Origin of the sequence: Pseudomonas quasicaspiana (assembly GCF_021147825.1) — a bacterium.
In the GTDB taxonomy this organism is placed as follows: Bacteria; Pseudomonadota; Gammaproteobacteria; order Pseudomonadales; family Pseudomonadaceae; genus Aquipseudomonas; species Aquipseudomonas quasicaspiana.
The window spans coordinates 1-57,671 of the sequence record NZ_JAGTPI010000012.1 but is presented as its reverse complement, the minus strand read 5'-3'; the positions used below and the strand labels follow the sequence as shown (position 1 = coordinate 57,671).

Sequence of the window (57,671 nt, the reverse complement as noted above, 5' to 3'; positions counted from 1 at the left end):
ATTGCGGATCAATCGTCAGGTCAAACTTGATCGAACCGGTGACGGCCACGCATTCAGGACGTGCACCCAAATCCCGAAAACGCTGCGCTTCAGTCTCGGTCTGCACCGCGAACCAGCTCATTTCTTCCAGCATCGGCCGGGTCAATTTGGCAAACCGTGCATAACCCCGCGCCGAGCGCTCGGACAGCCGCGCATTGGCCAAAGCAACCGGGATGCCGCGCTTGGCACACTGATGAATATGGTTAGGCCATAGCTCGGTCTCCATGATCACTCCAAGCACTGGTCGCACATGATCAAGAAAGCGACCCGCTGCCCATGGCAAGTCATAAGGCAGGTAGCAATGCTGAATGCGCGGCTCGTTGGCAAACATGGCCTTGATCCGCTCCGAACCGGTGGGCGTCATGCAGGTGATCGTGATCGGCAGCTGTGGATAAGCGGCGAGCAGCGCACGAATCATCGGCGCAGCAGCAATGCTTTCGCCCACCGACACCGCATGCACCCAGATGCCGCCCGGCTGCATGGCCGGCAAGCCCAGAGCGAAACGCTCACCGATTCGCTGGCGATAGGCCGGTGCCTTGCGTGCTCGCAGCCACAGTCGAACGGCCACCAATGGCAGGCAGATATGAAACAGCAAGGTATATAAGGTTCTATTCATGGGCGCGGAGTTTATCAGCCAATGGCCCGCAAATGCCGGGCAAAACTTTCTGACAGCCACTGCGCAGCCGGGCCCAGGGGCTCGTCACGTCGCCAGACCATTTCCACCACCAAGGGTGGCGGCGTCCACTCGCTGAGCAGTTCGATCATCTGATGCTGATAGGTTGGATACTGCACCACGTGTCGGGGCAGCAAGGCCCAACCCAGGCCGCGCATCAACAGCTCGGCCATCACATAAAAGCTGTCGGCCCGCCAGACCTGCGGGCTCAACTGCTCACCACCGGGATAACCACTTTGTTGCGGAGCAATCAGCAACTGTCGATGCCGCGCCAGTTGTTGCCGAGTGACGCGCCCCTCCCGAGCCAGTGGATGATCCACCGCACACACGGTAACCATTTCCACCCCGCCCAGCCCTCTGCGCTCCAACTCGGTGGGCATCTGCTCGTGATGAAACAGCAACCCCAGATCAGCCCGCCGCTCCAGCAATTTGCGTGCGACGTCGCCCTGCGCGCCGCTGGCCAGCTGAACTTCAAGGGTCGGAAAGCGCTCAGAGAGCGCCTCCAGGCTGTCGAGCACGGGCTGATAAGGCATGGCTTCGTCATGGGCAACGCGCAACTGCGCCTCTTGGCCGCGCATCAGTGCCAGCGCACGCCCGTCGATACGCTCGCATTGGCGCAGCAACTCACGGGCCTCTTCAAGTAATGCGGCACCCGCCTCGGTCAAACGGGGCTGACGACCACTGCTGCGCTCGAACAGGCTCACACCCAAGTCAGACTCCAGCATGGCGATTGCACTACTGACGGCCGACTGCGCTCTGCGCATATCCCGCGCTACCGCAGAAAACGAACGCTGCTCAGCCACACTGACGAACAGGCGCATTTGCTCAAGATTCCACTGCATGGTTTGGCGACCTATCTCTAATACCGATAGGTAATGACTTTACCCCATCTCACCGGTGGCGAAGAATGTCCGACATATGAAGAGGAGTTACCGTTATGTCTGCCTACTACCTGCTGGCCATCGCCATATGCGCTGAAGTCATCGGCACCATTTCCATGAAAGCCGTCAAAGGCTTGAGCACGCCAATCCCGTTACTGCTGGTGATCTGCGGCTACGCCATCGCCTTCTGGATGCTGATTCTGGTGGTCCGCACGATTCCGGTGGGAGTCGCCTATGCCGTCTGGGCGGGCATGGGGATTGTCATGGTCAGTGTCGCTGCGTACTTCATCTACGGGCAGAAACTCGACATTCCCGCCATGCTTGGCATGGGCATGATCGTTCTGGGCGTCGTCGTGATTCAGTTGTTTTCGAAAACCGCCGGGCATTGAAAACGCGTTCCTCTATAATGGCCGCATTCTTTCGGCCACAGAGGTGTTCATGCCTTCCGTAATTTCCACTGACGTCCTGATCGTCGGTGCCGGCGTTGCTGGCCTCTGGCTCAATGCCCGACTGCGCGGCCAGGGGTACTCGACTGTCCTGATCGAAAACGCCAGCCTCGGCGGGGGGCAAAGCCTCAAATCCCAGGGGATCATCCACGGCGGTGCCAAATACGCCCTGCATGGCGCGCTGTCAGGTGCATCGGAAGCAATCGCTGACATGCCGCGCCGCTGGCGTGAAGCGTTGGCCGGTACCGGCGAGCTAGACCTCAGCGGCGTACGTGTACTCTCCCAGGCCCATTACCTCTGGTCGCCCGGCACCCTGGCGGGCAACCTCACCAGCTTCTTTGCCAGCAAGGCCGTGCGCGGCCGTGTCGATCAAGTCAAAGGCACGGATCTTCCGCCCGCCCTGCAAAACCCGAAATTCAAGGGCAAGGTTTATCGCCTGGCTGAACTGGTCATTGATGTGCCAAGCCTGATCGAGCGACTGGCTGAACTGGCCGACGGCAGCCTGCTGGCCGGTCAGGAGCTGGAACCGTTGCTTGAAGGTCAGGAGTTGGTGGGCATGCGCGTCGACGGGCGGGATATTTTCGCTCAGCGCGTAGTGCTATGCGCCGGTGCAGGCAACGCTGATCTGCTGAAAAAGCTTGGCGTGGCGCAACCCGCCATGCAACGTCGCCCCTTGCACATGGTGTTCGCCAAGGGCGCGAGCCTGAAGCCCCTTTACGCTCACTGTCTGGGCGGCGGACCAAAGCCGCGGTTGACTGTGACGACTCATCCAGCCGCCAACGGTCAATGGGTATGGTACGTGGGGGGTGATGTGGCCGAGGCCGATGGCGTGGCCCGTGATCCTGCACAGCAAATCGCTGCGGTGAAAAAAGAACTGGGCACTTTGCTGCCCTGGATTGATCTCAGTGAAGTCGAGTGGGCGACGTTGCGGGTTGATCGAGCAGAACCGGCGCAATCCGGACTGGTCCGTCCTGATAACGCATTTCTCAGTGTGCAGAATCGCCTGATGGTGGGCTGGCCGACAAAGCTAGCCCTGGCCCCGGACTTTTCTGACCGAGTGATGGCAGCACTGTCCCTCGACGAAATCCACCCGACGCCGCAGCCATCGCTAAGCGATCTGCCCAAACCACCGTTGGCCATACCTGTCTGGGATCAACTGCTGCCATGAGCGTAAAGACCCTTCACGAACTGCATCGCCCGCTGGGCAGCACCGGTATCAGCGTATCGCCGCTGGGTCTTGGCACGGTCAAACTGGGCCGTGATCAAGGCGTCAAATACCCCAATGGTTTCACCATCCCTGACGATCAACAAGCGCAAATGCTGCTCAAGATGGCCCGGGACATGGGCATCAACCTGATCGACACCGCCCCCGCCTACGGCACCAGTGAAGAACGCCTCGGCCCGTTGTTGCGTGGTCAGCGGCAGGACTGGGTAATTGTCAGCAAGGTCGGTGAGGAGTTCGAAAGCGGTGAATCGAGCCACGACTTCAGCGCCGGGCACACTCGGACCTCAATAGAGCGCAGCCTGAAACGTCTGGAAACCGATTTTATCGATCTGGTACTCGTGCATTCCGACGGCAACGACCTGGCGATTCTTAACGACACGGAGGTCTACCAAACCCTGGCTGACCTCAAGCGCGAAGGCAAGATTCGCGGCTTCGGCTTTTCCGGCAAAACCGTCGAAGGGGGCCTGCTGGCATTGCGCGACGGCGACTGCGCGATGGTCACTTACAACCTCTCCGAGCAGGGCGAAAAGCCAGTGCTCGACTACGCTGCTGCCCACGGCAAGGCCATTCTGGTCAAAAAAGCGCTCGCGAGTGGTCATGTCTGCCTGAGACCTGGCGTTGATGCGGTGCAAGCCAGTTTCGAATTGCTGTTTGCCCATCCGGGTGTTGCCAGTGCTATTGTCGGGACCATAAACCCGATGCATCTGGTCCATAACGTAGCGACAGCCGCTGCCGTGATTCGCCGTCCAGCCTGATGTAGGCGGCCGACCCCAACGCAAGAAGGAGCCGATATGCCGCGAACTTTGATTCGGAAGAATCCAAGCAACTTCAAAACCCTGCCGTTATTTGTCGAAGCCACCCCCGAAGGCCTGAGTTACCAAAGTATCGGGATGCCGCTCAATTTCACCCAGACCTTGCAGCGACGCCGCAAAATAGAAGTCGTCGACACTGAGCGGTTCTCCACGGAGCTGGCCAATCTCGGGGTTTCGGTGCGCCTGACATTGAACTGGCAAAACCGCGATTACTGGGTGCTGGTTCGCCAGCGCCGCCAGGATCGTGGCGATGTGGTGTTGAAGCTGATCTCGGGTTACGTCCCGGCTCATGAGCTGAATCTGCCGCTGCACACCGCCATTCAGGAAGTGGCCGAAGAGTGTCTGATTGAAACGCCCCAAGGCTGGCTGAGCGGGCGCTTCAACGACATCTGGCTACCTGCACCCTATGCAGCAGCGCTGCATTACCGCGAAGCCATGCCGTTTCGTCTCAGCCCGCTATCCGGTGCCGCACGGCCAGTGCGTTGCGGGAGCATGACGCTGATCGAGCGGCCTAGAGCTTACGTACACTTGCCCACCGCATCGCTGCAGCTCATTTATGACATGCGTCTGGAAGTCCCCAAGGAAGCGCGGCCCCTGAGCCTTTTCCATGTGGACGAGTGCCTAGAAAAAGACCAACTGGTCGCTCGCCTCAATCGAAGCAAGCCTGATCTGTATCTGATGCCACTGGAAAATGGCGTGCCGCTGCCAGAGCTTTACACGTTGAAGCGCGACAAGCTGACACCGGCCGGAACCCGCGGTCTTTATCTAGCTGAAAGTTTTGCTGCGCAGGAAGGCTGGGTAGTACGTGACGAGCGGATTCGCTGGAAGGACTGGCTACGCCAGCAAGGGATGACGCCGCCTCCGAAGAAGACCGGACTCAAACGCCTGACGGGCAAGGCACGGCAGTTGTTGAAGCTGGTGACGTTTAAAAGCTGAAGCGCAACCTATGTGGCATTGGAATACGGTCTGAATGTGGGAGCCGGGCCTGGTCTGGGCGGCATTCCGACGATAAACGATAACGCGTTATGTCTTCTGGCTGCGTCTCATGTATCGCGGGCAAGCCCGGCTCCCACAGTAAGCGTTCACAACTCAAGAGCGGATCACTTCACTGCCCGCGGATTTTCTCGACAATCGCAGTGGTCGAGCTGTTCTCAACCAGCCCCAGAACCCGAACTTCACCGCCATAAGCCTGGACGATGTCAGCGCCGACGACCTGATCGATGCCGTAATCGCCGCCTTTGACCAGCACATCAGGCTTGACGTGGGCGAGCAGGTTTTCCGGAGTACCTTCAGAAAAGCTGATCACCCAATCCACTGCGCCAAGTCCGGCAAGCACTGCCATACGCCGGTCGACACTGTTGATCGGACGACCCGGCCCCTTCAGACGACTCACCGACGCGTCATCGTTGACCGCGACAATCAGGCGATCACCTTGAGCGCGCGCTTGTTCCAGATACGTCACATGACCGGCATGCAGGATATCGAAGCAACCATTGGTGAAAACGATCTTCTCGTTGTGTGCCCGGGCGTCGTCGATGGCCAACAGCAGTTGCTCAAGGCCCAGTACACCGCGCTCGGAGCCTTCCTCGCGCTGAATCGCACGACGCAGCTCGGGCGCGCTGATGGCCGCGGTCCCTAGCTTGCCAACCACAATGCCAGCAGCCAGATTCGCCAGCGCCACGGCGTGGGGCAAGTCTTCGCCCGCAGCAATCGCGGCCGCCAGCGTTGAAATAACGGTATCGCCAGCACCGGTCACATCAAATACTTCACGGGCACGAGCCGGTAAATGCAGAGCAGGATGATCGGGCCGCAACAAGGTCATGCCGTGTTCGCCACGGGTAACCAGCAGCGCGCCCAAGTCCAGCTCGCTCATCAACTGCGCGCCCTTTGCGACCAGTTCGGCCTCATCCAGACAATGGCCGACAATAGCTTCAAATTCGCTGAGGTTCGGCGTAATCAGACTCGCGCCACGATAAATCGCGAAGTCCTTGCCCTTGGGATCAGCCAGCACCGGAATATTACGGTCACGGGCCACCTTGATCAGCGCCTGATGGTTCTTGAGCGCGCCTTTACCGTAATCGGACAGGACCAGCACTTTGATGCCGTCGAGCAAGCCTTCTACTTCAGCACTCAACGCTTCGGCATCGGTGGCAAACGGCTCTTCGAAATCGATCCGCAGCAGCTGCTGATGGCGACTCATGACCCGCAGTTTGACTATGGTCGGCTGATGGGAAATGCGCTGGAAGCGTGCGAGAACACCCGCAGCCTTCAAGCTGTTGGAAAGGCTTTCAGCAGCTTCGTCTTCACCGGTCACACCGACCAGCGAAGCTGGAGCTCCCAGCGCGGCAATGTTCAACGCGACGTTCGCGGCTCCGCCTGGACGGTCCTCGATTTGCTCAACCTTGACCACAGGCACGGGCGCCTCTGGCGAAATCCTTGAGGTACCGCCATGCCAATAGCGGTCGAGCATGACATCGCCCACTACAAGGACTGGTGCCTGATCAAACCTTGGCATGGATAACTTCATGGAGACTCCGAAGACAAAAAAACGATGCGGATCATAACATAGCCGATTTGGCGCGACGCCAGCGCGCCGGTTATACCTTGTTTGCAGACGAGCGAGGCTCCACGTCCAGGACCCAGAACAATTCATGGCGCCGCACTGCCTTGCGGAAAAACTCATTTTCCCCGGTGTTCGGCCAACGCCGACCTGCAAGTAGCTGCTGGATCCATCGACGCACACGCTTCTTGGGCGGCAGCGGATCCTGAAGATCATGCTGCATAGCCAAGGCCATCGCTTTGTCGAGGCGCTGACTGTCATCCAGAAGAATGCTGCACGCTCGCAACGGTTTCATCCGCGCGATGGCCGGTGGTAAAGCGACGCCATAACCGGCAGGGCCCATGGGCCAGCGATCATTGTCGTGCAGGTGATTAGCGTAAAGGAGCAAGGTACTGGGGCGCCATGCACTTACCTCAATAGCTTGCAGCAGCGCCTGTGTCGCGGCGATATGGTCACGATGAGGATCTAGCTGGAGATGCGGCGTGACAATGACACTGGGTTTGAAGTACTCGAGCACACGCACGATATCCGCCACCAGATTGTTCCAGGTCGGGAGCCCGTCAGCTTCAGACGGCAGTGAGAATGTGCTCGCCTGTCGCCATGCACGAATGTCGCTTTCACCAGACTCGCGAGACCCAAACGGCACCGATGGTTGCTCTTGCATATCGGCCAGCCTCAGGCAGTAGTAGCCTAACTGGACGCACCGACTTTGCGCGACGCCACCCCACAAGGGAACCGCGAGACTATCCCAGGTACGCAGGCGCCCTTTCAACACCGCGGCCTGGGAGGCATCAAGGCCGAAGCGACGATAGCTATCCGCCTCGATTTCACCTTGGGTCAGAGTGAGGATTGCTGCCTCAGGAGTTCGGCTATACAGCCCGAATGCTGCCAGCTCTGCATCGTCGGCATGCGGTGCCAGTACCAACAGGGACTGCGCGCTGTAGTCCGGGTTACTCATGACATAAAGGGTTAACGAGCCAACGGCTCGGCAGCGTCGCAGCGCCATGTAAAGCCCTTCGTTAGCCAGAACTCCAGCCTGGCCGGAAAGATTCAGATAGCGCTTTCCCGCTGTACCGCGCTCGAAGTCCTGACGATCATTGCCGACCTTTACATAAGGATCGAGCCAGCGCCCCAACCAAGTGGATTTAAGGTGAAGCTCCAGCAATACAGTGTCGGTTGATCCCAGCGGACCTGCCGTCGCCAGCTGCAGTCTCCCCTGCTGGATCTCAACATCAAGCCTGCGCACGTCGGAGGGAAACTCGTAAAGATAGTCGCTGGCAGGATCATAAAACAAATGATCCGAAAACCAGGCTTCATGCACCAGCCAGCCAGCCAGCACAAGTAACGGCAGCAACCACCATGCGACGAAAACAGCCAGCAGTACCAGCGCTGCGACCGCTACAAGCGTTAGATAACGCTTGCGCCGCCTATGGCGCTTCAGCAACTCGTCCTTACGACCGACCATGCCCGCCCTCATCAAAAAAAATACAACTCAGTGAATTCAAATGTATTTCGGTAGCTCACGAGCACCGCGAGGCAGCGATGGCGTCCTGTCTGATACACCGCTATCGCGGCCTCGCGGTGCTCGTGCGCTCCTGCAGTCCAATGTTGGCTAAGCGAATGCCTTGGACAGCGGGGCGACTCCTACCTGTTAAATCTGATAAACCGGGTGAGTGTTACACCAGCGGCTTTTGTATTCGCGGTCAGCCCGACCAAACGAGTAACGCAGTGGCTTACCTAATGATTCGGCATATTCCCACTCAGACTGCGTGTTCACATAACTCAATACGCTGCCAGGGCTGAGTTCATTGGCTTGTGGATCAACCCCACCGTTCACGTACTCCAGACTGATCCATTCAGGTGCTTCGACACGATACAGAATCTGGATAGCGACCGGACGATCCGCCAGGTACACAACAGAACCGGTCATGAACTCTCGCAGCAGAGTAAAAACCTCGACCAGATGCTCTTTGCCCGGCACATCGAAGTTCCAGCGCTTGTGAAACAGATCGGCATAAATAGCGGCCTGCTCCGCGGCGCTCAATTCGCTGATGGCCCGGATCTGCCCACCGGCTTCCTCCAGCAAACGCTGCTCACGGCGCTGGTTATAGCGAAATTTCTTGCTGTACTCCTCGGGTCGACGAGCCAACGCCAAGCCTTCGGACTGGACGCGAAGGTCCGCGACCTTATCGACGTTGAGCTGGGATACATAACGCATGCGGTGTCGAACATGCACATTGCAATCATCGGCCACGGGAAGGATGACCTCGGAGTTGCCAAGATCAAACATGCCCCGCAGGCCTTGGCGCTTGGTGACGTCCCGCGACAATGCAATGTGGCGCCCCCAGGTGGGAAGACCTGCAATCAGCTCGCCATTGCGCCGCACGCCGAGGTAGCGCACAGGGATGCCGACCAGCCTCGACAACCGCTCTACCACCTGCGGATGCGTCGCAACGCTTCCGCCATAACGTGCCCAGACAATGGCGTACTCATCAGCATCTATAGGAGTCCAGCCACGCTCACGCCAGTTGCGAAGATAACTGAGAATCAAACGGCGCCTCCTGTGACGCCAACGTTTTCTTCCTTGAAATCTTTTTCGTGTAGCCGGGCGTAGTAGCCATTGAGCGCCAACAGTTGCTGATGGTTACCGCGCTCGACAATCCGTCCCTTGTCCATGACCAGAATGAGGTCGGCCTTCTCGATGGTCGACAAACGATGAGCAATCACCAACGTCGTGCGACCTTTGACGACTTCATCCAGAGCAGCTTGAATATGGCGCTCAGACTCAGTATCCAGTGCAGAAGTTGCCTCATCGAGGACCAACAACGGCGCATTCTTGAGCAGCGCCCGGGCAATTGCCAGTCGCTGACGTTGTCCACCGGAAAGCAACACGCCGTTTTCGCCGATCATGGTGTCGTATCCCTGGGGCATCTGCACGATGAATTCATCGGCATAAGCGGCCTGCGCAGCATGCTTCACATCCTCATGCGGCGCACCGGCAAGGTCACCATAGGCAATGTTGTTAGTGACCGTATCGTTAAACAGGGTCACCTGCTGATTGACCAGCGCAATGTGTCGACGCAGGTTGGTCAGTTTGTATTCTTCGACGTCAAGGCCATCAAGCAGAATCTGCCCGCTGCCGTGGTGGTAGAAACGAGGTATCAGATTAGCCAGCGTCGACTTGCCACTTCCCGAACGTCCAACCAGAGCGACCATCTGCCCCTCTTCTGCGGTGAACGAAACATCGTCGAGCACCAGCCGGTCGGTGTCGGGGTATTGGAAGCTCAGGTTGCGAACTTCCAGGCGGCCACTTACACGCTCCACTGCCTGAGTACCCGTATCAACTTCCGGCAACTCATCGAGCTGCTCAAAAATGCTTTCAGCACCCGCCAGGCCCTTTTGAATGGTTGCACTGACTTCAGACAGCTGCCGGATAGGCTTGGGAAGAAGGCCCGCCGCAGTGATGTAAGCAATCAATTCGCCAGCAGAGGCATCGCCGCGCATATAAAGAACCAGATACATCAACACCGCCATGCCGATGTAGATCACCAATTGCAAGACCGGCGTATAGATGGACTGAGTGCGTGTCATGCCCATGCTTCGGTTCATGTTGTCTTCACTGGCTTTGTGAAACCTTTCGGTTTCATACGTCTCACCACCGAAACTGCGAACCACGCGATAGCCTTGAATGGTCTCCGATGCCACGTGAGTGACGTCCCCCATTGCCACTTGAATCTTCTTGCTCTGCTTACGAAACTTCTTGCTTGCGCTGCTCACCAGGATGGCGATGAAGGGCAATATCGCAAGCAAAACCAGCGTCATCTTCCAGTTGCTGTAAAGCAGATAGCCGAACAGAAAAACAACCGTAAGGCCTTCACGGATGACCACCTTGATCGCATCCGTTGCGGCACCGGTGACCATTGTCACGTTGTAGGTAATGCGCGAGATCAGATGGCCAGAATTATTGTTGTCGAAATACCGATTAGGCAGCGTCAGCAGGTTGTCGAACAATGCACACCGCAAGTCGTGGACGACGCCACGAGCAACCTTGGCCAGATAGTAGTTGCCCAGAAACGAACCAATGCCTTGATAGACTGCGATAAGCACGATCAAAAGGGGCACACCAAGCACCAACGAAACGCCAAGAAACTTAGTGTCGTCAGGCTTTTGCAACGCGTCGAGAAAATGCTTGAGCATATCTGCAAGCATCGGCTGGCTGGAGGCAAAAAGCACAAACCCAACAATACTGATAGCGAAAGCACCCCAATACGGGAGCACATATTTCAGCAATCGAAGGTATATCTTCATGCTCGATTGCTGGTCGGGATTAGCCATTCGGCGCGCCTCGTGCTTATGAAAAAAATACAGGGACGTGATTGTATCAGTGAACCCATTACAAGATGGGTCGAGCTGGTTTTGCAGGCTCAAGGGCCTCAACTGAGGTCGAACGGTATGCCAGCACGATGCTCAGACACACTGGCAGCCAGGTGATCAACCAGTCCGCATTAGGCTTGAGCCAAAGACCGATACCATCTGTCATCAGCGACACGCTGGAAAAAACCCAAAGTGCCAACAACGCTTGCCCAAGTGGCTCCGCTCGCGAAACCCAGCCGCGCCAACCCACTGTCAGCCAGAGACAGCAAAATATCAGCAGACCGGGTAGACCAAGGCGTACACCGGTATCCAGGAAAAGATTGTGCGGGTGCTTGAAGCTGCCGGCGACAGGAACAGTGATCAGATACTCGTGAAACCCCAGCCCCATAGCCCAATGCTGCTCAATGAGTTGGATCCCTCCAGACCACAGATATGGACGATAAGAAACGCCTCGTTGCAGCAAGAGCCCTGGGCCTAAAAAAGCACCCCCTGCAACACTTATCGCCATAAATACGATCAAGCCAACGCCGAGCCTTGAAGGCCGGGCGATGACCATCACGATCATCATTGCCACCAAAGCGATCCATACACCCCGGGTCTGACTGAGGCCCAGAAACATCAAATAACCTGCTGCTGGAATCATCAGCAACGAAAGCGCTGGCCAGCTAAAACGTCTGGTTTGCAACATGAAGATGCCGAGAATGGCCAAAGCACCGACAGCGTGCGCAGCCATGATGACCGTGTCCCAAAGACCCAAAGCGATCATCCGCCCCCCCGAAGCCTGGGGCCCGCTGTAAAAACAGATCACGGAGACTGCAGCAAAAATCCCCCCGACGACAGATGAGCAGAACAACAGTGATTCGAGTCGCCATTTAGCGTGCTGTGCCGCCAATAAAACTCCAAGAAGCGTCAGGGTCACGTAAAGCACAATCTTGCCTTTACCGGGTTCGTCAGCGCCTTCGAGGCCTAACACGCACAGTGTCCAGATCGAAAAAACCACGAAAAAAAAGACTTCGGGCAGTTTGATCAGTCGTCGAATAGATTGCCGGAACACGCCCAGTAAAGCCGGAAGCCATAGTGAAAAGATAATCAGTTGGTGATAAAGCTTGTTGTCGGGCAAGACCCAAGGACCGCATAGCAAGATGAAAAAACCAATCGATGCCCAGCCTGCAAGAGATGCTTTTTCAACCAGTTTCGTCATCCCTCCTAGCATCCGGACTCACCCGTTATGCGACGGGCAACCTGAAGCAAGTGAGCTTTATCAGCGTTCTTCCAGTTACCTTTGATGCAATAGTGCTCGGAAAGGTAGTGAAGGAAGTTGTGTCGCAGGCGCTCACTCAATGGCCAGTCCGGAAATGCTCGAACCCACGCAACGGCCTGGCTGGCATTATCAGCATGCACCACCAGCCCATCGATATTGAAGAATGCCTGACCGAGCGTCATCACCGGCTTGCCCAGAAGCAAGCTTTCCAGGCCGACAGTTGAATTCACCGTTATCACGAACTGACTGGATTCAATTAACTGTTGTGTGGGGTTTCCATTGGCAAACACAAGGCGATCAGAAGTCCGCTCATGCAAGTGCGGGTAAGTTTCGCGGCTGGACGGATGCTCTTTAAACACCACCGTCATCCCGGTTTCCTCCGCCAGACGCTCCCCCAAAGCGAACATCTCCGACATGTTGCTGATCCAGGGGGAAAACAATCGGACCTGAGAGTCTCGATCATCCTGAAAAGGAATAAATATAAATTGTTCCGGCAGCTCGATTGGAGGAACGCCATCGGTGCGCGGCTTTCGCGGAATCAATACAGAGGCAGGCTGAAAATCAGCCACAGCATAGGGATAGTCGAGATAGAAATCGGCGTTGCGGGGAACAGAGTTGAGGTAGTTCACCCCTTTGGCATCTACCGTTGTAGTGTCGGGCAACAAACCATTTTCGAGAAAAAACGTCTTGCATCGTGCGGGCACCAGCGCCATCAGCAATTTGCAGTACCGATGAGAACCATTCCAGACCACAAGCGCATCAGGACGCTCTCGATCAAGCAGCGCCTGGGCCCGAAGCGCCATCCAGCCCAGCTCAAGCCTCAACAACAGACGGTACAAAGCGCCATCGTTCTTGTTCTTGATCCGCCGCTCCTCACACTTCTCCTCAATCAGGCCTTGCCAGTCAATTCGTGAAAACACTCGGGAGAAGCGCAAGGTGCGCGGCCAGGGCATTTGCTCGGCAGTGACAACTTTGCCTTGTAATTCGGTTTCATCAAGCAATCGGTTGAAGTAAAGGCCTTGATGTCTGGCCATAGAAATGAACAGCGTTGCCATCTGAAAAGTCCGAAAAGAGGTGCCTGTCTGCCGTGCTGCCTACATTCAACTGCAGTCACAGCGTCAGCCTTGCAGTTGAATCAAGCGTAAAGCGACAAAAGCCATACGCCTGTAATAAGGGACAAGATAAGTTGTGTTTTCACGGATCGGGCGACAGGAAAAGCCCGTCGTAACACGACTAAATGCAACTGAAAAAGTGGCGCGATTGTAGCACAGCGATTTTTTGCTGCGCTCTCAGTACGGTAACATGCCCCACCGCACATCCCATCAGGCCAGCCCTGGAGCCTTGATGCAAAAGCTTGAACACATCGTTTATCTCAAAATGCGCGAAGGCGCCGTTGTTCTTGAAGCCGACCGTGAAGGTGATAAGGTCCTTTGCCTGGCGGATGGGACAATGCTGAAACTGTTCCGCCGAAAACGTCTGCTGACCTCCGCATTATGGTCCCCCTACGCTCAGCGCTTTGCAGACAATTGCGACGCGCTACAAGCACGGGAAATCCAGTGCCCGACTGTCCGCAGCGTTTATCGCATCCCGGAGATCGAGCGTGACGCTGTCCATTACGACCCTTTGCCAGGCCGGACGGTGCGCCAACTGATCAATGAGAATCCCGAAGGGCTCCGCGCAAAGTTGGGCGAATTCGTCGCGCACCTGCACAACCAGGGTATCTATTTCCGTTCAGCCCACATGGGCAACATCGTACTGACGCCGGAAAACACGTTGGGGCTCATTGATATCGCCGACATGCGCGCCCAGCGCGAGCCTTTAAGCAAAGGCCTGCGCCTGCGAAACTTCAAGCATATGCTGCGTTATAAGAGTGACCGCGAGTGGCTACTACAAAACGAGGAGTTTATTGATCACTATCGATGCCACCAGCAAGTGTGTAGTGAAAAAGACCTGGCCTTGATACTTCAACGCTGATATTCACGTCATCGCAGGAGTCAGGTCTACTGTCAGCCAGCGGCAGGGAGTGAAACCGTCTCAAAATCGAGCGCGGGATCCCTGCCATTTAGCAGGTCAGCAATCAACTGGACGGTTTTTGCCAACCCCTGAGAACCGTGAACCAAGTGGTAGTCAGCAAATTTACGGGCATGAAGCACATGCGCCTGATAGTCATCTTCGACAGCCTGCAACTGACGTGAAAAAGTGTCACTGTCCCGGACCTGAGCACCGAAAAACAACGAGTGTGAAAAGATATCCACATCCGTCCCGGCGTTGACATGGATCACGGGGCGCCCCGCCAGTCCGGCCTCTATGCCGGCATTCGACATGATGTTGACAACTACACTTGCACGGGCGAGTGCATCAGCCAGAGAGCACTGCGAATCAAGCAGTTCAACGCTGGACAGACGCGCAGCAGCGTCATTCCAGAATTGCGCGCGACTTCGAGGATGACGTTTGAACAACAGGCGGTACTCCGGATGAAGCTCAGCCCAGTCGCGAAGCAGCTCGTAAGTACGCACATAGCCAGCTTCTTTCTCCCGATCCGGACCAACCCCCAAGACCAGCAGGGTTTTGACAGCCGGATCCGCCTCCGGCAAATCATAAGTCTGGTCGGCCAGGTAGGAGCCAAGCAGCACTACGGTTGACTCACCGAATCGCAAACCACGCTGCTGTAACGCGACCAGTGAACTATGACCAAATACGCCGTAATAATCATAGTCATTCATCCCCAGTCGACGTGAGGACTCAAGCGTTGCAGCATGGGCTAAATGCAACAGGCGAGCCCCGCGTGCTGCTAGCGCGAGGCGCAGGAAAGGCGCATGGAAACTTCCGTTTCTTTCGTTAATCAGCAATTGCGGCGTGTATTTCGCAACCAGCCACTGGGCGTGAGCCGCATAAGCCAGATAGCGCAGCGGGACGGGCTGAGGCGGGCGCAACAACTGCCGTCGCGCGCAGGCCTGAGGAGGGGATAGCAAGGCGGCTTCGTTCAAATTCAAACCACGCGCCCGTACAGCGCCGATCAGAATATTCTTGCGTTGCAATGCCATGGACTTTGGCGCGGAATGCAGCAAGAGCACTTCGCACGGCTCGGCATCCACCGAGGCACTCAGACATGCGCTGGCACGGATTCCCTGTATCACGTCCACTAGCACATCACGGGCTATACGCAAAAAGCTTCCGAAACGCCCATGGCGCTCGCGCATCAATTTCCAGCGATACCGATCGAGTTCCCGGGCTCTCAGGGCCCAACTGCCCTCTGCCTGGACCACGTCCATGGCAGACCGCGATGGAGTAAACGGCCCCCCACTCACTTGAGCAACAATCGAATGGCTTTGCGGGTATAGGACCAACGTGTCAGCGAACGCCAGTCAGCACGTATGGCTTTGGCATAGAAAACCTTGGCGTTTTCATAGTCTCCTGCACTGTAGCAATCACGAAACAGTGACAAGCAACGCTGGGCAAGAAAAGCCTGGCGCAAGCTCTGCAACTGCGCAGGCATGCGCTGCGGAGAAAATGCCTCGTCGACTACTTTCAAGCCTGAGGCAAGGCTTTGCTTCAGATCATGCCGCATGCTGTCGGCATGCTTGTGAATGATCGCCAAGGGCTTATCTATGACGCTGCAAGTAAACCGTGCGAGCACCTGAGTGAACACAGGGATGTCTTCGGCATTGCGCAGGTTCTCAGGGTACAGTCCAGGCGCAAACACATCACGATGCATTACGCAGGCACCGTTGGAGAGCGATATCGTCTTGTCCAGCAAATAACCGCGCACGCGCTGCTCAGCAGTAGCGGGCAGCGGCTTGGGCACATGCACAGAACGACGGCCATCATCGAACGCCGACCAGTGGCCACCAATAATCAAACGGCTTTCAGGATGCTCTGCGATGTGCTCAACCACTGTATTCAGGGCATCTGGAGCCATCTCATCATCGGCATCAAGGAAGATAAGGAATTGACCCCCCGCCTCCTCAATACCTCGATTGCGAACGGACGACAGCCCGCCGTTGGGCTTGCGCAACATCCTGAAGCGCCCGGGGTTTTCGGCGAGTAACTGCTCAAGCACCTGAGGCGTGGTATCGGTCGAACCATCGTCAATCACCAACAACTCGGCGGTATTTTCATCGAGCTGAGCCAGCACTGAATTGACTGCACGCGGCAGCGTCTTGGCGTAGTTATAGGCCGGGATAACGACGCTGACCAACGGCTCAGGCATTTTCGTATGTCTCCACGCCCTCTTTGACGACCAGAATGTCTTCCATGATCAGGTATTCAAGATCCGAGCCGAAGAACATGTTCAAGGCATCAGTAGGCGAGCAAATCATCGGTTCACCGCGACGGTTAAGCGAGGTGTTCAGCGACACGCCATTACCGGTAAGGTTTTCCAGCGCCTTCATCATGTCGTAGTAACGCGGGTTGTATTCGCGCTTCAGGACCTGGGCACGTGAAGTCCCGTCTTCGTGGACGACTTCCGGCACGCGGGTCTTCCACTCTTCAGCCACTTCAAAAGTGAAGGTCATGAACGGCGCCGGGTGATCGATCTTGATCATCTGTGGCGCAACGGTGTCGAGCATCGACGGGCAGAAAGGCCTCCAGCGCTCACGGAACTTGATCTGATGGTTGATGCGATCGGCAACGCCAGCAACGCTCGGGCAGCCGATGATCGAACGCCCACCCAATGCGCGCGGGCCAAACTCCATACGCCCCTGGAACCAGGCCACTGGGTTGCCCGCGACCATGATCTGCGCGATGCGCTCTGGAGTGTTTTCGATCTGACGCCAGACCGGCTTGCTCGGGTGGCGAGCGCAGGCCGCGATCACATCTTCGTTGGTGTAAGACGGACCGAGGTAGACGTGTTCCATCTTCTCGACCGGCACACCACGGGCGTGGGAAACATAAGCCGCCGCACCCACCGCAGTGCCCGCATCACCCGAAGCTGGCTGCACGAACAGCTCTTTGACTTCCGGGCGGGCAATGATTTTCTGGTTCAGCTTGACGTTCAGCGCACAGCCGCCTGCAAACGCGATCTTGCCGGTTTCCTTGAGGATGTCACCCAGATAGTGATCCATCATCTGCAACGCCAGCTTCTCGAACAGCGCTTGCATGCTCGCGGCGTAGTGGATGTAAGGCTCGTCAGCAATGTCGCCTTCGCGCTTCGGCCCCAGCCACTCGATCAGCTTAGGCGAGAAGTAGAAACCCTTGCCCTTCTCTTTATAGCGGCGCAGGCCAATGACGTTGGCCAGCTCGGTGTTGATCACCAGTTCGCCATTTTCGAAAGTCGCCAGACGCGAGAAATCATATTTGCTGGCATCGCCATAAGGCGCCATGCCCATCACCTTGAATTCGCCGTCGAGCATCTCGAAGCCGAGGAATTCAGTGATCGCGCCATACAGGCCGCCCAAGGAATCGGGATCGAAGAATTCCTTGATCTTGTGGATCTTGCCGTTCTCGCCATAGCCAAAGAACGTGGTGGCGTACTCACCCTTGCCGTCAATACCGAGGATCGCGGTTTTCTCTTTGAAACCGGAGCAATGGTAGGCGCTGGAGGCGTGAGCCAGGTGGTGCTCAACCGGCTCGATCTTGATCTTCTTCGGATCGAAGCCCAGTTGTTCAAGACACCAGACGATCTTGTTGCGATAGCGCTTGTAGCGACGGTTGCCCATCAGCAGTGCATCAAGCGCACGGTCCGGGGCATACCAGTAACGCTTGGCGTAGTGCCAGCGAGCTTTGCCGAACAAGCTGATCGGCGCGAACGGTATCGCCACCACATCGACATCCGATGGCTTGATGCCCGCCTGCTCAAGGCAGAACTTCGCCGACTCGTAGGGCATGCGGTTCTTTGCATGTTTGTCGCGAACGAAGCGCTCTTCTTCAGCCGCTGCCACCAGCTTGCCGTCGATGTACAGCGCCGCGGAAGGATCATGGCTAAGGGCGCCGGACAGGCCAAGAATCGTCAATGCCACTGGGGTCTAGCCTCTTTAGTCTGCATGCAGGCGGCATGCGCCTGAGAAAAATATGTGCCCTCGCAGCGGGGCGAGGAACAGCTAAAGGGCGGGATTATAGCGTAATGACAAAGGGATTTGCTTGCCCCGAGTAAAACCGGGGCAAGCCATGGCCTGGTTAGCAGAAGTATGAATCTACGACACTTTGCGTAGGGCCTTTCCTAAAGCGCTTTGCGTGCATTGAGCGCTCGCCGCTCATCAGCCACTCTCCCGCCCCTCGCTCAGGGTCGGGCTTGAGATTACACGCTCCGCCATCTGGATCCTGGCCTCTACTCGCCAGCCCAAGGCAGGAGCCTGCATGACAAATCCTCACATAACGCCGCGTGGCCACATGGCCAATCTGGTCGCCAGGGCTAAACCCGCCGAGGCACCCGATGCTGGCGGGTTTTGTCCGCTGATGAGTCAGACCTTACAACTGTTGCCGGTGCGTTATGGCCTGGTGGAAGACCTCGACCCGTCTATCGAGATCGCCATGCCTTACAAGTTGCAGGCCTTGCCTTTGGGGTTTCGTCTGTTGCGGGACGGCTATCTGTACATCATCGACAGCGCCACCGGCCTGTTACATGAGTATCAGATAACGAATGGCTCCGTGACTGCGCTGTTGTTCAAGGGCGATCACGTCAACAAGGATCGGCGCGCTGACGTGATTGAAGCTGATCCAGCGCTGGCGTTTTCTCGCTGCAGCGTTCTGCACGTCTCTTTTTCCGAGGTCCAGTGGACGGCCTTCAAATGCGCACAGGTGCTCAAGGTCGCCACCGAGCGCGAGTACTTCATGCAGCGCGTCAGCTTTGAAAATATTCAGCGCGGCGATGCCAAGGATCTGTTCGACGACCGTAAAATGGCCGTGTGGCTGGCGGAAAGCAGCGGCAGTTGGGCGGACAGACCGGACGACACTTCTACGAAGATTCCCTACGACTGGGAACACACACCGCTGTATCGCCAGACCATTCTTGAAGAGTTCACCAGCCAGATCACCACCGCTCATAAGCGTGACTTCCTGTTTCTGGCGGTTAGGGATGACGTTGGGGTCATGCGCGATCTGGCGCAGTATCAGGATCAGGTGGTCGGCCAGATAGATGCCTGGGCGAAAAGCGGAACCGAGGAAGGTCAGGTCGAGCGTGACTACCTGCTGGGCTGCTACATCGAATCGCTCACTCAGATCAGCGCCGCCGGTCTCAGCGAGCGGGCAGAGGCGGATCCGGCGCTCCAGGCGCTTTTGGATGATCTCGAATTACTGGCAGAACCCGAGCGCAGTGATACGCGTAAAACCCTGCTGGAAGTGATGACTGAGGACAACAGCAAGCATCCCGCGCCACGCGTGGAAGACCCGGGGTTACCCGCAGACCTGAAAGCCAGACTCGAACTGATACCGCCCAGCACTGATCCGGCGAACATGTATGCCGGGCATGGAACCCGGCTGCAAGCCCTTCAGCAGTATTACCTTGAGCAACGCTTCACTGACACCAGTTCCGCATTTATTGCCCGACATCGCCAGCCTCTCTGGCGACTCTATCGCCAGATGGACAAGCGTACGAAGGAACTGCTCCATGGCGCAAAATTCGGTCAACGCGGCATCAACGACCTTATCGATCGTCAGCGCATGGATGCCTTCCTCAAGAAGCAACGCGAAGTCCTGCAGCCACTCAATGAACTGCTGGAAAAGATCACCCACGACCGCGTCGAACTGCTGATCAAAAACCGCCTGCATCGGGCCATCTGGTACTACGACTTTGAGGACAATGAGCAGGTCGACCACGCCGCAATCACCGAATACGCCTGCCTGAAAGACATCTGCCGCAGCGACTACGCTCTCGACAAGGTACTCGTCTGGCTCAACCTCAACCCGGCCATGTCCCGCCCACTGTTCTATGCCGCGCCCCTGAGCGCGCAAACAGAGCTGGGCGTGCAGTTTTCCTACTTCATCAATGCGGGCTGGTTGCTGATAAAAGAGGCCCCCGATTCGCTGGAGCGTCTCCAGCAATGGGGGGCCGGGGTTTTACTCAACACCAAACGGCTATCGTCGAGCACACAAGTCAACATCGCAGCCGCCTGGGGCACCCTTGCTCCAGCTTTGCACATGGGCATCCAGCAGGCCTTGCAGGCGTTTTTGCAGCAGATGGACAAAGGCCAGTTGCCCGGTATGGACGCCCTGTTTCGCAGCCTGCCCAAGGCTACGGGCGTCACCATCCTCGACGCAGCACGACGAGAAAACGTCGCCTTCCAGATCGCCAGTGCCGAAGATCTGAAGGCATTGGGAGAGACCGTCAAAGCGGTACAAAAAGAGCGCAAATACCTGCGCTATCTGAACAACGAAGCACAACAATCCCGAGCCAGACATGCTCTCTGGCACACCAGTACCGCTGCCGAGAACCTCAAGCTCTCCCGACAAGCCACCCAGCAACGGTTACGTGGCCTGGAGGAGCAACTGGCCAAAGCCATGAGTCCGCTGGCCGACCTGCCTTCGGACGCGACACATCTTCAACCGGCCTCATCGGGCAAGCCTGGGTTAGCGCTGGTGTTTCCGGCGCAGCAGCATCAAGAGATTAAAACCGTGCTGGATAACTATCGGCGCGGAGTGACGGTTGCGCCGAAGGCCGGGTTGCTGGGAGATGGGGCGGGGTTATTGGTGTTTGTGGCGCAGGTGGTGAATTTTGTACAGGTGAAGCATGAAATGAACCTGCAACCAGAAGACGCTAAAAGCTGGGCGCCGTTTGTAAGTTCGCTTGCAGCCACCGTCGCCGCAGGCTTTGGCGCAGCACAAGGTATTGCAGACACGGCTCTCAGTGCTCACGCAACAGTACTAGCGAAAAATCTGCAGAAAGCTGAACTGTTGGGCGTGCATGTCCAGATGGGGAAATTGCATATCGGGCTTGGCATGGTTGGGTATGTATCTGGAACGGTGGCCGCCGCAATGAGTTTGTATAGCTCCCACAAAAGTTGGTCAGACGCCGTACGCAATGGCAATAGCGATGCCCAAACCGGCGCCGCGGTCAGCATGCTGGGCAACAGTGGTTTTCTCGCTAGCAACAGCTATGGCTTCGCTCAGTCCACTCAAGCCTTCAGGCATGTACTCGCCACTGAAGCTGGCTCCTCAGCCCGAACCGCCGCATGGGCTCTGGCAGGCACACGCCTCTCCACCGTATTTTTCCGCTTCAACGTAGCCGGGATTTTATTTACAGCGCTGGAACTGTCCGGTAATTGGTTCTACAACCGCAACAACCTAAGCCGCCATGATCGCTGGTTGCTCAGCACACCCTGGAGCCAGGACGCCGAACGACGTCGTTCGCTATCTCTAAACAATTACCAAAAAGAACTGCACGATCATATTCAGGCCCCGCGCATGGAGATTGTTCCGTCGAATGACGACCCGAGCAACCCTAAACCCAGGCTCTTCCTGCTGCACTTTCCAAAGCTGTCCGCTGATGATCTAGCGCTACCTATCGGCAGCTACGCCAGCGGAGCCTTACTCAAAATTGGAGGCTATCAGATTGTTCGGGCCCAGCACGGACGCGACTACAGCCCCGAACAATGGACGCCTTTAAAGGAGAGACTGCAAGAAAGTTTTCAGCTTTATCAAGAAAACCCGTTGATTCTGCGGCTGACAGATATTAGTGGACTGCTCACCTCACCCACTCCAGGACGCTGCGACTTCACGCTGTCAATACTACTGGGCTATCGGACACAGGAAGGCCAGTACGAAGGCCATTCATATGACGTGCGTTTTCAACTTACCGGTGAGATCGGCGACTTTCCCGCAGTTGATATTGAGCATCAGGGAGATCAGTGCCCTCACTTCGGTATCTACCTCGCGACCATGCCGTCCGGGAAGAACTAAGATGGGAGAAATAGCCCCTGACACACCGCCACCGATCCATCATGCACCTCACGCGGGTATGCGAGAAACCTTCCCGACAGGCCAGATCGTATACCTCGCGCCATTGCCATTGCCCACAGACCTGCCCGCTCAAGATTACGGACACGCGGTCGGTGAAATGAACGATACGTATCTGGACTTCGGCGTTGGGCTACCCGCAGTGTTCGCTTGGCAGATGGGTTTAGGAACACCGTTTTGGGCCATCTGGTTTTTTGGCCTGTTTGCAACCGCACTCGTGTGGCTGATGACCATCGCAGAAGGTAATGGCGCAGACATGGCCACAAAGCTTGCCTTGGACTACATGCCATACGGTTTTCAAGTAGGTTCATGGGCGGCAGCTGCCGCACTCACCCTCTACCTCATCATCACCTTCAACCACCTCAACAAATACCACGAAGTCATCCCCACCCGCTTCAACCGTCAACGCCGCGAAGTTTGCTTCGTCCCCAACGGCCAAACAGAGCCCATCTTCGTCCCGTGGGAATCGCTATCAGCTTGGGTCGTTCAGGCACAGTCAGTCACGCAGTACGGCATGGACATCCGCTACGCCATGGGCGTCGGGTTTTATCATCCGCCCCACGATGAGCATTACAGCCTGGAGTTTTTCTGTGCCGGGTTTGATCTGGCGGTGTGCAACTGGGAGGCGATTCGGGCGTACATGGAATATGAAGTTCACACCCTGAAGGAAATTCAGGACCCGCTTGAACTGCAAAACCCTGGCGACCCGCCGCATGAAGGACTGCATACGTTTTACAACGCACGGGAGCGGATGCGACGTCGGCGCAAAAATCGCGAGGTGGGGTTCTTCTATCCGTTCTGGTGGTACACGTACCACGTGCTGACCTTGTGGACGTTGCCCAACTACCTCACCGAATGGGAAATCCGCCACATCAAAAGCATCGGCCGCGCTGCCATACCTGAAGCGATGCAAAACTGGTCAGAGCCGTTACCCGCCGAGCAATGGGCGAGGCCCAGTGAAAAGTTAAAGCGCATGACCCAAGCGGTCAGAACCCTGCACACGCAAAAGCCCAGTCAAAACATTGCAGCACGGTTTACCGAGGTACAGCAGACAGCCCCCCTGTAGGAGCTCACGAGCAACGCGAGGCAGCGATGGCGGCCTGTCTGCCCCCATCGCTGACCTCATAAACTCGGTGTCCCCTACAAGTTTCCCGCTCCAGCGATCTCTGCCGCCATCGTCGCAGCGCGATCAACACGCTCCAGCGTGCTCAGCTCCGAACGGACGGTCAGCAACTCAGCGATGTCCGGGTGCTGCTCCAGCACGTCATCCCCCAGAAAACCGAAAACGTTGGCGTACAACCAGATCTCCTGCTCGGTCTCAAAACCTCTTTTGATGGCAGAGTGAGCAAGCTGATGGATGTGTTTCAGGCGCTGTTCAGAGGTCAGTTCTGTCCGGTAATCGGGGGAAAAACGCTGCATGTGCTGGTAAAGCTCACCCATGGATTTGTTAAAAGCCACGCCTTTCAGAGCAGCCCATTGCGCGTCGCTTGCCATAAATGATTTGTCGTACTGCGGAATGTACTTGTCGCCGGGGCGTTTGAGTTGTATCCATCCATCACGGGTTGCGGCGCTGACGATAACCTCCTGGCAGGGGCCAAAAAGGTCTGGTCCCGGATTACGCTCTGCTGCAAATAACGCATGCGCCACTGCAGGGTCAGAGATGCGTAAATACATGTCTTCGCCTTGGGGCGGCTTGAAACAGGTCAGCCAGCGCACATGAGCTAACAGGTCATCCCACGAACCATCACTGACCAGCAGATACCCCCACAACTCCTGAGTGTGAGCCAGAAACTGCAAAAGAACCGGATCATCAGCATCATGCAAGCGCACCAGACACGGTGAAAGCCGACTGATTTCAGCCCAGCGGGTCTCGTGATAAAGCACGCTCACTCTCGGTTCCGGATTCCACTGGTACAGGCGTTGAAGCAGGTTTTTGACCTGAATGGCATCGAGTAAAAGCCCGACCGTCTTATCCCAAGGGAAATCGTCAGGTAGGGAAGATTGCACAGAGTGCTCGCTGTTCATGACAGCGCCTTCCTGGCGTCAGCACACACTTGGCAAAACGAGACACCTCGTTCGATAGCATTGAGTTGTACATCTGGAATCAAGGATGGATTCGCGGGCAACGCCACTTGGGGTATCAACACCGCAGGCAAACCAGGAACCGCAGGCATTCCCGACACTGGAACACCGCCAAGTTGAATAGGCACACTGCTGAAAATCCCAGCCGGACTGATACTTATCCACTGCCCACCTGCCTTGATCGTTGCGTTGAGCCCCGCATTGATCACTACGTCCACTTTTGAGTGCAGATGCACTTGTGTGGCCGCACTGACCAGATGATTCGCGGCGCTGATGTGCTGATTACCGACCACCGTCAACGAGTCATCGGCCAGCACCTGGGTTTTGCGTGCCCCATGGGTAAGGTGGTGTTCTTCGCCATGCAGCTCGTGGCTGGACAGCCCGGTCACGTTCACCTTGCGCTGGTTATCCACCTGGATCGACTGATCGTTCAGCACATGCTCAGACCAGTTGCGTTGAGCGCGGATGGAAATGGACTCGGCACCTTTGCGGTCTTCGATGCGCAGTTCGTTGAAACCTGCGCCGCCTGGGCTGCTTTGGGTCTTGAGCACGGTCTGGGTGTTCTGCATAGGCAGGTTCAGCGGCGCTCGCGTACCGGCATTGGGCAGACAGGCCTGCACGTAAGGCTGATCCGGATCAGCATCGAAGTAACCCACGATCACTTCCATGCCGACGCGGGGAATCATCGTCGTGCCGTATTGCTCATGGGCCCAACCAGTGGCGACCCGCAGCCAGCAACTGGAATGCTCGTTACGCGAACCTTCACGATCCCAGAAGAACTTGACCTTGATCCGCCCATAGTCGTCGCAGTAGATCTCTTCGCCGGGCGGACCTGTAACTACCGCATGCTGGCTGCCTAAAACCCTGGGTTTGCGGTGCTTGAGCGGTGGACGAAACGGCACCTTCCCGGGGATGGCTTCAAAACGATTGCGATAACCTTGGGTAAACGCTCCCGATGCCCGAGACGTGGACTCCTCCAGCACCTGCGGCTGTTTACCCTCATGGAACACCGACGTCAGCAGCCATTGCTGGCTCCACTCCGGATTAGGATGCGTTAGTTCAAACAAGTGGCCACTGACCAGCGCACTTTGATCACTCGAACCATTGGCCAACTGGACATCACTGCGGTTTCGCTCAAGCGCCTTTTGCGCTTGCCGAGCGCCAACACTCAGGTCGGTAAACGGCGCGGGATACTGGTAATCCTCCAGCTCCTTACGACCATCGCCGCCCGCACTGCTGAGCAGGTCCACCTGAGGCAATTGAAAGTGATAGGCCTGATGGCTGGCCTTGGCCGAGCGCGTGGCGAGTCGCACGTTGAATCTGTTGATAACCGACGCGTCTGCAACCTGTCCGCTGCTCTGCACATACGCAACCGCAGGCTTGAGTACCGGCAACTGAATAGGGTCGTCTGCAAACACCAGTAAATGTTCGTCAGGGCTGTGCTGAAAGTGAAAGTGGATGCCCTCTTCTTCGCACAGCCTGCGCACAAAATGCAGGTCGGTTTCCTGATACTGGGTGCAGTAATCGCGGGGTTTGCAGGGCTCGCGCAACCGGAAAGCAAACCCATTGCTGAAGATCGCGTGATCCTTGAGGACCACCGCGATGATTTCCGGAACCGTCTTGCCCTGAAAGATCCGATGATTGCTGCGGTGTTCCAGACGCTTGAGGCTGGGCACCAGTTGAATGAAATAGTGGGTAAAGCGTTTGCCGGAATCACCCTGAGCGATTTCGCCGATCTGGCCGTGAAGGCCATTACCGTCAGCGTCGAACCTCAGAAAGGCCAGTCGGTGCAGCAGGTCTTCCAACTGGAGATTGGCCCGCTCGCTGACCAGTTCGATACGCACACTGAACGGACGGCTGATGGATTCCTTTGCGGTAAAGGCCAGCACTCGAAAGTCATGCTCAAGCCCGGCTATTTCCAGCGTGAACGAAGCGCGGTTGGCGGGGTTGAACATGAGCAAGTCCTTGGCCTGAATAAAAGGCGGGACTTTGCTCCTAAGCGATAAAAGTGTCAGTCAGGCTTAAGTCGTTTGATCTGTGGGACGTTTCTGCAAATGTAATCCCAACGCTTCTGCTTCGAAGACCGGGCAGGCCACTAACTATCTAACACCCCCACCCACCCCACTCCTGATTGATTGAACTCAAAGCGGTACCTCCTCCGGGCCGCACTTTTACACCTATCAATCATTCAGGATTATTGACCCTTATGTCACAACTCACTCCGCTCCCCCCAACACCGGCAGAGACCCTGCCATTGGCATCTGGCGCCTTGCATCGACTCAGTGCCCTGGACATCACGTTCGCCGAGGAGCTCAAGTCTTTGCCCAAAGCCAGCGCCGCAATCATTGAAACGCTTGGCGGGCAGGACGACTCGGCCAAAGAAACCAAGGTGGCTGCGCTGCTCCAACAGCTCGACGATTTCTGGCAAGCCCCCAGCGCCAAAGGTCCAGTTCGTAAAGCACTGTTCATTCAGGGCATGGAGCAGGCACTGCGCAACGAGGTGATCGTCAAAAACCACGAGCGCCATCTGGACCCGCAATATGCTGCCTGCTTACCCCTGCCAACGGTCAGTAAACAGATCGGCCGTTCTCTGGAGACGTTCACGCTGCATGTGCAACTCAATGACAAGACAACCATTGAGATCACTGGCGCGCTGGTGTTCATTTCAATCACAGGCCTGACCTTGCTGGTCTTGCCCGGCCTGGGTACGGAGGGTTTCGCAAGCCGCACCGCCTTTGGCACAACGCTTGTTCAGTGGCTCAACAACGATGTGTTGCGTCATGCGCTGTTCAACAATGCCCAGCAGCGCGACCAGCAATTACTGGAGACGATCACACAGGATCCGAGCCTCTATCTGGAGCCGTTTAGCGCTGCCGACCTGCAACTGCAACCGGTCACCGGCAGTCCCTTTGCCCATGCTTTCGAGCGCCAACTCCACAAGCAACGCAGCGATGTGCGCCATGCCTGCCTCAATGCCAAGGCAACCGACAGTAAAACGATCTCTGCACGAATCGCGGCGGCCATGGACATGCAGGGGCTGTTTGGCCCCGGAGCCATGCTTGCACAGCGCGAAATGGCTTACTGGGAACGCCAGCAGCGCAGGAATCTGCCCCACTGGATCAAGGTCGCCAGCCAGGACGACCTCAATCAATATCAGCAACGCCTGACCCATTACGAACAGAGCCGCACGGCATTGCTCAGCGCCCTGGGTGGCGCAACTTCCCATGAGTCCTTCGCCAGAATACGGCTGCGCGCTCGCATCGCTTCCGACCTTGGCTACGATCTGGAACCCGAGCAGATCATGATCACGACACAACGCCGACTGGCAATCACCGGCGAACTTTATACGACCCGGCGCTCGCTGCTGGAAATGGCACTGTACGGGCTGCATCCCGGAGACACGGACGCCAGCTCGGCATTCCAGATGCTGAGCACCTTCCGCCTGAACGGCACGCTGATGCAAACGAGCCATCCACTGCTAACCCACGCTTACGTGGCGAAGCTGGTCGACGATCTGAATCTGGGCACTGTATTTCGCGAGTACCAACAAACGGTCTACGCAACTGAGCACAATCAGCAACTGATGCGCGACCTCACACGCAAGCAGGTAACCGCTCTGGCCTACGCGGCAAAGATGCAGGCGCATATCCTGGCGGACGATTTCGCGATCATTGAGCAGATCGAGACGGATGCAACGGGGCAGACCACGCCAAATCTGCAAGTCCAGCAGATCAAGCTTGATGACGGCGACATTCTGGGCGGCATGCTGATTTTTCGTAAAAACGATGCCCAGGGACGCCTTGAGCGGCTGATCATGTTCGCTGCCGATGCGCCGAGGGCACAACGTTTTCAAGCCTTCGACAACCAGACTCAACTCACCCACGAACTGGTCAGCTGGACCACATCGCCTGAAATGAGCCGTTATTTGCTTAAACAGGTGCCAGCGTCCAGCCGTGAAAATCTCGAGAAGCGCTTCGCCGCCCTGCGCCTCAAGCCTTACCCACCCGCCAACTACGTTCAGCTAATCACCCGCAGCCACTACAATCAGGCCCTTGGGCAGTTCGTGCGCCAGCATGTGCGAGTGGCCGCCGCCGATCAGGCGCAACGAACGCCGGACTGGTTCATGCGCGCCAGCCTCGCCGAGCGACAGGAACTGCTAGCCCTGGAAGATGCGATAGCCGGCGCCACAGAAAACTTCCACGCAAAACCGCCGACCCAGGCGCAGGATTTCGAGGATTATGTTCATCAGCGCGCCAGCAAAAAAATCAGCGAGTTACTGGGTGTGGCTGAAGGCAGCGTCGATCCGGACCAGATCATCATCACCTCCCAGCGCGAAGTACTGAGCTACACGCAGATGTTGCGCAACGGCTATGACGATACCCTTGGGCTGCTCAGCAGCAGCGCCGACACCGAAGCAACATTCAGTGGCCCGTCGTCTATCGATCTGACGCCACTGACGCCGCAAAAAGTCGCACGCTCGGTACATGGCAAGTGGCTCAGCGACGATTACATCAAGCTGGTCAGGGATACCCTGCTCGATCCTGCCTCTCCCGGTTACGACCATCGCCGGCGCAGCAGCCTGCAGATCACCGTACTGCAAATGAAAGCGGCTGCACTGCGTGGCTATCTTAAAGGTCAACTCGACTCAAAGCAGTACCAGTGGCTCCGGTTATCCATCAGCCATCTGCACCGGACCGACAGCCCGGCGCGGCTTCTCTATCCGCTGCACACCTTGCAACTGCGCCTGGAAAACCCGCTGATAGGCACCGATATTTCCAAGGTGGGCGAAGTCGTGAACGACCTCTATAACGCGGTTTCACCTGGCAGGGTCGAGCTGATTCAGGTTGAAACCGTTCAGGGTTGTTATTTGTTGTCATCCGCCGACGCGACCCAGGCAACAATGCTTTACACCCCGCAGGCACCGGATGGTCTTGAGTTGCGCCTGTTGAGCGACTTCAAAAGCTCGCTCTCAACCTCCGGCATGATCGATTACTACAAAGACCGCTGCCGGATTGATGCACGCCGCAAACTGTCGTTCTTCCTGCGCGACATGAGAGAAGGCGGAGAGAGCAAACCGCCGGTCATACCGCGGGATGCAGTGAACGACTTCCAGGATCTCTGCTTCAATCGCCCCCTCGAGCGCCAACTGCGCGATGTCGAGGACACGACCACTGGCCGCAGCGATATGCTGGCGAAACTGGCCTGGATAACATTCGAGCTGGTCGCCACAGTGGTAACGCTGCCCTTCCCGCCGGCCAGCTTTGCGGTCGGCGCACTGCTTTCCCTGCGCGACAGCATGAAAGCCCTGCAAGCCTTCGCCAATGGCGACCGGGAAACCGCCAGCGCCTATATTCTCAGCTCACTGTTCAACAGCCTGGGCGCAGCCGGGGATTTGTCAGCTGGCATGAAAGGTTTCGGTGCATTGCGCCAACTCGGGCACAACGGCAAACATGCGTCAGTGCTTCCGGCCGCGAAAAACATCACACGCGTCCCCACCCAGGCGGACCTGCATCCCGTGCACCTTGAAGGGGAGACCTTCTGGCGCAGCAAGCCAAACGCGAATGGCCATGCATCGGTGTACCACGTGAACAGCGATCTTTCCAAAGCCCCACAACCGACCGGAGAGTTAGCCCGGCGTGACCTGGACGGTGCATGGCGCCCCTTGGGCCAGCCTGTCGGCCAGTCGACCGCCCTGAACGCAGACGGCATAAAACAGGGGATCGCCGTGAACATTTCACTGAAAGATACGATCCCGTTGTCGTCCGGCCACGCCAATGGCGTCAGTCTGATCAATAACAAGTATTACATCGAACTCGGCACTCAGGTTTTCGAAGTCCACTTCGATGCGGGAGCGCGCTGCTGGAACATCATCGACCCGCAAAATCCGTTCGCCTTCTTCGGCAAGCGTCCGGTACGGCTGGATGCTCAGGGCAAATGGCAACTCCTGCAGCGACACAATCTGCGTGGCGGGATGGACGATACATTCAGGCCGCTGGTGAGTGAAACCGCGACAACCGCCGACCCCATTACCAGTGCGGTAGTGCCCTATGAACTGCCACTGCAGTTACGCCCACATTTCAGCATTCTCAGTAATACCAGTAACACGATGGACGCACTGGGGCTGGATCTTGAAGACTATTTCAATGCTGTTTTCAGAGAGGTACGCTCCAGATTCTCAGCCCAACGAGACAAACTCTACCTTGATGCGCAGGCATTTTTTACGTCGGCCGTTCCGGCACCACGTCCGGTGTTACCTACCCTGGACGTGAACGCCGGAGCCATCGGGCTGATCAGGAAAGTCTTCGAAAACAGCAACGCGATGGTTATCAGCGAGGCCCCAAGGTCGCTCGCCAGCAAGCGTCTACTCATCGAAAACATGGCCGCGCTGGCTGAACAGGACGTGAAGGTTTTGTACATTCAGCATCTGTTTACTGATCTGCATATGTACAAACTGGAGAAATACCGAAAGTTGGGGGCCAGAAGCAAGACAGGCTCAAGTGACCTGAAATTCTGGCTGGAAGAACTCAACGGCGGCGCACTGAGAAACCGCAGCAAGGAATATGATTACTATCACTTGATAAAGACCGCGCACCGCCATGGCCTGGAAGTTCGACCGATCAGCTCTTCGGTCAGCTACCCACTGCTCAATAATCCGGTGGCAATCGCAGCGGGCGACCTGGCGACTGAACAAAAAATGAGCAACTTCTTCGCACATACAGTTATAAGCGCCGACGTTGCGTCTCATCCATCACGCCGCTGGGTGGCGTTACTCGACCAGAAATTTGCCAATACGTATCAACAAGTCCCTGGCATCGCCGAGCTGCAAGGCGCGATCAGCGTACGCGTACGCGAAGTGCCCCTCGGTCGACCGACCGTTATCAGCCGGGAGATTGAAGAAACCGGCACTGCGTTTGGCAAGTCCGATTTCCGGATCGAAATGGCCAACCCGCTGATCCAGGATCAAGGCGCATCAAGCCTGGCTACAGCACTGACGCAATCGCCGCCCAGCCGACTGGATGACGCGCTTTATCAGCAAATGCATAGAAAATTCAGGGGCGAACTCGATAACCCTTACACGGGCAAGCTAGGGTTTGAGTGGAATGACGCCAGCGGCTGGCAACCAGTCGACGTGCAACACTGGCCCGCTGAAACGCCACCTACGGCCCTGCAACTGTCCTTGCGGGACACCGCCTATTCGATGCCCGCAGAAACACGAGACACCCTGCATGAATTGATCAATTTCGAGAACCGTGGGCTGGACTCGCGTTACTTCAGCGCCAATAAACAGCACTCGGTGGTCAGTGACCAATTCTTCAATCTGCGCCACGCATTGCAGAAAGATGCCCGGACCATCATCGTCAAGGAGTTACCGGCTCGCCCAACCATGCCAGCCGTTGCACCGGGCATGAGCCATGGCGATTTTCTCGAAGACCTGTATCAGCATGCCGATGGCGTGGTCATTGGAGAGGTCCATTCCTCCATTGCCAGCAAGAAGCTGATCATCGACAACTTGCCGTTACTGTCCAGACAAGAGGTAAAAACGCTCTACATCGAGCACCTGCTCAGCGACGTCCATCAGGCAGACCTGGATCGTTTCGTCGACACCGGCTACATGAGCAAAACCCTGCTCCATGACTTGAAAAGGATGGACCGAGGTCATAACACCGATGTCGACGGCGTTTACACCTTTGAACAGCTGATCACCAAGGCGCGCGGTCAGGGCCTGGAAATCAGGGCTTTGGACTGTGCCGCCAGCTACTACCTCAAAGACCTGGAAAGTCTGGCGCCGACTACTCGGCAACAGATGTTCAGCCACTTCGCTTCGCGCACAGTGCGCAAACATCAAGAAGTCATGGGGGCCCACAAGTGGATTGCACTGGTCGGTAACAGCCATGCCAATACGTTTGAAAAAATTGTCCCGGGACTCGCCGAGCTGGAAGGCGGTATCGGCGTACGAGTGATCGATGTAAAGCCCGGTCAGGCTCGAGGCATCTCGATAGACCCAGGAGAGAAGGTGACCGATACCTTGAGCAGTCAACAGAGCTTCATCAAAAGTGACTTTCGGGTAGAGATGGAAACCTTCAAACCCGCCGTTGCCGTCCGACCTGCGCAATCGTTGCCTGTCGAGGAAAGACTGATCAGGCCTGGGATGTTTTTCGTCGAAGAGAGTGAAAACAGCCTGCCTGTGATCGTCCATCGCGCACGGGACAATGCCATTCATCGCACGCCGGTGAAGGTCAACGCACAAGGACAGGTTTATGTGGAGCGAGCCACCTGGACCTCGGTCAACCTGAAACCTTACGCAGACATGGACGCGCTGATAGTAGGGCTGGAGGAAATCAATCTGACGCGGGTTGCGTGAGACGCGATGATCTTGTGGGAGCCGGGCTTGCCCGCGATGAACGATAACGCGATGTGTCTGACGAACCGTAGCGCCTGAATCGCGAGTAAGCACCGCACATATAAAACCGGGTTATTCCCGTTGGAGCGAGGCTTGCCCGCGAATCGGTCGCCGCGGTGTATCAGTAACACCGCGCTTTAGCTCTTCGCGGGCAAGCCTCGCTCCAACGCAGCGCCCTGCACCCAAAATAACTAAACCTTCGGCAACCGCTGTTCAAGCAATTGGTGCAGCGCGCTATCGGCGGGCCAGTTGCGCATGAAGCGGGCGCGGTCGCGGGCGAAGGCGGTCGCGAACGAGGCCTGCGAGGTGTGCTGGCACATGGCGTCCAGATCAATCAAAGCCCAGCGATCCTGGCGCCAGAACACGTTATGGCCTTTCAGATCACCATGGCTGATGCGCTCACGCACCAACTGCTCGAAAAGCTGATCCAGCGCCACCAGCTCGCTTTCCGGCGCATCTCCAGAGGTGACATAGGGCGCGAAGCGCTCGATGATATCCGGCCCCGGCAAAAACTCGGTAACCAGATACGCCTTGTTCCGCAAACCGAAAAAGCGTGTTTCCAGCAACGCCAGCGGCTTGGGCGTGGCGATGCCGAGGAACATCAGCCGATTGCCTTCACGCCATGAATGCCAGGCGCGACTGGGGCGCCAGAAACGCTTGAACCAGTGAGCAAGGTCCTTGATGTTGTAGCGCTTGATCACCAGTGCACGACCATCGACTTCGACCCGGGCGACACTGGCCGCACCGCCAGTCTTGTACATGTGGCCCTGATCCAGCAGCGCATCAGCGTTAGCCAGCACGGGCAACATCGCAGGCTCTTCTTCCCGGCGAATCGCGCGCAGTTGCGACGGCTCATCAATCACGCTGAACAGACTGCAATCACGCCCCGCCTTGTCCAGGTAATCCTTCAAGCGCCAGGCACGTACCTTATCGATCTGCTTCTGCAACGCTTCCATGGGCAGACCATGTTCGCCATTGCTCAACAGGTAATGCACCAACAACTCTTCGGTGAAGGGTTCAAGAGACTTGGGCAACTGAGCGAAAAACACACCGAGGTTTTCCAGCACTTTTTGCCGGGACAGCGGTTTGCCCGCGTCTTCAACACGAATCCCCGCGCCATCGATCAAGTACAACTTGCCGTTGCAGCGCAAAAGGTTGTCCAGATGCAGGTCTTCTTGCCACAGCCCTTTAAGGTGCAACTGAGCGATGGCCGACAATGCCTCGCCCAATACTTCCTGCTGCGCGTCGCTCAACGGCGTCTGATCTTCCACCTCAAGCCAAGCGTCACCGAGGCTGCGGGCCTGTTCGAGAAACTCGAATAGCAACCAGCCGCCCTCACCGTCCTGAAGACCGTCAGCCAGCAACAACGGCGTGGTCATGCCTTGCGCAGCCAATGCACGTACGCCTTCCAGCTCACGCTGAAAATGCCGTGGGGCTTTTGGGCCAACCAGTAATTTGGCCAACACTGTCCGGCCACGCCATACGCCCGCACCGACATAACGCTGACCGGGCAGAACCCGCAGCAACGTCAATAATTGCAATTCAGCAGGACCGGCCGCATCCGCCAATGACAGATTGATCGGCAAGACGGGCGTACGTCCGGCCTCTTTGAGTTCAGACAAACGCATTAACGGATCTCTTCGTGTTCGCTGCGCCGTGAAGCGCGCTTGTGAGTGCCGCGCTCACCGAGCCGCACATACAAATCCTCGACCTGCGGGCTCTCGAGCCCCGCTTGCAGATAAGCCGCCAGCAGCTCCCGCACCTGCGCACTGCTCCACATCGGCGCCCGACGCAACAGTGGCTCAAGGTCCTTGATCCGGTCACGCATACCAAGCAGCAAAGGCCGGGTCTTCTCCAGATCAATCAACTGCGCGCGATAAAAGCCCGCCTTGGCCCGCATGAAAATATGCTTGGGATAGAAGCAACCGTGTATCTGTCGGGCCGCGTGCAGCGTGCGCGCCAAATCACCGCAGGATTGCAGAATCGCAGACTGTTGCTGGCTCTCCATCTCGGGCCAATGCTGCAGCAGCGTATCCAGATCAGTCCAGCCATCCAGCGCCCGCGTCATCAGGATTGCACGGCGCTCGCCATTGACGCGCTGCTCGCCGTAAAACACCGCCTGCAACGCCGGGATACCCAACTTCTGGTAGCGGCTGATGTTACGAAACTCGCGGGAAAACGACGGCTCGCCAAGCGGATGGTGCAAGGTGCGAGTCAGGTAGTTGCTCTGGCGCTTGAGGTAGAAGCCCGTGCCTTCAAGCTCCATGCGGAACACGCTGCTCCAGCCGCCGCGACCGGTATTGGGCTCATCGACAGCATCGAGCTGGACCTCCCAAAGCGAGTCGAAATCAGCCAGGCCATGGCGTTCAAGCAACGGGCGCTCGCTGGGTGCAATAAAATCAGTCATTCGCGCCCCTCAAAGAAACTGACAACATGGCGGATACGTTTCTTGTCGGACGCGTTCAGCCGCGTTCGCTGTCGATACTGCAAATAGAAGCGCAGACGCTGTGTGTTGGACAGATGGTATTTACCTAACTTATCCAGACACGCCAGATCCTTGGTAATTCGATACCGCAACATGAAGCTTGTCCAGAACGCTCCATTGGGACAATCGATCAGGAATACCCTGGCTTGATCGTCGACCAACAGATTGCGCCACTTCAGGTCGTTGTGCGTAAAGTTCTGGTCATGCATGGCACGCGTGTAGCGGGCCACCTGACGGCTGATCGTATCCACCCACGAGCGGTCGGACAGCCGTGGGTCTTCACGCTTTGCCACGGCGGACAAATCTTCGGTATTGAGCAATTCACGGGTAATCAACGCCCCGCGATCGTAAGCGGTGCCGCGACGCTCAAGCCCCCAGGCGACCACCTCGGCAGTAGGAATGCCCCATTTGGCAAAACGCTTGAGGTTCTGCCACTCGGATTTGACACGCGGCTTGCCCAGGTAGCGACGCAAGCCTTTACCAGCGCCCACATAACGTTTGACGTAATAGTTAACGCCTTCGCGCTGAACCTTGATCACTTCCGACAATGGGTCCCGGGTCAGTCGTTCGCCTTCCAACGCAAACACCGCGTCAAGGCTGCCAAATTCGTCACTCAAGGACGCGTAGGCCGGCTCCAGATTCCAACCTGCCATCAGAGCGCGTCCCCGTAGCGGACTTTACGCTCATAAAGCTTGTCGGCTTTGACCTCAAGCCAGCGCAGCAGCCTCGCTTCTTGCGCCAGAATCTGGCGCAACGGTTGCTGGAAGTAGCCTTTGAGAAAGCGCAACTTGTCGCGACGCGTCAGGCCGATATCCAGTGCCGAAAAATACAGTGCGGCCAGATCCTTATTGCGCCAGCGCGGAGTAATTGCCCGGCGGGTCTGGGCGCGATGCAGGTCGATCACCGAGAGGCGGAAATCATCGGCCGTGACCGGCTTGTCGGTGTGCAACAGGAAGTGGCAGATGTAACAGTCACGATGGTTGACACCCGCGCGATGCATCATGCCCACCAACCGCGCCACTTCGGCAACGAAAGCGCGCTTGAGGCGTGGCTCTGGCGGCTCGTTTCGCCAGTTGATGCTGACATCCTCCAGGCTTTCGGTGGGTGCCAGCTCTTCGGTGACTATAAATGAATGCTGCGCCGCCGGGTTGTTGCCCCGCTCGCCGTAAGCCACGGCGGTCATGGTCGGTACGCCCACTTCTTTCAGGCGGGCAATGGCTTTCCACTCCATGCCTGCACCCAGCACGGGCAGTTTGGCGGTGAGCAGGTTCTTGCCGATTTCGCCCCAGCCAATGCCGCGGTGAATCTTGACGAAGTAACCGCGACCATCGACTTCGGTGCGCAAGGTGCGCCGACCTTCGAGTTCGCGATAGACCTGACCGTCCAGACGCTCGACTTCGGCGAAGGCATCACGGCCTTCCCAAAGGGTCTTGAACGGTTCAGCGAGGAACAACTTCATGCGTAGTGCTCCGCCAGAATCACATCGGCCGCGTGCTGCGGCATGCTGTAAAGATCGGCTGTATCAGCGAAGGCCAGACCATTGCGGCTCCAGTTGGCGCGCGCAGTGTCGTCGGCCAGCATGTTCGCCAGGTATTCGTTGAGCTGTGTCTGTTCGAACGGCTCATCCAGCACCAGACCGCTGTCGGCTTCGGCGATGTAATGAGCATAGCCACACACCGCGCTGACCAATACAGGCAGCCCCGCCACCAGTGCCTCAAGCAGCACGGTGCCGGTGTTTTCGTTGTACGCCGGATGAATCAGAACATCGGCCCCCATCAGGAAGCGCGGGATATCGCTGCGCCCCTTCATGAAGGTGACGTGATCACCCAGGCCCAGCGTCGCGCTTTGCAGCTGGAATACTTTGGGGTCGTCCTGGCCGATTACAAACAGCCGGGTGCGTTTTTTAAGTTCGGGTGGCAGCGCGGCCAGCGCTTTCAGGCTGCGATCCACGCCCTTGGTCTTGAAACCGGAGCCGATCTGCACCAGCAACAAGTCGTCGTCAGCCAAACCGAATTCCTTGCGAAAATCAGCACGAATCTGCGGCGCATCTGCAGGTGCGCGACGATCCTGAGCAATGCCCGGCGGCAACAGATGAAAGCGCGACAAGGGCGTGTCGTAATATTTGATGAACAGCGGCTGCTGAACCTCGGAAATCATCAGTACCTGGGTTTTCGCGTCTTTGGCGAATACCGCTCGCTCGTACTCGGCGAAGTGGCGATAGCGGCCCCATTGGCGATACAGCGAATGGCGCAAGGTCTGCGCCTTGTCCTCGAAACAACCGTCGGCGGCGTAGTACACGTCAAGGCCAGGCATTTTGTTAAAGCCGATCAGACGATCTACCGGGCGCTTGGCCAGGTCCGCTTCCATCCAGGCACTGAGCTTTTCATTGCGGCGATGGTTGAAGAACGCTTTGACCGGTGCCACCAGCACTTCGAAGCCCGGCGGCACTTCGCCTTCCCAGATCAGGGTGTAAACGCGGATCTTGTGCCCGCGCTGCTGGCACTCCAGAGCGATGCGCATGAAGTCACGTTGCAGCCCGCCAAACGGAAAGTATTTATACAGTACAAAAGCCAGTTGCATCAGCCGGGCTCCTTTGCCAGCAACAGCGAACCCAATTGGCTCGCTACCCGCTCGGGATTCAAACGAGTGAAGCACATCGGCCACTCGCGTTTTGTATCGAACTGACGGCGGTCTTCATCCGTCGGCTGATACGTACATTTCTTTTGCAGGCATGGCGCACACGCCGGGTAGTCACCCGCCAGATGAACCTGCGACTTGCCGTAAGCACCGGTCAACCCCGGATTGGTTGGGCCAAACAGGGAAACCGTCGGCACATCCAGCGCTGCGGCCAAATGACCAATACCCGTGTCCACCGCGACGCAGGCCTGCGCACTGGCCAGCACCTGAGCGACGCCTGCCAGATTCAGCTTCGGCAGCACGGCCGCATGTTCCAGACCTTCAGCGATGCGCTCGGCACGGGCCTTTTCGCTCGGGTTCCCCCACGGCAAGCGCACTTGCAGGCCCTGCGCGCCCATGCGTTCGGCCAACTGCCGCCAGTACAGCTCGGGCCAGTGCTTAGTGTCCCAAGTGGTGCCATGCAAAAATAGAACGAATGGCGGTGTATTGGCATCTGCGCCAAGCAGACGGCCACGGTCAAGACCGTAATCGCCCAGCCCGGCAGGCACTGCGTAACCCAGCGCTTGCCCGAACAGTTGCCGCAGACGCTCAACCGCATGCTGCCCGCGCGCGACTGGATAAGCCTGATCGTAGAAACGACTGGCGAGCGGTTCCCGGGCCGAATCCTTGTCCAGACCGGCCACGGGGGCGCTGACATAGCGGGTCAGCCAGGCACTTTTCAGCAAACCCTGAGCGTCGATCACCAGATCGTAATGGGTGTCGCGCAACCGTTGCTTGAAGCGCCGCCACTCTCCGGTCTTGAACGTCTGCCAGAGATTCTTGCGCCAGCGCCGGATCGCGACCGGAATCACGTTGCCAACCGCCGGGTGCCAGGTCGGGATCTCGGCGAAACCTTCCTCAACCACCCAGTCAAACTGGATACCCGGCACAGCCCGCGCAGCATCAGTCAGTGCTGGCAACGCGTGAATCACATCGCCCAGCGACGAAGTTTTGATCAGCAAGACCCGCAATCAGGCGACCTCCACCGGAGTGGCACCCAGATTACCCAGCGCCTGCACCACCGAATCCGGCTCCAGCAGGCGCATGCAATTGTAATGGCCAAACCGGCAGGTGCGATCAAAGCAAGGGCTGCATTCCAGCCCCAGACGCACAACTTCCACCTGATCGGCCAGCGGCGGCGTGAAGCCCGGCGATGTCGAACCGTAAACCGCCACCAGCGGGCGATTCAGCGCTGCCGCGACGTGCATCAGGCCCGAGTCGTTGGACACCACGGCATCAGCGCACGACAACAGATCAATCGCCTCAGCCAGCGAAGTATCGCCGCTGAGGTTGACCGACTCTTCGCGCAGGCCAGGAATCAGCCGTTCACGAATGCTTTCGCCCACCGGATGATCTTTCTTCGAACCGAACAGCCAGACTTGCCAGCCTTCGCGAATCTTCGTTTCAGCCACTTTCGCGTAATGCTCGGCAGGCCAGCGCTTGGACTCGCCGAACTCGGCTCCCGGACATAACGCCAGCACCGGCCGATCCAGGCTCAGGCCAAACTTGGCCAACGCTGCATCGCGGGTGGTGAGGTCAATGCGCAGGTCTGGTTTTGGGTACGGACGCGGCAGCTCGGCACCGGGTTCATACGCCAGCGCCATGAAACGCTCGATCATCAGCGGATACCGCTCTTTGTCGAGCGTGCGCACGTCGTTGAGCAGGCCGTAACGAAACTCACCACGCCAGCCAGTCCGCTTGGGGATGCCAGCAAAAAACGGCACCAATGCGGACTTCAGAGAATTGGGCAGCAGAATCGCCTGATCGTATTGCCCCGCCAGGGACTTGCCAATCCTGCGACGCGTGGCCAGTTCCAGCGCACCGTGACCCAGCGGAAAGCTCAGGGCCGCGCGCACTTCAGGCATACGCTCCAGAATCGGACGGCTCCATTCCGGGGCCAGGACATCGATGTCGCATTCAGGGTGGCGCTGTTTAAGGCACTGGAACAGCGTTTGCGCCATTACCATGTCGCCTACCCAGCTGGGCCCAACGATCAGAATTCTCATGTTTCATCCAAAACGACAGAAACGATCAGGGAGGCCGATCGGCTTGCGTGACGTTCCCACACAACCCGACGCCTCCCTGTCATAGCTTTATATAGTGCCTTTACCGTAAGAGCGGTTGAGGCACTGTGGGAGCGAATTCATTCGCGAAAGCGGCGCATCGAACACCAAATCTCTATCGGATGTACCGCCCTCTTCGCGAATGAATTCGCTCCCACAGGATCACCGCCAACCAACAAGATGAACGCTAACCCGTGGGACCTCAGATCAACTCAACCCCATCTCCCCCCAGACCCGCATCACTTCGCGGCGCTGGGTTTCAAACTGATCCCCTGGCACGACACCGGCCTGGTTCTGCAAGGCCTGACGGTGAGCGGCCGAGCGGTAGATCTTGTAGACCTCGCGTAGCAGGCTGGCGTCGCTGGCGGGGATCAGCCCGGCCTCTTCCAGCCCTTCAAGAATACGAATGTTATCGGTGTAACGCAGCAGTGCCGGATGCTCCCGGGACCACGCCAAGGCCGCGTATTGCACCATAAATTCGATATCGACGATACCACCGGCATCCTGCTTGAGGTCGAAGGGCACTGTTGCCAGGAAGGCATTTGCCGCCGTACCGGCCGCCGTGGCCTTGGTGCCGAGGCTGCCACGCATCTTGGCGCGCATCTCGCTGACCTCCTGCTGCAGCCTGGACAAATCCCGTTCGCGGCCCAGCACCGACGCGCGCACACCTTCAAATGCCTGCCCTACTTCCCGACTGCCCACCAGCACCCGTGCGCGGACCAGAGCCTGATGCTCCCACGTCCATGCTTCATTTTCTTGATAGCGGGCAAAAGCCCCGAGCGAACTGACCAATAACCCTGATGCGCCAGACGGGCGCAAGCGCATGTCCACTTCATAAAGCTGACCGGAGTTGGTTTGCGCGGTCAGCAAGTGAATGATCCGCTGCCCCAGACGCGTAAAGAACTGCGCGCTATCAATCGGTTTCGCTCCATCGGTTTCAGCCTGCAAGTCGCCATCATGGATGAACACCAGATCAAGGTCCGAACCATGGCCCAGCTCGATGCCACCGACCTTGCCGTAGCCGACGATGACAAAGCCCGGATCACACAGGCTGCCATCCGGCCGCGACGGCGTTCCGTGGCGCGCAACCGTGTGCCGCCACGCCAGCGCCAGCACCTGTTCAAGAATCGCTTCGGCCAGCCAGGTCAGGTAATCGCTGACTTTCATTAAAGGCAGACTGCCGGTGATTTCCGATGCTGCCACGCGCAAACGGTGCGCCAGCTTGAAGTGACGCAAGGCTTCCATCTGCTGTTCAAGGTCATCTTCGGGGATTCGGGTCAGACGCTCGCGCAACTCCGCAGCCAGCTCCAGAGCCTGCGGCGGGTTGAACAGTCTGCCCTCGTTGAGCAACTCATCAAGCAGCAACGGGAAGCGCGCAATTTGCTCGGCAATCCACGGGCTGGCGGCGCACAGCGTCAACAACTGACGCAGTGCATCAGGGTTTTCGGTGAGCAGCACCAGATACGCAGAGCGCCGGGCGACGGCTTCAACCAACGGCAGTACACGCTCAAGCACCAGATCGGGATTGTCGTGTTCGACCGCCTGCGCCAGTAAACGCGGAATAAATGCATCCAGTCGCTCACGGCCAAGACGCTGCATGGAGCGCAACTGGGAGCTGTTGCGCAAATCGTTGAGGTTCTTCAGCGCTTTATCTGCATCAACGAACCCGCCTGACAGCAACTGGCGGCAGGCGGCGTCTTCGTCCTGGGACTCTTCCCACAGCGGCAGCCATTCCACACCGACCACAACCTCGGCTTCTTCCTGCTGTTCGTCGTCCGGATCAGAGTCCGGGTCCGCGATGACCTGACGGAAATGCCACGACACCCGTCCACGCCAGTGCATCAACTGTTCATGGAAGCTCTTCCAGTCGGCAAAACCCAGCATGAAGGCGATTCGGGCCTGATCCTTTTCATCCTCAGGCAACATTTGCGTCTGCCGGTCGGCAATGGCCTGGATGGCATGCTCGGTATAACGCAGGAATTCATAACCCTGACGCAATTCGTCGATGACCGCAGCAGGCAAGTAACCCTGCCCTTCCAGCGTGCGCAGCACTTTAAGCAGCGGGCGCTGTTGCAGGCTCAAGTCCCGTCCACCATGAATCAACTGGAACGCCTGGGCGATGAACTCGACTTCGCGAATGCCACCGGCACCCAGTTTGATGTTCTCCGCCATGCCTTTACGGCGCACTTCCTGCTGAATCAGCTGCTTCATGGTGCGCAGCGCTTCAATGGCCGAAAAATCCAGATAGCGGCGATAGACGAACGGCCGCAGCATATCCAGCAACTGCTCGCCCGCCGCCTGATCGCCGCCCACGACACGGGCCTTGATCATCGCGTAACGTTCCCAGTCCCGGCCCTGATCCTGGTAATACTGCTCCAGCGCATTGAAGCTCAGCACCAAGGCCCCGGATGAACCGTAAGGCCGCAGGCGCATGTCAACGCGGAACACGAAGCCGTCGACGGTGATCGGGTCCAGCGCCTTGATCAAACGTTGCCCCAAGCGGATGAAAAACTCCTGGTTATCCAGTGGGCGCTTGACCCCCACCGTCTCGCCGCCTTCCGGATAAGCGAAGATCAGGTCGATGTCCGACGAAAGGTTCAGCTCCACCGCACCCAGCTTGCCCATGCCCAGAATGACCATCTGCTGCGCTTCGCCGCTGCGCCGCCCCGTAGGCGTGCCGAACTGCTGGCAATGGCGCTCGTACAACCATTGGTAAGCCAGGTCGATGCAGCCATCAGCCATGTCGGACAGATCGCGACAGGTTTCCACCAGATCGGCCTGCCGGGTCAGGTCGCGCCAGATAATCCGCACTTGCTGCCGCGCACGCTGGCGACGTAGATTACGCCCCAGTTCGTCCTCGCTGACGGCTTCGGCCACGGCTGTCGCAAGCTGCCCGCGTAGCTCACCGGGAGCGAAACTGCGCTCCAGCTCGCCGGATTCCGCGAGGTCCAGCAACAGATGAGGGTCACGACAGACCTGCTCGGTGACAAAGTCACTGGCTGCGCAAACCCGGTCGAACGCTGCGCGACGAGAATCAGGCCAGCCGTCGAAAGATGTCGTAGCACCGTCCGACGAAGCAACAAGGGATGTGCGAAACGTCTGTTGCGCACGAGAGACTAAAGGCAGCAGGATGGCCGGAATATCGGCCAGCGAAGGTAGGCTCATGGTCTATCCTAGATCGGCGTGCGAAGCGCTGTGTAGCGCGCAAAAAACCTGCGAGCGACTGACAGGACTGTCGAACAAAAGTCATAAATTGCTGGGATAGTTAATTTTGTAGCAGCCAGCATCTGATTTGATTCGCATATGTTTGTTTTCAACCAACAGGAACGTTTTATCCCACAACACATGACGAACCTTTTATACGCTTCCCTGTAGCTTTACTACTGCCCCTACAGTTCGAAAGGCTGAAATAGCCGACGATTTGTAGTAAAACTACACGCCGCCGGAACAACCGCCGGTCATCCAAGAATTTATGTCGTCTGCCCACAAGGCCAGTCGCAAACACTCAGGCAACCGATTCTGGAAGCCTTTCCGCCCTGGAGCAAGCCATGCAAGACCTCGATCCCGTCGAAACCCAGGAATGGCTGGACGCCCTGGAATCGGTTCTCGACAAAGAAGGCGAAGACCGTGCTCATTACCTGATGACCCGTATGGGCGAGCTGGCCACCCGTAGTGGTTCGCAGCTGCCGTACGCCATCACCACGCCTTATCGCAACACGATTCCGGTCACTCACGAAGCACGCATGCCTGGCGACCTGTTCATGGAACGCCGCATTCGCTCCCTGATCCGCTGGAACGCGTTGGCCATGGTTGTCAAAACCAACCTGAATGACCCAGACCTGGGCGGTCACATCTCCAGCTTCGCATCCAGCGCCACGCTGTATGACATTGGCTTCAACTACTTCTTCCAGGCCCCGACCGACGAACACGGCGGCGACCTGATCTACTTCCAGGGTCACGCATCGCCAGGCGTTTACGCCCGTGCGTTCATGGAAGGCCGGATCACCGAAGAACAAATGAACAACTTCCGTCAGGAAGTCGATGGCAAAGGCCTGTCGTCTTATCCACACCCGTGGCTGATGAAAGATTTCTGGCAGTTCCCGACTGTATCCATGGGTCTGGGTCCAATCCAGGCGATCTACCAGGCGCGCTTCATGAAGTACCTGGAGCATCGCGGTTACATCCCTGAAGGCAAGCAGAAAGTATGGTGCTTCCTGGGCGACGGCGAGACCGACGAGCCGGAATCCCTGGGCGCCATCGCGCTGGCCGGTCGTGAAAAACTCGACAACCTGATCTTCGTCGTCAACTGCAACCTGCAGCGCCTCGATGGCCCGGTTCGCGGTAACGGCAAGATCATTCAGGAACTCGAAGGCGTATTCCGCGGTGCTCAGTGGAACGTGACCAAAGTAGTCTGGGGCCGCTTCTGGGACCCGCTGCTGGCCAAGGACGTCGACGGTATCCTGCAACGTCGCATGGACGAAGTCATCGACGGCGAGTACCAGAACTACAAAGCCAAAGACGGCGCGTTCGTCCGTGAACACTTCTTCAACACGCCTGAACTCAAGGCGATGGTTGCTGACCTGTCCGACGACGAAATCTGGAAACTCAACCGTGGCGGCCACGACCCGTACAAAATGTACGCGGCGTACCACCAGGCTGTTAACCACAAGGGTCAACCGACCGTGGTTCTGGCCAAGACCATCAAAGGTTACGGTACCGGTGCTGGCGAAGCGAAAAACACTGCGCACAACACCAAGAAAGTCGATGTCGACAGCCTGCGTCACTTCCGTGACCGCTTCGACATCCCGGTCAAAGACGACCAGCTGGAAGCCCTGCCATTCTTCAAACCGGAAGAAGGCAGCGCCGAAGCCCGATACCTGAGCGAGCGTCGTGCTGCGCTGGGCGGCTTCGTACCACAGCGTCGCGCTGAAAGCTTCAGCCTGCCGACTCCGCCACTGGAAACCCTCAAGGCGATTCTGGACGGTTCCGGCGACCGCGAAATTTCCACCACCATGGCCTTCGTGCGGATCCTCTCGCAACTGGTCAAGGACAAGGAAGTTGGCCCGCGCATCGTGCCGATCATTCCGGACGAAGCCCGTACCTTCGGCATGGAAGGCATGTTCCGCCAACTGGGCATCTACTCTTCCGTCGGCCAGCTCTACGAGCCAGTCGATAAAGAACAAGTGATGTTCTATCGCGAAGACAAGAAAGGCCAGATCCTGGAAGAAGGCATCAACGAAGCAGGCGCGATGTCCTCCTTCATCGCTGCCGGTACTTCGTACTCCAGCCACAACCAGCCGATGATTCCGTTCTATATCTTCTACTCGATGTTCGGTTTCCAGCGTATCGGTGACCTGGCCTGGGCCGCTGGCGACAGCCGCACCCGTGGCTTCCTGATCGGCGGCACCGCCGGCCGTACCACCCTGAACGGCGAAGGTCTGCAGCACGAAGACGGTCACAGCCACATCCTGGCATCGACCATCCCGAACTGCCGCACCTTCGACCCGACTTACGGTTACGAGCTGGCAGTGATCATCCAGGACGGCATGCGCCGGATGTTCGAAGAACAGCAGGACGTTTTCTACTACCTGACCGTGATGAACGAATCCTACGCCCAGCCAGCCATGCCGGCCGGTGTCGAGGAAGGTATCGTCAAAGGCATGTACCTGCTCGAAGAAGACACCAAGGAAGCGGCGCACCACGTCCAGTTGCTGGGCTCGGGCACCATCCTGCGTGAAGTTCGCGAAGCGGCGAAAATCCTGCGTGACGAATTCAACATTGGTGCTGATGTCTGGAGCGTGACCAGCTTCAACGAACTGCGTCGCGACGGTCTTGCCGTAGAGCGCAGCAACCGCCTGCACCCTGGCCAGAAGCCAGCTGTAAGCTACGTTGAAGAGTGCCTGGCGGGCCGTAAAGGTCCGGTGATTGCATCGACCGACTACATGAAACTGTTCGCTGACCAGATCCGTCAGTGGGTTCCGACCAAGGAATACAAAGTCTTGGGCACTGACGGTTTCGGCCGCAGCGACAGCCGCAAGAAACTGCGTAACTTCTTCGAAGTCGACCGTCACTTCGTTGTGCTGGCCGCTCTGGAAGCCTTGGCTGATCGTGGCGATATCGAACCTAAGGTTGTGGCTGAAGCCATCGTCAAGTTCGGCATCGATCCTGAAAAACGCAACCCACTGGATTGTTAAGAGTCTGCTTCGAGATCGTATAACGCGCTGAACGAGGAGCGACAAGGCAGCTGAAGATGCGGAATTTACCGTTTTTGATGAACGTTAAATGAGCATCCGAAAGCTGTTTTGTCGCAACTGACTAACCCGGCGCAATCGAGAGTGAACAGGTTCTCCGAAGGAGAGACATTGTGAGTGAGCTAATTCGCGTACCCGACATCGGCAACGGTGAAGGTGAAGTTATTGAGTTGATGGTCAAGGTCGGTGATCGCATCGAAGCTGACCAGAGCGTTCTGACGCTCGAGTCGGACAAGGCGAGCATGGAAATTCCTGCTCCCAAGGCTGGCGTCATCAAGACCATGAAGGTCAAGCTGGGCGACCGCCTGAAAGAAGGCGACGAGCTGTTCGAGCTGGAAGTTGAAGGCGAAGCTGCCGCTGCGCCTGCTGAAGCTGCTGCCCCTGCTGCTGCCGCTCCGGCACCGACCGAAAAGCCTGCTGAAGCTGCACCAGCGCCTGCTGCTGAGCCAGCTGCTGCCGCGACTGAAGCCGTGCAGGACATCCATGTACCGGACATCGGTTCGTCGGGCAAAGCCAAGATCATCGAGCTGATGGTCAAGGTTGGCGACACGATTACTGCTGATCAATCGTTGATCACTCTGGAGTCCGACAAAGCCAGCATGGAGATCCCGTCTCCAGCCGCAGGCGTTGTCGAAGCCATCCTCGTCAAGCTCGAAGACGAAGTTGGCACCGGCGACCTGATCCTGAAATTGAAAGTGGCTGGCGCTGCGCCTGCTGCTGCCCCTGCTCAAGCTGCCGCTCCTGCTGCTGCCGCACCGACCAAGGCTGAAGCTGCTCCGGCTGCTGCGCCAAAAGCAGAGGCTCCAACTGCTGCGCCGGCTCAAACAGCTGCAGCTCCGGCCAAAGACGGCGCCAAGGTTCACGCAGGCCCGGCAGTTCGCCAACTGGCCCGTGAGTTCGGCGTTGAACTGAGCGCAGTCAGCGCAACCGGCCCACACGGCCGTGTGCTGAAAGAGGACGTGCAGGTTTACGTCAAGGCCATGATGCAGAAGGCCAAGGAAGCTCCAGCGGGCGGCGCAAGCGGCGGCGCGGGCATCCAGCCAATCCCTGAAGTCGACTTCAGCCGTTTCGGCGAAATCGAAGAAGTGCCGATGACCCGCCTGATGCAACTGGGCGCCACCGGTCTGCACCGCAGTTGGCTGAACATTCCGCACGTTACACAATTCGACCAGGCCGACATCACCGACCTGGAAGCTTTCCGCGTTGCGCAGAAAGCCGTTGCCGAGAAAGCAGGCGTCAAACTGACCATCCTGCCTCTGCTGCTCAAGTCTTGCGCCTTCCTGCTCAAGGAACTGCCAGACTTCAACGCTTCGCTGGCACCAAGCGGCAAAGCAGTGATCCGCAAGAAATACGTCAACATCGGCTTTGCTGTTGATACCCCTGAAGGCCTGCTGGTACCGGTCATCAAGGACGTGGACAAGAAGAGCCTGCTGCAACTCGCTGCCGAAGCCGCAGTACTGGCTGAAAAAGCCCGTACCAAGAAGCTCTCAGCGAACGAAATGCAGGGCGCCTGCTTCACTATCTCCAGCCTCGGCCACATTGGCGGCACCGGCTTCACGCCGATCGTCAACGCGCCTGAAGTGGCGATTCTGGGTGTTTCCAAGGCAACCATGCAGCCGGTTTGGGATGGCAAAGCCTTCCAGCCTAAGCTGATGCTGCCATTGTCGCTGTCCTACGATCACCGCGTAATCAACGGCGCAGCCGCCGCGCGCTTCACCAAGCGCCTGAGCGATCTGCTGGCTGATATCCGCACGATCCTGTTGTAAGCCTGGCTGGGTGCTCGCTCTCTTTTGTGGGAGCGAATTCATTCGCGAAAGCGGTGTATCAGGCAATGATTTGCTGGATGTGCCGCCCTCTTCGCGGATGAATCCGCTCCCACAGGGGCGGCGCCTGAGCGATCTGCTGGCTGATATCCGCACGATGCTGTTGTAAGCGGGTGCTCGCTCTCCTTTGTGGGAGCGAATTCATTCGCGAAGGCGGTGTATCAGGCAATGATTTTCTGGATGTGCCGCCCTCTTCGCGGATGAATCCGCTCCCACAGGGGCAGCGCCAGAGCCACCTGCTGGCTGATATCCGCACGATCCTGTTGTAAGCCTGGCTGGGTGCTCGCTCTCCTTTGTGGGAGCGAATTCATTCGCGAAAGCGGTGTATCAGGCAATGATTTGCTGGATGTGCCGCCCTCTTCGCGGATGAATCCGCTCCCACAGGGGCGGCGCCAGAGCCACCTGTTTCACCGAGCCAAACCGCTCGACCTCAACCCCGCCTACATGGCGGGGCTTTTTTTGCCCGGGATTCAATCATCTGCACGGAACGCATAGCCCGGTAGGAGCGAACTTGTTCGCGAGGTGTAAACCTGACACACCCGGTCGCCTGTCTCGCGAACAAGTTCGCTCCTACCGATACGGCAATTCTCACGCCACCAAACCGCTCGACCTCAACCTCGCCCACATGGCGGGGCTTTTTTTGCCCGGGATTCAATCATCTGCACGGAACGCATAACCCGGTAGGAGCGAACTTGTTCGCGAGGTGTATACCTGACACACCCGGTCGTCTGTCTCGCGAACAAGTTCGCTCCTACCTGAATCGGTGGCGGGCCTTTTGAGCGTTCCAAGACACAAATCGCCTACCTGTCTGCGCCCCCCCATCATCTGACGGAACGCATAGCCCGGTAGGAGCGAGCTTGTTCGCGAGGTGTAAACCTGACACACCCGGTCGCCTGTCTCGCGAACAAGTTCGCTCCTACCGATACGGCAATTCTCACTCCACCAAACCGCTCGACCTCAACCCCGCCTACATGGCGGGGCTTTTTTTGTGCGCAATTTGGCAAAGTGCGGCGAAATGCCGCTAATCTGGAATATTCCCCCACCGCCAGCAAAGCCTTGATCTAGAGCGCTTAATTCATAAACTGCATACAACCAGCCTATTATGGCCAAACATTTATAGCACTAAGCCACCGCGCTCCCTTGTCAGCCAGTGCTGCATGATGCAACCTTGCCACACGCGAAATCAGAAAGGGCCCCGCCCGCACGCGTTCAGTATTCCGAAAGCGAGTTCCTTCATGAAGAGCCAACCCGATGCTGCCGGTAGAACGGCGGCCGAGGTAGTGACGCAATTGCCGGTGCCTTCGCGCCTCGGCATGCTGCGTTTCGAGCGGCTTAATGAAGCCAATTGGGCGCTGCTCTACCTCGATCCAAACTGTGAAAAACAGTTCGGCCTGGCTGCCGTGGAACTCTGCGCCTTATTGGGCTCGCCTTACGCAAGCCTGATGGAACCTGAAGCCCGCTATCAAGTACACGACTCCATTCAGTTGCAGTTGGCTGAAACCCCGCATTACACCGTGCGCTATACCCTGCACACCGCCCGCGGCCCACTCAGCGTGGTCGAAGTGGGCGAAGGCTATAAGCAACACAATCGGCACCTGTTGCGCGGTTACCTGATGGTCGTTGATGGCCTGCAGATCGACGCCGATCAGTACGCCAACCCCGATCTGGAAACCCAGAACTCGCGCCTGCAAATCGCTCTTGAGCTCAATCAACAAGCCCAACGCGAGCAGTTCGAGCACCTGGAGCGTGTCCGCGCCCAGCAAAATCTGATCCTGCACCTCGCCCGCCAGCGCTACAGCACTAATAACGCGCTGCAGGAAGCGGCTGAGCTGATCACTAAAAGTGCCTGCGAGATCTACAACATCTCCTGCGCCAGCATGTGGTACCTCAGTGGCCACATGCTTGAACCTATTTCCGCCTATCGTCGCGAAGACAGAAAAAGCCACCTGCCGGCCCCCATCGACGCGAGCCCGTTTCCGAGTTACCTCGAAGCACTGCATAACAGCCGTGCCATCGATGCACACGACGTCCAGCAAGATCCGCGCACCAAAGAGATGATCGCCAGCTTCAAGCCACGTGACATCAGCGCCATTCTCGACGCCAGTATTCGCATCGACGGCCAGGTGATGGGTGTGCTGTGCCTGGAGCAAACCGGTGAACCGCGCGCCTGGCAGTCCGATGAAATCGCCTTTGCCGGTGAGCTGGCGGATCAATTCGCCCAGGCCATCAACAACCACACCCGCCGCACCGCCACCAGCGCCCTGCACTTATTCCAGCGCGCCGTCGAGCAAAGCGCCAATGCCTTCCTGCTGGTCAATTGCGACGGCGTGGTCGAGTACGTCAACCCGAGTTTCACCGCAATCACCCAGTACACGGCCGATGAGGTCCACGGGTACAAGCTGTCCGAGCTGCCCGCACTGGAAAACCTCAGCGAAGTGCTCAAGGACGCCAATTCCAGCCTTGCCAGCAGCAACAGCTGGCAAGGTGAATTCAAGAGCCGTCGTAAAAACCTCGAACCCTACTGGGGGCAACTGTCGATTTCCAAGGTGTATGGCGACAACCGCGAGTTGACCCATTACATCGGCATTTACGAAGACATCACCCAGAGCAAACTGGCTCAGCAGCGCATCGAGCGCCTGGCCTACACCGACAACCTGACCAACCTGGGCAACCGGCCGGCGTTCATTCGCACCCTGGACGAGCGCTTTACCCGGGATAGCGACACGCCCATGAGCCTGTTGCTGGTGGACATCGACAACTTCAAACGCATCAACGACAGCCTGGGCCACCAGACCGGCGACAAATTGCTGATCAGCCTGGCCCGTCGCCTGCGTAACACCCTGAGCCCCAGCGACGTGTTGGCGCGTTTTGCCAGTAATGAATTCGCTGTGCTGCTCGATCAGACCGGGGCCGATGACGGGCAGAGCATTGCCACCCAGGTGCTGGCAACGCTGGACAAGCCGATCTTCGTCGATAACCAGTTGATCAGCGTCACCGGCTCCGTAGGCCTGGCTTGCGCGCCGTTACATGGTCGTGATCCGCAGACGTTGATGAAAAACGCCGGGCTTGCGTTGCACAAGGCCAAAGCCAACGGCAAGCATCAGGTTCAGCTGTTTACCGAAGCCCTGAATGCCGAGGCCAGCTACAAACTGTTCGTTGAAAACAACCTGCGCCGCGCCCTGACGCAAAACGAGCTGGAGGTCTTCTACCAGCCCAAGCTGTGCCTGCTCAGCGGGCGTCTGATCGGCATGGAAGCGCTATTGCGCTGGAACCACCCGGAGAAGGGCATGATTCGCCCTGACCAGTTCATCAGCGTCGCTGAAGAGACGGGTCTGATCATCCCGATCGGCAAATGGGTAGCACGCCAGTCCTGCCGCATGAGCAAACAACTGACCGCAGCCGGTTTCGGCAATCTGCAAGTGGCGATCAACGTGTCCCCCAAGCAGTTCTCCGACCCGGAGCTGGTGAGTGCAATCGCCGCGATCCTCAAAGAAGAACAGCTCGATACTTCCCTGCTGGAGCTGGAGCTGACCGAAGGCCTGCTGCTGGAGGCTACTGAAGACACCCGCCAGCAACTGGACGCCCTGAAGAAAATGGGCTTGTCGCTGGCCATGGATGACTTCGGCACTGGCTATTCATCGTTCAGCTACCTGAAAAAATTCCCCATCGACGTGATCAAGATCGATCGCAGCTTCATCCGCGACATTCCGGATGATGAGGACGATATGGAAATCACCTCGGCAGTCATCGCCATGGCCCACAACCTCAAGCTCAAAGTGGTCGCCGAAGGCATCGAAACCGCCGCTCAACTGACCTTCCTGCGCCGCCATCGCTGCGACGTCGGTCAAGGCTACCTGTTCGACAAACCCATCCCCGGTCAGGACCTGATCGACAAGCTGCGCCGCTACCCACGCGGACCGTTGGCCTGACAGACTTCCCCCAGCCCGCTTGTTTGGGGCACACTTGCTGCTAACTGACATCACGCCGCCCTCGGTAGGAGGCAACTTGTTGGCGAGGCGGCGAAACTGACATCGCCTCGCGAACAAGTTCGCTCCTACCGGGAGTCGCGCCCTGATTACCTTCGCGGCCCACCCGCATCCCACCATGAGGAAAAGGTTCATGGCTCTACGCTCGGAAATTCTTGTGAACAAAAACGTACTCCCTACCGCTGACCAAGCCCTGCCCGGTCGCGAAACACCGATGGCACTCCCGGAAACCCACTTCGTCAACGGCAACCCGCTACTGGGCCCGTTCACCGCCAACGTGGAATTCGCGATTTTCGGCCTGGGTTGCTTCTGGGGTGCCGAACGCCGCTTCTGGCAACGGGACGGCGTCGTCAGCACCGTTGTCGGCTATGCCGGTGGCTTTACGCCTAACCCGACCTACGAAGAAGTGTGCTCCGGTCTGACTGGCCACACTGAAGTCGTGCTGGTGGTCTACGAGCCGGAAAAAGTCAGCTACGACGAACTGCTGACTCAGTTCTGGGAACTGCACAACCCGACTCAAGGCATGCGCCAGGGCAACGACATCGGCACGCAATACCGCTCGGTGATCTACTGCACTACCCCGGAACAGCTCGCTGCCGCCAAGGCCAGCGCTGCGGTGTATCAGGCAGAGCTGAGCAAAGCCGGGCTGGGTGAAATCACCACTGAAATCGAAGAAGCGCCGACTGTGTTCTTTGCCGAGGCCTATCACCAGCAATACCTGGCGAAGAATCCGCAGGGCTATTGCGGGATTGGTGGCACCGGTGTGTGCATGCCGCCGAGTCTGGCGGGGAATTGATTTAGTCATCCTGTGGGAGCGAATTCATTCGCGAAAGCGGTATTTCAGACGCTAGATGCGCGGGGGCTTTCGCGAATACATCCGTTCCCACAGGAGTTGCAGCGCCAGAACAGCTAACCACCAGGTAACAAACACTCCACCGAACACGCGGGTAGTTTAATTCGGTAGGAGCCAACTTGTTGGCGAGGCATTGGTACTGGGTGATCGGAAACTCGCCTCGCTAAAAAATCCAGGCATACCAAAACTCGACTTACCAACTGGAAGCTCGATTTTTTTAACTTAAAATTCAACCTGGCTGTTTACATGCATCAACCGACCTGTCACGCAACGAAATCATTCTGACCAGCTAATGCTGTCACAGGCAATTTCATTACGATCATCTTGTGCCCCAGCAATATCAATACAAGTTACAAATTTTCCAGGCGGAGCGGTGAATTCTACCGGCACCTTATATTGCCCAGGCAAGCTCACCTCTAGAGGGACTAAACTAAAGCCGGTCCCTGAGAAAAGAACAGTTAATCTGAAGGTAGGGAGATTTTTCATTAGCCAAAAAGTTAATGCCACCTTCTTAAAAGAACCTGAGGGGAGTATTATTGTTAGTGTAGCGAAACGACCAAATTTTGAAGGAAAATACAACGATTTAAATCCGTGCTGTCCTTGCTGAGCTGCATGGTGAACTATTTCAGTTGGTAACGGTGTAGTAGTTGGTGTTGAATACAATAGCAGCCCTGAAGGGAGTTCCAGATAGTCTGGCCCGAAGGGAATTTGTCTTGATACTACTGCTTCAAAATCCTCGAATCCCGAAGCAGGAACCTGAATGATGTTCAATACCCGTATTGGAAATAACACTTTCGTTACCCCACCATCAAACGACACTTCAAAAATTAACGTCAGGCTTGAACCGTCCTTCAACGCTTTCAAGTTACTCAATGCCACCGTCGTGCTCGGCTCAGCCGTCGAACTAATCGGAAAATTTTGCCACGCTGGATGCGCCCAGTTATACGCCGTGCCATCCTCTTTGGTGCCTTCAAACCTGAGGGAAATGCGCTGCCCCGCTGCAATGAACGGCCAAGGCTTGACCCTCAGTCCGGCATCGCCGGTCAAGGCATCAACATCAAGGCTTCCGTCAGCGGAGGCTTGCAGAATTCTCGGCGCCTCCAGCACGGAATCAGAAAGCGTCCGGACAGTGAGGTCGAGCTGGGGTGATGGTTTCGTTACACCATTGCGCATAACCGAATACAGCACCGGAATGGTTTTCCCGATCACCGCCGCCACCGCCGAGGGCGGGATGGTAAACGTGACACTGCCCAAGGCGCTGCCCTGTTGAGGCAGCACAAGGTTATCGAGACTATTCCAGCTCAGGCCGATGGTGTCGGTGGTTTGCATATCGTAAGCCACGACCACGGTTGCACCGTTTAGGGCGTCAATCGGTTCAAGACTGCCGCTCGGAGCATCGATAACTGTGGGCCGAGGAATTGCTACGACCGTAAACTCGTATGGGTCCGATAACAAAACTCCACCCACAGTTAGCGCGGTGATACTGTGAAGTGTCTCCGTCAGCTCAGAGAACGTTGACTGCCAACTCCCATCACTCTGTGCCACTTTTGTATCGATTGGATACGAGTCATCAAATAGCTCCAGAGTAACGCCAGGACCGGCCGTTCCACTTATTGTCAATAAGTTATCGAGAGTTTCACTGCCATTGGAGACATCGCCACTGACGCCTGTCACATTCAGAATGTGAGGCCTTACTTCTCCCCTCATCGCCTCTACAATTAAATCGAGGGCTGTCGATGGTTCAGTAACTCCCGAACGCATTACCATATAGAAGACCTCAATGGTCTGGCCCGCCGTATCGGTAACTGCTGCGCGTGGCACCAGAAAATCTATCGTTCCGCTTGAGTTCCCGTACTTTGGTGCGACCAAATCACCTCGGCCATTCCAGAACATAAAAATAAGGTCGGTGTCTTCCATGATATAGGTCACGCGAACGGTCGCGCCGTTCACTGCGTTTGGGTCGAGTACACCACTGGGGGCTTCAACGACAGCGGGTTGTGTATAACGGCTTGCGTTCACTTGATTCACCTTTTTATAAGCAAGACATCACCATCAGAATTGAATTGAAATGAAACGCCCCCTGTAGGAGTGAATTTATTCACGATAGCGGTATTTCAGACGCTAGATGCGCGGGGGCTTTCGCGAATACATCCGTTCCCACAGGAGTTGCTATGGAAAGCAACGATTAATCCTCAGGCCGAAGCATTAATTTGACAGGATGTAGCGTGTGACGAGACATAGGGGACAACCCACTCGGAGAAAATAAGGTCATACGAAGTCAGTCATCTCTATGCGCAGCATTAAGAACGTCGCCGCAGCAATGGCAGCCACTAACCACTTTCTTACAGTGACCAACTACCGCCATGGACTTATTGACACTAAGGGCCATACTGCCGCATTACTCTGACCAGCTAATACTGTCGCATGCGAGCCGTCCACTTTCATATTGCTTAGTCCACATCTCGAATCCTGTTATAGCGTTCCCTGACCGAGCAGTATAGTTCAAGATAAACGTCCCCCCACCCAATCCAGGCGTTACAATCTTAATAGTATCGACTATCGCTCCTGTTTGGTTAAGCCAACTTACGGTACAGTTTCTGGCATTACCAGACACAGTCCACATGGCAAAGCTCACCTTTCTGAACACCCCGGAAGATGGCAAGATACACATCACACTTCCATCTTTAACCCCGTCGACAGTGATATATAGAAACCTAACACCGTGTTCACCTTGCGCCCCTCCACTATTACCGATAGACGGAGGTGTATGGTAGGGCGCATAGGGACCTACTTTCAAACCCGATGCCAGTGTAATCTGATGATCTATCCGCCCGATTGAAGCTGCTTCAAAGTCCTCGAATCCTGATACGGGTTTAGCCACTATCGTAAAGCCCCACGGCTCAGAAATCAGATTTCCACCTACGGTCTTTGCCGAGATTCTGTGGTAGCTCTGCGTCAGGCCCGAGAAAGTAAGCGACCAGCTTCCAGTATTGGTCGTCAGCGTATCACCCACCGACATGGATCCATCCCAGATATCAAGGTTAACGTTCGCCCCTGCGGAACCATTGATAGTCAGCACCGTGTCGATCGTTTCGCCCTCATTTTCGACGCTACCGCTGGCACCTGTGACACCGGTAATAACAGGTTGAACCTCCGCTGCGGCCTGGACGCTCAATGCAAGAATGTCTGACGGTTCTGCGACATCGGAACGAATAACCGTGTAAAAAACTTCAATGGTTTTGCCCACAACGGCCGCTACAGCAGCGGGAGGGACTGAAAACCCGACTTCTCCATCAGGATTGCCCTGTTGGGGAAGGACAAGATCCGCGTGGCCATCCCATGAGAGGAGTATGAGATCCGTATTTGCCATCCCATACAGTACACGCACCGTCACGGCGCTGACAGGACTGGACATGACTAGTACGCCATTAACAGCTCCAACAACTTCAGGTTTCACATGATTGACAGTCATCTTAGATATCCTTCTGTGAGGTTGGCGCCAGGAGCAAGCCACTCAACCCACTTGAAATTTACTCACTGACAAACGACATCGTTAGTCAGCGAAGTCCCCTATCACCGGGGGTAGCCATTTATCAATACAGCACAATTATTCTTCAACCGCCTTCAAGTTACAGCCACAGGGTAAAACGCGATACTGTCAGAAATAACAGTACTTAGAACGTATCGAAATAAAGCGGCTATAGTGATAAGTAACCTAGCATTATCTCTGTGAGCCGAGAAATCACTGCCAGGGACGACCAGCACATTAGCCGTGCTCTATAATGAGGTTTATACCAGCACTACTTGACCAAGAATCCGCAGGGGTATTGTGGGATTGGCGGGACCGGTGTGTGCATGCCGCCGAGTCTGGCGGGGAATTGATTGGGTAAAAGACAGTTTGTTAGCGAGGCGCTTGTTTTGCGTAATCAAGAACATCGCCTCGCGAACAAGTTCGCTGTCATCAAACAACACGTAACTTTCTGAATTCACGAAGAACCTGTGGGACCGAATTCATTCGGGAAAGCGCTATTCCTGACGACAAAGACGCTGCGGATGCATCGGCCCCTTCGCGAATGAATTCGCTCCCACGGGGTTGGTGCCAGACTCAAGCCCACCGCGATCCTGTGGGGCCGAATTCACCGAGAAATACATCGTTGTTGATCCTGTGCAATCAGGAGGTAGTCACTGTAATCACCCAAGGCTCAGACACTGCACTATTGTTGTTTGATCGCGCAGTAAAGCTATGGCCTCCGACAGTCAATCCTCGCAGTTGTGCTTCCCAACCGCCTTCAAATGGAAAAGCTCTGACCGTCAGAAGATCGTTATCCAGAATATCCAGGACGTCAGGCCTGGTCTGATCAACCACCGTTCCAGAAAGAGTCAATAGCGTATCGGGAGTAGAACCGCCGTCCGGCACAGGCACACCCTGGGAATCAACAACCCCTTCGATAACCGGCTCGTGCCAGCTTGCACTGACAATCCAGGGCGTGGACTCCGCACCGGTATCGATTGATCGTGCAATAAAGCTGTGGCTTCCCGCTGTTATCAAATCCACTTGCGCTGACCACGTATCGTCTTCCGGCCAGACCATGAGCCTGCGGGTGCCGTTATCCAGAATCTCCAATACCTGAGTGCCAACTGCGACACCCGACAGGGTGAGCTCAGGTTCTCGGGTGAATCCACCGTCAGGTATCGAAACGTCTTGGGAATCTACAACACCCAATATACGTGGCTCATTCCAGCTTGCGTTAATCATCCAGGGCTCAGACTCCGCGCCATTATCGATTGATCGAGCAATAAAGCTGTGGCTTCCCGCTGTTATCAAATCCACTTGCGCTGACCACGTATCGTCTTCCGGCCAGACCATGAGCCTGCGGGTGCCGTTATCCAGA

The 57,671-nt window shown here is 57.0% G+C and carries 36 protein-coding genes and 1 pseudogene (1 of these 37 running past the window's edge); 13 read left to right on the top strand and 24 right to left on the bottom strand.

The window, feature by feature from the left end; genetic code table 11:
- Together waaA and KDX30_RS10295 are read right to left on the bottom strand one after the other, a co-directional pair.
- Window positions 1-655: the 5' portion of a lipid IV(A) 3-deoxy-D-manno-octulosonic acid transferase gene (gene waaA, locus KDX30_RS10300; RefSeq protein WP_231675686.1), read on the bottom strand. Its footprint begins 620 nt before the window's first position; 655 of the gene's 1,275 nt are visible here — the first part of the coding sequence; its start codon is at window positions 653-655; its stop codon lies beyond the left edge, outside the window.
- A gap of 14 nt (window positions 656-669) precedes the next feature.
- Window positions 670-1,554: a LysR family transcriptional regulator gene (locus KDX30_RS10295; protein WP_231675685.1), complete on the bottom strand. Its 885-nt coding sequence runs from the start codon at window positions 1,552-1,554 to the stop codon at window positions 670-672.
- A gap of 95 nt (window positions 1,555-1,649) precedes the next feature.
- Here KDX30_RS10295 and KDX30_RS10290 point away from each other — a divergent pair, with 95 nt between their 5' ends.
- The 4 genes from KDX30_RS10290 to KDX30_RS10275 are packed head-to-tail and all read left to right on the top strand — an operon-like array spanning window position 1,650 to window position 5,012.
- Window positions 1,650-1,982 carry a DMT family transporter gene (locus KDX30_RS10290; protein ID WP_231675684.1) on the top strand — a complete coding sequence of 111 codons (333 nt, stop codon included), beginning with the start codon at window positions 1,650-1,652 and terminating at the stop codon, window positions 1,980-1,982.
- Between the two features lie 49 nt (window positions 1,983-2,031).
- Window positions 2,032-3,207 carry an NAD(P)/FAD-dependent oxidoreductase gene (locus tag KDX30_RS10285; protein WP_231671050.1) on the top strand — a complete coding sequence of 392 codons (1,176 nt, stop codon included), beginning with the start codon at window positions 2,032-2,034 and terminating at the stop codon, window positions 3,205-3,207.
- Window positions 3,204-4,019: an aldo/keto reductase gene (locus KDX30_RS10280; RefSeq protein WP_099267742.1), complete on the top strand. Its 816-nt coding sequence runs from the start codon at window positions 3,204-3,206 to the stop codon at window positions 4,017-4,019. The genes KDX30_RS10285 and KDX30_RS10280 overlap by 4 nt, the downstream gene beginning before the upstream one ends.
- Window positions 4,020-4,055: 36 nt before the next feature.
- Window positions 4,056-5,012: a metal ABC transporter ATPase gene (locus tag KDX30_RS10275; RefSeq protein WP_122707358.1), complete on the top strand. Its 957-nt coding sequence runs from the start codon at window positions 4,056-4,058 to the stop codon at window positions 5,010-5,012.
- Between the two features lie 169 nt (window positions 5,013-5,181).
- On the opposite strand, the gene hldE is transcribed toward KDX30_RS10275, so the two are convergent.
- From hldE to KDX30_RS10245, 6 genes are all read right to left on the bottom strand, one after another.
- On the bottom strand, window positions 5,182-6,603 hold the full coding sequence (gene hldE, locus KDX30_RS10270; RefSeq protein ID WP_099267740.1) for a bifunctional D-glycero-beta-D-manno-heptose-7-phosphate kinase/D-glycero-beta-D-manno-heptose 1-phosphate adenylyltransferase HldE: 1,422 nt from the start codon (window positions 6,601-6,603) through the stop codon (window positions 5,182-5,184).
- Window positions 6,604-6,673: 70 nt separating this feature from the next.
- Complete coding sequence (locus KDX30_RS10265) at window positions 6,674-8,101, bottom strand: PIG-L deacetylase family protein (RefSeq protein ID WP_231675683.1); 1,428 nt, start codon at window positions 8,099-8,101, stop codon at window positions 6,674-6,676.
- Window positions 8,102-8,287: 186 nt separating this feature from the next.
- Complete coding sequence (locus KDX30_RS10260) at window positions 8,288-9,184, bottom strand: GNAT family N-acetyltransferase (protein WP_231675699.1); 897 nt, start codon at window positions 9,182-9,184, stop codon at window positions 8,288-8,290.
- Entirely contained in the window at window positions 9,184-10,971 is a 1,788-nt protein-coding gene (gene msbA / locus KDX30_RS10255; RefSeq protein WP_231675682.1) for a lipid A export permease/ATP-binding protein MsbA, read from the bottom strand. Before msbA ends, KDX30_RS10260 begins: the two co-directional genes overlap by 1 nt.
- A gap of 58 nt (window positions 10,972-11,029) precedes the next feature.
- Window positions 11,030-12,211, bottom strand: coding sequence for an O-antigen ligase family protein (locus KDX30_RS10250; RefSeq protein ID WP_231675681.1), 1,182 nt, complete (start codon window positions 12,209-12,211; stop codon window positions 11,030-11,032).
- Window positions 12,212-12,216: 5 nt separating this feature from the next.
- Window positions 12,217-13,272, bottom strand: coding sequence for a capsular polysaccharide export protein, LipB/KpsS family (locus KDX30_RS10245; protein ID WP_231675680.1), 1,056 nt, complete (start codon window positions 13,270-13,272; stop codon window positions 12,217-12,219).
- A gap of 343 nt (window positions 13,273-13,615) precedes the next feature.
- Here KDX30_RS10245 and KDX30_RS10240 point away from each other — a divergent pair, with 343 nt between their 5' ends.
- Window positions 13,616-14,245, top strand: coding sequence for a BUD32 family EKC/KEOPS complex subunit (locus KDX30_RS10240; protein WP_231671046.1), 630 nt, complete (start codon window positions 13,616-13,618; stop codon window positions 14,243-14,245).
- Between the two features lie 32 nt (window positions 14,246-14,277).
- On the opposite strand, the gene KDX30_RS10235 is transcribed toward KDX30_RS10240, so the two are convergent.
- From KDX30_RS10235 to KDX30_RS10225, 3 genes are read right to left on the bottom strand one after another with little or no spacing between them, the layout of a single operon-like run.
- Entirely contained in the window at window positions 14,278-15,543 is a 1,266-nt protein-coding gene (locus tag KDX30_RS10235; protein ID WP_231675679.1) for a glycosyltransferase family protein, read from the bottom strand.
- A gap of 32 nt (window positions 15,544-15,575) precedes the next feature.
- Entirely contained in the window at window positions 15,576-16,481 is a 906-nt protein-coding gene (locus KDX30_RS10230) for a glycosyltransferase family 2 protein (RefSeq protein WP_231675678.1), read from the bottom strand.
- Window positions 16,474-18,228: a carbamoyltransferase family protein gene (locus tag KDX30_RS10225; protein WP_122808401.1), complete on the bottom strand. Its 1,755-nt coding sequence runs from the start codon at window positions 18,226-18,228 to the stop codon at window positions 16,474-16,476. The genes KDX30_RS10230 and KDX30_RS10225 overlap by 8 nt, the downstream gene beginning before the upstream one ends.
- Window positions 18,229-18,565: 337 nt before the next feature.
- Between KDX30_RS10225 and KDX30_RS10220 the strand changes: the two genes are divergently transcribed.
- Together KDX30_RS10220 and KDX30_RS10215 are read left to right on the top strand one after the other, a co-directional pair.
- Complete coding sequence (locus KDX30_RS10220) at window positions 18,566-22,102, top strand: toxin VasX (protein ID WP_231675677.1); 3,537 nt, start codon at window positions 18,566-18,568, stop codon at window positions 22,100-22,102.
- Window positions 22,103-22,211: 109 nt separating this feature from the next.
- The gene (locus KDX30_RS10215) at window positions 22,212-23,225 is read left to right on the top strand and encodes a hypothetical protein (RefSeq protein WP_231675676.1); all 1,014 of its coding nucleotides are present in this window, start codon (window positions 22,212-22,214) and stop codon (window positions 23,223-23,225) included.
- Window positions 23,226-23,299: 74 nt separating this feature from the next.
- On the opposite strand, the gene KDX30_RS10210 is transcribed toward KDX30_RS10215, so the two are convergent.
- On the bottom strand, window positions 23,300-24,184 hold the full coding sequence (locus KDX30_RS10210; RefSeq protein ID WP_231675675.1) for a DUF4123 domain-containing protein: 885 nt from the start codon (window positions 24,182-24,184) through the stop codon (window positions 23,300-23,302).
- A complete protein-coding gene (tssI, locus tag KDX30_RS10205) occupies window positions 24,181-26,196 on the bottom strand; it encodes a type VI secretion system tip protein TssI/VgrG (RefSeq protein WP_231675674.1) in 2,016 nt (671 codons plus the stop codon). The genes KDX30_RS10210 and tssI overlap by 4 nt, the downstream gene beginning before the upstream one ends.
- Window positions 26,197-26,447: 251 nt before the next feature.
- Here tssI and KDX30_RS10200 point away from each other — a divergent pair, with 251 nt between their 5' ends.
- A complete protein-coding gene (locus tag KDX30_RS10200) occupies window positions 26,448-32,603 on the top strand; it encodes a membrane-targeted effector domain-containing toxin (RefSeq protein WP_231675673.1) in 6,156 nt (2,051 codons plus the stop codon).
- A gap of 230 nt (window positions 32,604-32,833) precedes the next feature.
- On the opposite strand, the gene KDX30_RS10195 is transcribed toward KDX30_RS10200, so the two are convergent.
- The 8 genes from KDX30_RS10195 to glnE all read right to left on the bottom strand — a co-directional run bounded on the left by KDX30_RS10195 (window position 32,834) and on the right by glnE (window position 43,031).
- Window positions 32,834-34,270 (bottom strand): lipopolysaccharide kinase InaA family protein, encoded by a 1,437-nt coding sequence (locus KDX30_RS10195; protein WP_231675672.1) that lies wholly within the window; start codon window positions 34,268-34,270, stop codon window positions 32,834-32,836.
- The gene (locus KDX30_RS10190) at window positions 34,270-35,049 is read right to left on the bottom strand and encodes a lipopolysaccharide kinase InaA family protein (RefSeq protein WP_231675671.1); all 780 of its coding nucleotides are present in this window, start codon (window positions 35,047-35,049) and stop codon (window positions 34,270-34,272) included. The genes KDX30_RS10195 and KDX30_RS10190 overlap by 1 nt, the downstream gene beginning before the upstream one ends.
- Window positions 35,046-35,780, bottom strand: coding sequence for a lipopolysaccharide kinase InaA family protein (locus KDX30_RS10185; RefSeq protein WP_231675670.1), 735 nt, complete (start codon window positions 35,778-35,780; stop codon window positions 35,046-35,048). Before KDX30_RS10185 ends, KDX30_RS10190 begins: the two co-directional genes overlap by 4 nt.
- Window positions 35,780-36,586, bottom strand: a complete 807-nt coding sequence (gene rfaP, locus KDX30_RS10180) for a lipopolysaccharide core heptose(I) kinase RfaP (RefSeq protein ID WP_231675669.1) — start codon at window positions 36,584-36,586, stop codon at window positions 35,780-35,782. The genes KDX30_RS10185 and rfaP overlap by 1 nt, the downstream gene beginning before the upstream one ends.
- Entirely contained in the window at window positions 36,583-37,707 is a 1,125-nt protein-coding gene (locus KDX30_RS10175) for a glycosyltransferase family 4 protein (RefSeq protein ID WP_231675668.1), read from the bottom strand. The genes rfaP and KDX30_RS10175 overlap by 4 nt, the downstream gene beginning before the upstream one ends.
- A complete protein-coding gene (gene waaC / locus KDX30_RS10170) occupies window positions 37,707-38,774 on the bottom strand; it encodes a lipopolysaccharide heptosyltransferase I (RefSeq protein ID WP_122808389.1) in 1,068 nt (355 codons plus the stop codon). Before waaC ends, KDX30_RS10175 begins: the two co-directional genes overlap by 1 nt.
- Window positions 38,775-39,809 carry a lipopolysaccharide heptosyltransferase II gene (gene waaF, locus KDX30_RS10165; protein WP_099267719.1) on the bottom strand — a complete coding sequence of 345 codons (1,035 nt, stop codon included), beginning with the start codon at window positions 39,807-39,809 and terminating at the stop codon, window positions 38,775-38,777.
- Window positions 39,810-40,073: 264 nt separating this feature from the next.
- Window positions 40,074-43,031 (bottom strand): bifunctional [glutamate--ammonia ligase]-adenylyl-L-tyrosine phosphorylase/[glutamate--ammonia-ligase] adenylyltransferase, encoded by a 2,958-nt coding sequence (gene glnE, locus KDX30_RS10160; RefSeq protein WP_231675667.1) that lies wholly within the window; start codon window positions 43,029-43,031, stop codon window positions 40,074-40,076.
- A 383-nt stretch (window positions 43,032-43,414) separates the two neighbouring features.
- Here glnE and aceE point away from each other — a divergent pair, with 383 nt between their 5' ends.
- The 4 genes from aceE (at window position 43,415) to msrA (ending at window position 52,722) form a co-directional block, all read left to right on the top strand.
- The gene (aceE, locus tag KDX30_RS10155; protein ID WP_027901057.1) at window positions 43,415-46,060 is read left to right on the top strand and encodes a pyruvate dehydrogenase (acetyl-transferring), homodimeric type; all 2,646 of its coding nucleotides are present in this window, start codon (window positions 43,415-43,417) and stop codon (window positions 46,058-46,060) included.
- 170 nt (window positions 46,061-46,230) lie between these two features.
- Complete coding sequence (gene aceF / locus KDX30_RS10150) at window positions 46,231-47,883, top strand: dihydrolipoyllysine-residue acetyltransferase (protein WP_231675666.1); 1,653 nt, start codon at window positions 46,231-46,233, stop codon at window positions 47,881-47,883.
- Between the two features lie 1,292 nt (window positions 47,884-49,175).
- Entirely contained in the window at window positions 49,176-51,869 is a 2,694-nt protein-coding gene (locus KDX30_RS10145; RefSeq protein ID WP_231675665.1) for a putative bifunctional diguanylate cyclase/phosphodiesterase, read from the top strand.
- A gap of 190 nt (window positions 51,870-52,059) precedes the next feature.
- Window positions 52,060-52,722: a peptide-methionine (S)-S-oxide reductase MsrA gene (msrA, locus tag KDX30_RS10140; RefSeq protein ID WP_231675664.1), complete on the top strand. Its 663-nt coding sequence runs from the start codon at window positions 52,060-52,062 to the stop codon at window positions 52,720-52,722.
- Between the two features lie 333 nt (window positions 52,723-53,055).
- Here the strand turns inward: msrA and KDX30_RS10135 are convergent, their stop codons facing one another.
- Window positions 53,056-54,798, bottom strand: a complete 1,743-nt coding sequence (locus tag KDX30_RS10135) for a hypothetical protein (protein WP_231675663.1) — start codon at window positions 54,796-54,798, stop codon at window positions 53,056-53,058.
- A gap of 379 nt (window positions 54,799-55,177) precedes the next feature.
- Window positions 55,178-56,251: a hypothetical protein gene (locus KDX30_RS10130; RefSeq protein WP_231675662.1), complete on the bottom strand. Its 1,074-nt coding sequence runs from the start codon at window positions 56,249-56,251 to the stop codon at window positions 55,178-55,180.
- A 320-nt stretch (window positions 56,252-56,571) separates the two neighbouring features.
- On the opposite strand from KDX30_RS10130, the pseudogene KDX30_RS10125 reads away from it, so the two are divergent.
- Window positions 56,572-56,661, top strand: a pseudogene (locus KDX30_RS10125) (peptide-methionine (S)-S-oxide reductase MsrA); the annotation flags it as partial.
- A gap of 289 nt (window positions 56,662-56,950) precedes the next feature.
- On the opposite strand, the gene KDX30_RS10120 reads toward KDX30_RS10125, so the two are convergent.
- On the bottom strand, window positions 56,951-57,671 hold a 721-nt coding region (locus KDX30_RS10120), incomplete at its 5' end, for a hypothetical protein (protein WP_231675661.1).

Bases quoted from the DNA above. Each gene is read 5' to 3' on its own strand.
- KDX30_RS10295 (WP_231675685.1), bottom strand. From the start codon at position 1,554: ATGCAGTGGAATCTTGAGCAAATGCGCCTGTTCGTCAGTGTGGCTGAG.
- KDX30_RS10290 (WP_231675684.1), top strand. From the start codon at position 1,650: ATGTCTGCCTACTACCTGCTGGCCATCGCCATATGCGCTGAAGTCATC.
- KDX30_RS10285 (WP_231671050.1), top strand. From the start codon at position 2,032: ATGCCTTCCGTAATTTCCACTGACGTCCTGATCGTCGGTGCCGGCGTT.
- KDX30_RS10280 (WP_099267742.1), top strand. From the start codon at position 3,204: ATGAGCGTAAAGACCCTTCACGAACTGCATCGCCCGCTGGGCAGCACC.
- KDX30_RS10275 (WP_122707358.1), top strand. From the start codon at position 4,056: ATGCCGCGAACTTTGATTCGGAAGAATCCAAGCAACTTCAAAACCCTG.
- hldE (WP_099267740.1), bottom strand. From the start codon at position 6,603: ATGAAGTTATCCATGCCAAGGTTTGATCAGGCACCAGTCCTTGTAGTG.
- KDX30_RS10265 (WP_231675683.1), bottom strand. From the start codon at position 8,101: ATGGTCGGTCGTAAGGACGAGTTGCTGAAGCGCCATAGGCGGCGCAAG.
- msbA (WP_231675682.1), bottom strand. From the start codon at position 10,971: ATGGCTAATCCCGACCAGCAATCGAGCATGAAGATATACCTTCGATTG.
- KDX30_RS10250 (WP_231675681.1), bottom strand. From the start codon at position 12,211: ATGACGAAACTGGTTGAAAAAGCATCTCTTGCAGGCTGGGCATCGATT.
- KDX30_RS10240 (WP_231671046.1), top strand. From the start codon at position 13,616: ATGCAAAAGCTTGAACACATCGTTTATCTCAAAATGCGCGAAGGCGCC.
- KDX30_RS10235 (WP_231675679.1), bottom strand. From the start codon at position 15,543: ATGGACGTGGTCCAGGCAGAGGGCAGTTGGGCCCTGAGAGCCCGGGAA.
- KDX30_RS10230 (WP_231675678.1), bottom strand. From the start codon at position 16,481: ATGCCTGAGCCGTTGGTCAGCGTCGTTATCCCGGCCTATAACTACGCC.
- KDX30_RS10220 (WP_231675677.1), top strand. From the start codon at position 18,566: ATGACAAATCCTCACATAACGCCGCGTGGCCACATGGCCAATCTGGTC.
- KDX30_RS10210 (WP_231675675.1), bottom strand. From the start codon at position 24,184: ATGAACAGCGAGCACTCTGTGCAATCTTCCCTACCTGACGATTTCCCT.
- tssI (WP_231675674.1), bottom strand. From the start codon at position 26,196: ATGTTCAACCCCGCCAACCGCGCTTCGTTCACGCTGGAAATAGCCGGG.
- KDX30_RS10200 (WP_231675673.1), top strand. From the start codon at position 26,448: ATGTCACAACTCACTCCGCTCCCCCCAACACCGGCAGAGACCCTGCCA.
- KDX30_RS10195 (WP_231675672.1), bottom strand. From the start codon at position 34,270: ATGCGTTTGTCTGAACTCAAAGAGGCCGGACGTACGCCCGTCTTGCCG.
- KDX30_RS10190 (WP_231675671.1), bottom strand. From the start codon at position 35,049: ATGACTGATTTTATTGCACCCAGCGAGCGCCCGTTGCTTGAACGCCAT.
- KDX30_RS10185 (WP_231675670.1), bottom strand. From the start codon at position 35,780: ATGGCAGGTTGGAATCTGGAGCCGGCCTACGCGTCCTTGAGTGACGAA.
- rfaP (WP_231675669.1), bottom strand. From the start codon at position 36,586: ATGAAGTTGTTCCTCGCTGAACCGTTCAAGACCCTTTGGGAAGGCCGT.
- KDX30_RS10175 (WP_231675668.1), bottom strand. From the start codon at position 37,707: ATGCAACTGGCTTTTGTACTGTATAAATACTTTCCGTTTGGCGGGCTG.
- waaF (WP_099267719.1), bottom strand. From the start codon at position 39,809: ATGAGAATTCTGATCGTTGGGCCCAGCTGGGTAGGCGACATGGTAATG.
- glnE (WP_231675667.1), bottom strand. From the start codon at position 43,031: ATGAGCCTACCTTCGCTGGCCGATATTCCGGCCATCCTGCTGCCTTTA.
- aceE (WP_027901057.1), top strand. From the start codon at position 43,415: ATGCAAGACCTCGATCCCGTCGAAACCCAGGAATGGCTGGACGCCCTG.
- KDX30_RS10145 (WP_231675665.1), top strand. From the start codon at position 49,176: ATGAAGAGCCAACCCGATGCTGCCGGTAGAACGGCGGCCGAGGTAGTG.
- msrA (WP_231675664.1), top strand. From the start codon at position 52,060: ATGGCTCTACGCTCGGAAATTCTTGTGAACAAAAACGTACTCCCTACC.
- KDX30_RS10130 (WP_231675662.1), bottom strand. From the start codon at position 56,251: ATGACTGTCAATCATGTGAAACCTGAAGTTGTTGGAGCTGTTAATGGC.